General features: G+C 64.7%; 61 protein-coding genes (2 of these 61 running past the window's edge). 24 read left to right on the forward strand and 37 right to left on the reverse strand.

Features of this window, described 5'->3' with window-relative positions; all coding sequences use genetic code 11:
• Positions 1–307, reverse strand: the 5' portion of a protein-coding gene (locus ASG84_RS08700) for an Rv0361 family membrane protein (protein ID WP_057476616.1). It extends 221 nt beyond the left edge of the window; the window shows 307 of its 528 coding nt (coding positions 1–307); its start codon is at positions 305–307; its stop codon lies off the left edge, out of view.
• Positions 308–341: 34 nt separating this feature from the next.
• On the reverse strand, positions 342–1202 hold the full coding sequence (locus ASG84_RS08705) for a TauD/TfdA dioxygenase family protein (RefSeq protein WP_057476617.1): 861 nt from the start codon (positions 1200–1202) through the stop codon (positions 342–344).
• 294 nt (positions 1203–1496) lie between these two features.
• Between ASG84_RS08705 and ASG84_RS08710 the strand changes: the two genes are divergently transcribed.
• Positions 1497–2882, forward strand: a complete 1386-nt coding sequence (locus tag ASG84_RS08710) for an FAD-dependent oxidoreductase (protein ID WP_057476618.1) — start codon at positions 1497–1499, stop codon at positions 2880–2882.
• Positions 2883–2948: 66 nt separating this feature from the next.
• Here the strand turns inward: ASG84_RS08710 and ASG84_RS08715 are convergent, their stop codons facing one another.
• Positions 2949–3818 carry an SMP-30/gluconolactonase/LRE family protein gene (locus ASG84_RS08715; RefSeq protein WP_235581595.1) on the reverse strand — a complete coding sequence of 290 codons (870 nt, stop codon included), beginning with the start codon at positions 3816–3818 and terminating at the stop codon, positions 2949–2951.
• Positions 3819–3873: 55 nt separating this feature from the next.
• On the opposite strand from ASG84_RS08715, the gene ASG84_RS08720 reads away from it, so the two are divergent.
• Positions 3874–4620, forward strand: coding sequence for an amidohydrolase family protein (locus ASG84_RS08720; protein WP_057476620.1), 747 nt, complete (start codon positions 3874–3876; stop codon positions 4618–4620).
• On the opposite strand, the gene ASG84_RS08725 is transcribed toward ASG84_RS08720, so the two are convergent.
• Positions 4617–5099, reverse strand: coding sequence for a DUF456 domain-containing protein (locus ASG84_RS08725; RefSeq protein WP_057476621.1), 483 nt, complete (start codon positions 5097–5099; stop codon positions 4617–4619). The genes ASG84_RS08720 and ASG84_RS08725 overlap by 4 nt on opposite strands.
• Before the next feature lie 24 nt (positions 5100–5123).
• On the reverse strand, positions 5124–6320 hold the full coding sequence (gene purT / locus ASG84_RS08730; RefSeq protein ID WP_057476622.1) for a formate-dependent phosphoribosylglycinamide formyltransferase: 1197 nt from the start codon (positions 6318–6320) through the stop codon (positions 5124–5126).
• Between the two features lie 96 nt (positions 6321–6416).
• Here purT and ASG84_RS08735 point away from each other — a divergent pair, with 96 nt between their 5' ends.
• Positions 6417–7493: a CaiB/BaiF CoA transferase family protein gene (locus tag ASG84_RS08735; protein WP_057476623.1), complete on the forward strand. Its 1077-nt coding sequence runs from the start codon at positions 6417–6419 to the stop codon at positions 7491–7493.
• 83 nt (positions 7494–7576) lie between these two features.
• Here the strand turns inward: ASG84_RS08735 and yczR are convergent, their stop codons facing one another.
• The gene (yczR, locus tag ASG84_RS08740; protein WP_057476624.1) at positions 7577–9058 is read right to left on the reverse strand and encodes a MocR-like transcription factor YczR; all 1482 of its coding nucleotides are present in this window, start codon (positions 9056–9058) and stop codon (positions 7577–7579) included.
• Between the two features lie 91 nt (positions 9059–9149).
• Here yczR and ASG84_RS08745 point away from each other — a divergent pair, with 91 nt between their 5' ends.
• Positions 9150–9674: a methylated-DNA--[protein]-cysteine S-methyltransferase gene (locus tag ASG84_RS08745; RefSeq protein WP_057476762.1), complete on the forward strand. Its 525-nt coding sequence runs from the start codon at positions 9150–9152 to the stop codon at positions 9672–9674.
• Positions 9675–9743: 69 nt separating this feature from the next.
• Here ASG84_RS08745 and ASG84_RS08750 read toward each other — a convergent pair whose 3' ends face one another.
• The 8 genes from ASG84_RS08750 to ASG84_RS08785 all read right to left on the reverse strand — a co-directional run bounded on the left by ASG84_RS08750 (position 9744) and on the right by ASG84_RS08785 (position 16569).
• Complete coding sequence (locus ASG84_RS08750) at positions 9744–10184, reverse strand: LGFP repeat-containing protein (RefSeq protein ID WP_057476625.1); 441 nt, start codon at positions 10182–10184, stop codon at positions 9744–9746.
• An 89-nt stretch (positions 10185–10273) separates the two neighbouring features.
• The gene (locus tag ASG84_RS08755; RefSeq protein WP_156399434.1) at positions 10274–11944 is read right to left on the reverse strand and encodes a signal peptidase I; all 1671 of its coding nucleotides are present in this window, start codon (positions 11942–11944) and stop codon (positions 10274–10276) included.
• 2 nt (positions 11945–11946) lie between these two features.
• The gene (locus ASG84_RS08760; protein ID WP_057476627.1) at positions 11947–12582 is read right to left on the reverse strand and encodes a SipW-dependent-type signal peptide-containing protein; all 636 of its coding nucleotides are present in this window, start codon (positions 12580–12582) and stop codon (positions 11947–11949) included.
• Positions 12582–13091 carry a hypothetical protein gene (locus ASG84_RS08765; RefSeq protein WP_057476629.1) on the reverse strand — a complete coding sequence of 170 codons (510 nt, stop codon included), beginning with the start codon at positions 13089–13091 and terminating at the stop codon, positions 12582–12584. Before ASG84_RS08765 ends, ASG84_RS08760 begins: the two co-directional genes overlap by 1 nt.
• Positions 13088–13687 (reverse strand): signal peptidase I, encoded by a 600-nt coding sequence (locus tag ASG84_RS08770; protein ID WP_057476630.1) that lies wholly within the window; start codon positions 13685–13687, stop codon positions 13088–13090. Before ASG84_RS08770 ends, ASG84_RS08765 begins: the two co-directional genes overlap by 4 nt.
• Positions 13684–14238, reverse strand: a complete 555-nt coding sequence (locus ASG84_RS08775; RefSeq protein WP_057476631.1) for a hypothetical protein — start codon at positions 14236–14238, stop codon at positions 13684–13686. Before ASG84_RS08775 ends, ASG84_RS08770 begins: the two co-directional genes overlap by 4 nt.
• A gap of 12 nt (positions 14239–14250) precedes the next feature.
• The gene (locus tag ASG84_RS08780; protein WP_057476633.1) at positions 14251–14853 is read right to left on the reverse strand and encodes an alternate-type signal peptide domain-containing protein; all 603 of its coding nucleotides are present in this window, start codon (positions 14851–14853) and stop codon (positions 14251–14253) included.
• A gap of 426 nt (positions 14854–15279) precedes the next feature.
• Positions 15280–16569, reverse strand: coding sequence for an adenylosuccinate synthase (locus ASG84_RS08785; RefSeq protein ID WP_057476635.1), 1290 nt, complete (start codon positions 16567–16569; stop codon positions 15280–15282).
• A 163-nt stretch (positions 16570–16732) separates the two neighbouring features.
• Here ASG84_RS08785 and ASG84_RS08790 point away from each other — a divergent pair, with 163 nt between their 5' ends.
• Together ASG84_RS08790 and ASG84_RS08795 are read left to right on the forward strand one after the other, a co-directional pair.
• Entirely contained in the window at positions 16733–17437 is a 705-nt protein-coding gene (locus tag ASG84_RS08790) for a hypothetical protein (RefSeq protein ID WP_057476636.1), read from the forward strand.
• On the forward strand, positions 17434–18207 hold the full coding sequence (locus tag ASG84_RS08795) for a site-2 protease family protein (protein ID WP_057476638.1): 774 nt from the start codon (positions 17434–17436) through the stop codon (positions 18205–18207). Before ASG84_RS08790 ends, ASG84_RS08795 begins: the two co-directional genes overlap by 4 nt.
• A 1-nt stretch (position 18208) precedes the next feature.
• Here the strand turns inward: ASG84_RS08795 and ASG84_RS08800 are convergent, their stop codons facing one another.
• Entirely contained in the window at positions 18209–19150 is a 942-nt protein-coding gene (locus ASG84_RS08800; protein WP_057476639.1) for a helix-turn-helix transcriptional regulator, read from the reverse strand.
• 53 nt (positions 19151–19203) lie between these two features.
• Between ASG84_RS08800 and ASG84_RS08805 the strand changes: the two genes are divergently transcribed.
• Positions 19204–19671, forward strand: a complete 468-nt coding sequence (locus tag ASG84_RS08805) for a pyridoxamine 5'-phosphate oxidase family protein (protein ID WP_057476640.1) — start codon at positions 19204–19206, stop codon at positions 19669–19671.
• Here ASG84_RS08805 and ASG84_RS08810 read toward each other — a convergent pair.
• From ASG84_RS08810 to ASG84_RS08820, 3 genes are all read right to left on the reverse strand, one after another.
• Positions 19661–20590, reverse strand: a complete 930-nt coding sequence (locus tag ASG84_RS08810; RefSeq protein WP_057476641.1) for a cation diffusion facilitator family transporter — start codon at positions 20588–20590, stop codon at positions 19661–19663. The two genes, ASG84_RS08805 and ASG84_RS08810, sit on opposite strands and share 11 nt — an antisense overlap.
• Before the next feature lie 94 nt (positions 20591–20684).
• On the reverse strand, positions 20685–21779 hold the full coding sequence (locus tag ASG84_RS08815) for an FUSC family protein (protein WP_057476643.1): 1095 nt from the start codon (positions 21777–21779) through the stop codon (positions 20685–20687).
• A 37-nt stretch (positions 21780–21816) separates the two neighbouring features.
• Entirely contained in the window at positions 21817–22233 is a 417-nt protein-coding gene (locus tag ASG84_RS08820; RefSeq protein ID WP_057476764.1) for a DUF3151 domain-containing protein, read from the reverse strand.
• 146 nt (positions 22234–22379) lie between these two features.
• Here ASG84_RS08820 and ASG84_RS08825 point away from each other — a divergent pair, with 146 nt between their 5' ends.
• On the forward strand, positions 22380–23249 hold the full coding sequence (locus ASG84_RS08825; RefSeq protein ID WP_057476644.1) for an Rv0361 family membrane protein: 870 nt from the start codon (positions 22380–22382) through the stop codon (positions 23247–23249).
• Positions 23250–23342: 93 nt separating this feature from the next.
• Here ASG84_RS08825 and fbaA read toward each other — a convergent pair whose 3' ends face one another.
• Complete coding sequence (gene fbaA / locus ASG84_RS08830) at positions 23343–24383, reverse strand: class II fructose-bisphosphate aldolase (protein ID WP_032380186.1); 1041 nt, start codon at positions 24381–24383, stop codon at positions 23343–23345.
• 151 nt (positions 24384–24534) lie between these two features.
• On the opposite strand from fbaA, the gene ASG84_RS08835 reads away from it, so the two are divergent.
• Both ASG84_RS08835 and ASG84_RS08840 read left to right on the forward strand, forming a co-directional pair.
• Positions 24535–25275 carry a VTT domain-containing protein gene (locus ASG84_RS08835; RefSeq protein ID WP_442970913.1) on the forward strand — a complete coding sequence of 247 codons (741 nt, stop codon included), beginning with the start codon at positions 24535–24537 and terminating at the stop codon, positions 25273–25275.
• A gap of 73 nt (positions 25276–25348) precedes the next feature.
• Positions 25349–26014 carry a DedA family protein gene (locus ASG84_RS08840; RefSeq protein WP_057476766.1) on the forward strand — a complete coding sequence of 222 codons (666 nt, stop codon included), beginning with the start codon at positions 25349–25351 and terminating at the stop codon, positions 26012–26014.
• A 25-nt stretch (positions 26015–26039) separates the two neighbouring features.
• On the opposite strand, the gene ASG84_RS08845 is transcribed toward ASG84_RS08840, so the two are convergent.
• From ASG84_RS08845 to ASG84_RS28610, 3 genes are all read right to left on the reverse strand, one after another.
• On the reverse strand, positions 26040–27176 hold the full coding sequence (locus ASG84_RS08845; RefSeq protein ID WP_057476646.1) for a glycoside hydrolase family 76 protein: 1137 nt from the start codon (positions 27174–27176) through the stop codon (positions 26040–26042).
• A gap of 74 nt (positions 27177–27250) precedes the next feature.
• Positions 27251–27931, reverse strand: a complete 681-nt coding sequence (locus ASG84_RS08850; protein ID WP_057476648.1) for a TrmH family RNA methyltransferase — start codon at positions 27929–27931, stop codon at positions 27251–27253.
• Complete coding sequence (locus ASG84_RS28610) at positions 27928–28239, reverse strand: DUF6636 domain-containing protein (protein ID WP_327213066.1); 312 nt, start codon at positions 28237–28239, stop codon at positions 27928–27930. The genes ASG84_RS08850 and ASG84_RS28610 overlap by 4 nt, the downstream gene beginning before the upstream one ends.
• Before the next feature lie 52 nt (positions 28240–28291).
• Here ASG84_RS28610 and ASG84_RS28615 point away from each other — a divergent pair, with 52 nt between their 5' ends.
• Positions 28292–28456: a hypothetical protein gene (locus ASG84_RS28615; protein ID WP_327213067.1), complete on the forward strand. Its 165-nt coding sequence runs from the start codon at positions 28292–28294 to the stop codon at positions 28454–28456.
• A 196-nt stretch (positions 28457–28652) separates the two neighbouring features.
• On the opposite strand, the gene ASG84_RS08860 is transcribed toward ASG84_RS28615, so the two are convergent.
• The gene (locus ASG84_RS08860; protein WP_057476768.1) at positions 28653–29441 is read right to left on the reverse strand and encodes an SDR family oxidoreductase; all 789 of its coding nucleotides are present in this window, start codon (positions 29439–29441) and stop codon (positions 28653–28655) included.
• Between the two features lie 89 nt (positions 29442–29530).
• Between ASG84_RS08860 and ASG84_RS08865 the strand changes: the two genes are divergently transcribed.
• On the forward strand, positions 29531–29983 hold the full coding sequence (locus ASG84_RS08865; protein WP_082520883.1) for a hypothetical protein: 453 nt from the start codon (positions 29531–29533) through the stop codon (positions 29981–29983).
• Here the strand turns inward: ASG84_RS08865 and ASG84_RS08870 are convergent.
• Positions 29951–30589: a lysoplasmalogenase family protein gene (locus ASG84_RS08870; protein ID WP_057476650.1), complete on the reverse strand. Its 639-nt coding sequence runs from the start codon at positions 30587–30589 to the stop codon at positions 29951–29953. The two genes, ASG84_RS08865 and ASG84_RS08870, sit on opposite strands and share 33 nt — an antisense overlap.
• Positions 30590–30720: 131 nt before the next feature.
• On the opposite strand from ASG84_RS08870, the gene ASG84_RS08875 reads away from it, so the two are divergent.
• The 5 genes from ASG84_RS08875 (at position 30721) to ASG84_RS08895 (ending at position 35804) form a co-directional block, all read left to right on the forward strand.
• Complete coding sequence (locus tag ASG84_RS08875; RefSeq protein ID WP_057476770.1) at positions 30721–31320, forward strand: Rv1733c family protein; 600 nt, start codon at positions 30721–30723, stop codon at positions 31318–31320.
• Positions 31321–31390: 70 nt separating this feature from the next.
• Positions 31391–31852 (forward strand): MarR family winged helix-turn-helix transcriptional regulator, encoded by a 462-nt coding sequence (locus ASG84_RS08880; RefSeq protein WP_052058227.1) that lies wholly within the window; start codon positions 31391–31393, stop codon positions 31850–31852.
• Positions 31849–33075 carry an MFS transporter gene (locus ASG84_RS08885; RefSeq protein ID WP_057476652.1) on the forward strand — a complete coding sequence of 409 codons (1227 nt, stop codon included), beginning with the start codon at positions 31849–31851 and terminating at the stop codon, positions 33073–33075. Before ASG84_RS08880 ends, ASG84_RS08885 begins: the two co-directional genes overlap by 4 nt.
• A 274-nt stretch (positions 33076–33349) precedes the next feature.
• The gene (locus tag ASG84_RS08890; protein WP_057476654.1) at positions 33350–35209 is read left to right on the forward strand and encodes a hypothetical protein; all 1860 of its coding nucleotides are present in this window, start codon (positions 33350–33352) and stop codon (positions 35207–35209) included.
• Between the two features lie 97 nt (positions 35210–35306).
• Entirely contained in the window at positions 35307–35804 is a 498-nt protein-coding gene (locus tag ASG84_RS08895) for a class F sortase (protein ID WP_235581597.1), read from the forward strand.
• Positions 35805–35825: 21 nt separating this feature from the next.
• On the opposite strand, the gene pyrE is transcribed toward ASG84_RS08895, so the two are convergent.
• The 5 genes from pyrE to clpB form a co-directional block, all read right to left on the reverse strand.
• Positions 35826–36374 (reverse strand): orotate phosphoribosyltransferase, encoded by a 549-nt coding sequence (gene pyrE / locus ASG84_RS08900; protein WP_057476771.1) that lies wholly within the window; start codon positions 36372–36374, stop codon positions 35826–35828.
• 105 nt (positions 36375–36479) lie between these two features.
• Positions 36480–37058 (reverse strand): LemA family protein, encoded by a 579-nt coding sequence (locus ASG84_RS08905; protein ID WP_057476658.1) that lies wholly within the window; start codon positions 37056–37058, stop codon positions 36480–36482.
• A 57-nt stretch (positions 37059–37115) separates the two neighbouring features.
• Positions 37116–38198 (reverse strand): hypothetical protein, encoded by a 1083-nt coding sequence (locus ASG84_RS08910; protein WP_057476660.1) that lies wholly within the window; start codon positions 38196–38198, stop codon positions 37116–37118.
• An 84-nt stretch (positions 38199–38282) separates the two neighbouring features.
• Positions 38283–39239 (reverse strand): DUF5666 domain-containing protein, encoded by a 957-nt coding sequence (locus ASG84_RS08915; protein ID WP_057476662.1) that lies wholly within the window; start codon positions 39237–39239, stop codon positions 38283–38285.
• A 93-nt stretch (positions 39240–39332) separates the two neighbouring features.
• Positions 39333–41879: an ATP-dependent chaperone ClpB gene (gene clpB / locus ASG84_RS08920; protein ID WP_057476664.1), complete on the reverse strand. Its 2547-nt coding sequence runs from the start codon at positions 41877–41879 to the stop codon at positions 39333–39335.
• A 246-nt stretch (positions 41880–42125) separates the two neighbouring features.
• On the opposite strand from clpB, the gene ASG84_RS08925 reads away from it, so the two are divergent.
• On the forward strand, positions 42126–43289 hold the full coding sequence (locus ASG84_RS08925; protein ID WP_057476666.1) for a globin domain-containing protein: 1164 nt from the start codon (positions 42126–42128) through the stop codon (positions 43287–43289).
• A 17-nt stretch (positions 43290–43306) separates the two neighbouring features.
• Here ASG84_RS08925 and ASG84_RS08930 read toward each other — a convergent pair whose 3' ends face one another.
• Positions 43307–43978: a hypothetical protein gene (locus ASG84_RS08930; protein WP_156399436.1), complete on the reverse strand. Its 672-nt coding sequence runs from the start codon at positions 43976–43978 to the stop codon at positions 43307–43309.
• 282 nt (positions 43979–44260) lie between these two features.
• On the opposite strand from ASG84_RS08930, the gene ASG84_RS08935 reads away from it, so the two are divergent.
• Positions 44261–44680, forward strand: a complete 420-nt coding sequence (locus tag ASG84_RS08935; protein ID WP_057476772.1) for a helix-turn-helix domain-containing protein — start codon at positions 44261–44263, stop codon at positions 44678–44680.
• On the opposite strand, the gene ASG84_RS08940 is transcribed toward ASG84_RS08935, so the two are convergent.
• Together ASG84_RS08940 and ASG84_RS08945 are read right to left on the reverse strand one after the other, a co-directional pair.
• Entirely contained in the window at positions 44677–44952 is a 276-nt protein-coding gene (locus ASG84_RS08940; RefSeq protein WP_057476670.1) for a DUF2277 domain-containing protein, read from the reverse strand. The genes ASG84_RS08935 and ASG84_RS08940 overlap by 4 nt on opposite strands.
• A gap of 22 nt (positions 44953–44974) precedes the next feature.
• A complete protein-coding gene (locus ASG84_RS08945; protein ID WP_057476672.1) occupies positions 44975–45550 on the reverse strand; it encodes a TetR/AcrR family transcriptional regulator in 576 nt (191 codons plus the stop codon).
• Between the two features lie 95 nt (positions 45551–45645).
• On the opposite strand from ASG84_RS08945, the gene ASG84_RS08950 reads away from it, so the two are divergent.
• Positions 45646–47043, forward strand: a complete 1398-nt coding sequence (locus ASG84_RS08950) for a cytochrome P450 (RefSeq protein WP_057476673.1) — start codon at positions 45646–45648, stop codon at positions 47041–47043.
• On the opposite strand, the gene dinB is transcribed toward ASG84_RS08950, so the two are convergent.
• Entirely contained in the window at positions 47044–48231 is a 1188-nt protein-coding gene (gene dinB, locus ASG84_RS08955; RefSeq protein WP_057476773.1) for a DNA polymerase IV, read from the reverse strand.
• Positions 48232–48398: 167 nt separating this feature from the next.
• Between dinB and ASG84_RS08960 the strand changes: the two genes are divergently transcribed.
• The 3 genes from ASG84_RS08960 to ASG84_RS08970 are packed head-to-tail and all read left to right on the forward strand — an operon-like array spanning position 48399 to position 52344.
• Entirely contained in the window at positions 48399–50672 is a 2274-nt protein-coding gene (locus ASG84_RS08960; protein WP_082520892.1) for a putative bifunctional diguanylate cyclase/phosphodiesterase, read from the forward strand.
• Between the two features lie 11 nt (positions 50673–50683).
• Positions 50684–51304: a 5,6-dimethylbenzimidazole synthase gene (bluB, locus tag ASG84_RS08965; protein ID WP_200936535.1), complete on the forward strand. Its 621-nt coding sequence runs from the start codon at positions 50684–50686 to the stop codon at positions 51302–51304.
• Positions 51301–52344 (forward strand): hypothetical protein, encoded by a 1044-nt coding sequence (locus ASG84_RS08970; protein WP_057476676.1) that lies wholly within the window; start codon positions 51301–51303, stop codon positions 52342–52344. Before bluB ends, ASG84_RS08970 begins: the two co-directional genes overlap by 4 nt.
• Positions 52345–52348: 4 nt before the next feature.
• Here the strand turns inward: ASG84_RS08970 and ASG84_RS08975 are convergent, their stop codons facing one another.
• The 4 genes from ASG84_RS08975 to ASG84_RS08990 form a co-directional block, all read right to left on the reverse strand.
• Positions 52349–52861 (reverse strand): DUF427 domain-containing protein, encoded by a 513-nt coding sequence (locus ASG84_RS08975; RefSeq protein ID WP_057476677.1) that lies wholly within the window; start codon positions 52859–52861, stop codon positions 52349–52351.
• A gap of 22 nt (positions 52862–52883) precedes the next feature.
• Positions 52884–53579: a DUF2637 domain-containing protein gene (locus ASG84_RS08980; RefSeq protein ID WP_057476678.1), complete on the reverse strand. Its 696-nt coding sequence runs from the start codon at positions 53577–53579 to the stop codon at positions 52884–52886.
• A gap of 48 nt (positions 53580–53627) precedes the next feature.
• Complete coding sequence (locus tag ASG84_RS08985; RefSeq protein ID WP_057476679.1) at positions 53628–53930, reverse strand: WhiB family transcriptional regulator; 303 nt, start codon at positions 53928–53930, stop codon at positions 53628–53630.
• 255 nt (positions 53931–54185) lie between these two features.
• A complete protein-coding gene (locus ASG84_RS08990; RefSeq protein ID WP_057476680.1) occupies positions 54186–54746 on the reverse strand; it encodes a gluconokinase in 561 nt (186 codons plus the stop codon).
• Positions 54747–54826: 80 nt separating this feature from the next.
• Here ASG84_RS08990 and ASG84_RS08995 point away from each other — a divergent pair, with 80 nt between their 5' ends.
• Positions 54827–55532 carry the 5' portion of a FadR/GntR family transcriptional regulator gene (locus tag ASG84_RS08995; RefSeq protein ID WP_057476681.1) on the forward strand. The gene runs 38 nt beyond the window's last position, so 706 of the gene's 744 nt are visible here — the first part of the coding sequence; it begins with the start codon at positions 54827–54829; the stop codon falls past the right edge of the window.

A 55532-nucleotide genomic window follows, 5' to 3' on the forward strand; every position in this document is an offset into this window, starting at 1 on the left:
CGGCGACCTGATCGAAGCAGGTGTTTTCGCGCAAGAGATCGGCGTCGCCGGAGTTCTGTGCTTCGAGGAATCCGTCGACGGCGTCGGTCAGCAGCTGCGCCTGGGTCACGTTGTCCTCCGCGGGGGCGAACTTCGACGCCGCGAAGATGCCGACGAGCAGAACGACGACGATGCCCGCGGCGATGATGAACGGCCACGCGTTGGGCGGACGCTGCTCACCGGAGTCGGCGGCCGCTTGGGACGCGTTGTTGCGCGCTTCCTCACGACTGTCGACCCACTGCTGCCTACGTTCACTCCACGACGCCATGTAGGCAATCTTCCTCGATCCGACGTGCCCGGAACTAACGGGGTCCGACGGGAATGTCGCCGCGCAACGTGATGCGGTGCATCTTGCGGTGCTCGGTGCCGTAATCGCGATTGGCGTAGTGCGAGGTACTGCGGTTGTCCCACAGCACCAGATCGCCCAGACGCCAGCGGTGTCGCACGACGTGTTCGGGTTTGGTCAGGTGCGCGTAGAGCAGGTCGAGGATTCCGCGACTCTCCGCCTCCGACACCCCCACGATGTGGGAGGTGAAACCGGGATTGACGAACAGCCCCTTGCGGCCGGTTTCCGGATGCACCCGCACGACGGGATGTTCGACAGGGACCAGTGCGGTGACTTCCTTGCCGTCCCACACATTGCCCTTGCCGCCGCGCTTCTGCGCGAGGTAATAGCCGAACTCGCGGTTGCCGTCGTGAATTGCAGTGAGTCCGTCGATCATTCGGCGAACGGGCTCGGACAGCGACTCGTAGGCGAGTTGACTGTCGGCCCAGTTGGTGTCGCCGCCGTGTGGTGGCAGGACGACGGGCCGCAGGATCGAACCCATCGGCGGACGCTCCATGAACGTCACGTCGGTGTGCCAGACGTCGGCGAACCCGTTGTCCTGACTGTCGAGCGCGTAGACCTCGGGGGCGACGTGGCCACTGTCGTGTACCGGGTGCCCGGCGGTGAGGTCTCCGAGACGACGGCCGAATTCGACGTGTGCCGCGTCGTCGAGCGTTTGCCCGCGCAGCACCAGAACCTTGTGTTCGACGAGGGCTCGGCGGACGGCGTGGATCTGCGCATCGGACGCCGAGGCGACATCGAGGCCGATGACCTCGGCACCGAAGGACGGGCCGAGCTTGTCGAGAGTGAGGGTGACGGTCTGTTCCAGGGTGGTCATGTGTCCTCGAATCTGTGCACGGCGAAAGGGCTGATTCAGGCAGCGCTGCCGTCGAAAGAGGGTCCCGTCCTGTTCAGGGAGGGGAAGGGCGTCGGGTCAGTTCACCGACAACACATGTTGGTGCAGGTACGACAGAAGTCGACGGTGAACCGTCGGACCAGGAATGTCGTCTGCACAGAGCAATTCCTACCCGAAACCGGGGAATACGGCAAGTTGCCCACTGCCCCAGCTCAGGTAGTCCTTAATTTATGCTGGGGTGTCCGCACTTCCCTCGAAGAAGGTAGCTCGCTGCACATGACTGATCAGACTCGTCCACTCCGCGTCGCCATCGTCGGTGCCGGACCGGCCGGCATCTATGCCGCCGACGCGCTCATGAAGTCCGACCACAATGTCAGCGGACCGGGCGTGAGCATCGACCTCTTCGAGCGGATGCCGGCTCCGTTCGGGCTCATTCGCTACGGCGTTGCCCCCGACCACCCGCGCATCAAGGGGATCATCACCGCCCTGCACAAGGTGCTCGACAAGCCCCAGGTACGCCTGCTCGGCAACATCGACTACGGCAACGACATCAACCTCGACGACCTGCGCCGCTTCTACGACGCCGTCATCTTCTCCACCGGAGCCAACGCCGACCGTGCACTGAACATCCCCGGCATCGAACTCGACGGCAGCTACGGTGCCGCCGACTTCGTCTCCTGGTACGACGGCCACCCCGACGTGCCGCGCACCTGGCCCCTCGAGGCCGAGAAGGTCGCCGTGCTCGGTGTCGGCAACGTCGCCCTCGACGTCGCACGCGTCCTCGCCAAGACCGGCGACGAACTGCTCCCCACCGAAATCCCCGCCAACGTCTACGAAGGCCTCAAGGCCAACAAGGCCCTCGAAGTACACGTCTTCGGTCGCCGCGGACCGGCCCAGGCCAAGTTCACCCCGCTCGAACTGCGTGAGCTCGACCACTCGCCGAACATCGAGGTCATCGTCGCCCCCGAGGACATCGACTACGACGAAGGCTCCGAGCAGGCCCGCCGCAACTCCAAGCAGGTCGACATGGTCGCCAACACCCTCCAGGACTGGGCCATCCGCGACGTCGGCAACCGCCCGCACAAGCTGTTCCTGCACTTCTTCGAGTCGCCCAGCGAGATTCTCGGTGAGGACGGCAAGGTCGTCGGTCTGCGCACCGAACGCACCGAGCTCGACGGCACCGGCAACGTCCGCGGCACCGGCAAGTACAACGACTGGGACGTTCAGGCCGTCTACCGCGCCGTCGGCTACCTCAGCCAGAACATCAGCGCGCTCCCGTTCGACGAGCAGGCAGGCACCATCCCCAACGAAGCCGGACGAGTGGTCGAATCACCGCACTCCACCACGCCCGTGCCCGCCACGTACGTCACCGGCTGGATCAAGCGCGGACCCGTCGGCCTCATCGGCCACACCAAGGGCGACGCCAACGAAACGGTCGCGAACCTGCTCGAGGATGCGCCGAACTTCACCGGTGCCGCCGAGCCCGATCTCGATGCCGTCACCTCGTTCCTCGAAGGCAAGCAGGTTCCCTTCACCACCTGGGACGGCTGGTACCGCCTCGACGCCCACGAACGGTCCCTCGGCGAAGAAGAAGGCCGCGAGCGCGTCAAGGTCGTCGAGCGTGAGGACATGCTGAAGGCCTCCGAGCCCGACAAGGCCTGAGTGCCTGCGGCAGTGGTGTGGTTGAGTGCCCTCTGCGGCACATAGCCACACCACTGCCTTCGGCACCTACACCCGAACCGCCAATAGCTTTCCCTCGGTTTCGATCTTGCGTTGATGCTCGTTGAAATCCGGTGCAGCGCAGACGAACAGTGTGCGCCCGTCGGATCCGCCGAGTCCGCAGGCGAAGACGCCGAGATCGAAATCGAGCTGGTCGAGCACCTCTCCGCCCTGCGCAACGTGCAGCACCCGCTGACCCAGCGCATCGGCGATCCACATCGTGCCGTCGGTGTCGATGCAACAGCCGTCGGCGGCCACTTTCACCTCACCCAAAGCCGTTGCCATGTCCGTCGACGACGGCAGCTCACCGAATGTCGCCCAGTCACGCCGCTCCCCCAATGAACCGTCCTCACCGATCGCGAACGCACTGACCCGGTTCCCGACCGTCTCGTCGACCAGCAGTTCGCCGGAATTCGTGAACGCCATCCCGTTGGGGAAGTACAGATCCGACGCCACGACGTGCGCCGAACCGTCCGGGTCGACGCGAATCAGATCGGCCGTCTCGACGGGCGCGAAGTTCATCAGGTCGAACCCGAAATTGCCGATGTAGGCGCGGCCCTGCGCGTCCACGAGCATGTCGTTGAGGTTCGCTGTCACGTACGTCGACAGGTCGGCATGGACGGTCAACGAACCGTCGTTCTCCCGCAGCAGCAGTTTGTAGTCGCGCATCGAGACGATCAGCAACCGCCCGTCGGGCAGCCAACCGAGCCCCGACGGCTGGTTCGGCACCTCGGCTTCGACGCGCACATCGGAACCGTCCTCGAGGGCGGATACGACGCGATGGCTGTAGAAGTCCGATACCCAGATCCTCCCTTCGTGCCAGCGTGGACATTCGAAATAGGTGTAGCCGTCGAGAACGACAGTGGTCTCCGGTTTCATGTTTCGCATTCAAACACCGCGACAGGGGGCCGCGACGTCGAATCCGCGAGCTGGCATGCTGGGACCCGTGTTCGACGCCCACCTACACATCATCGACCCCCGGTTTCCGCTGATCGAGAACCACGGATTCTTGCCCGATCCCTACACCGTCTCCAATTATCTGTACGACGTGGACGGGCTCGGCATCACCGGCGGTGCGGTGGTGTCGGGATCGTTCCAGGGCACCGACCAGAGCTACCTGCTGGCTGCGTTGGAGACCCTCGGGCGCGGCTGGGTGGGCGTGACTCAGATCGATCCGGACTGCTCCGACGAGGACATCGTCGCGCTCGACGAGGCGGGGGTGCGCGGTATGCGGTTCAACCTCAAGCGCGGTGAGACGGACGTCGAGATGCTCACCACCCAAGCGCGTCGCGTGCACGAGCTCGTCGGGTGGCATGCCGAGCTGTACGTCGATGCGTCCCTACTGCTCTCGCTCGAACCCATTCTCGTGAAACTGCCTGCGGTCAGCATCGATCATCTGGGCCTGTCCGCACAGGGTCTGCCCTACCTGCTGAACCTCGTCGACCGCGGAGTACGCGTCAAGGCAACGGGATTCGGCCGCGTGGATCTCGACATCGCCGACACACTGCAGCAGATCCACCGCGTCAACCCCGCGGCGTTGATGTTCGGAACCGATCTACCGGGTACCCGAGCCCCACGCCCGTTCTCGGAGACCGACCTCGACATCATCACCCACGCCGTCGGCGGCGACCTACCCGCCGTGCTCGACGGTAATGCCCGGGCCTGGTATCGCGTGAGCTAGACCAGTAACGCCCCGCCGAGCCACACTGCGGAGGCGAGCAACGCGCCGAACAGCTCCACCAGAATCGACAATCCCGCAGCCTTGGTGGCATGCACGGTCGAGCGCCAGGCCTCGGAATGGTTACGGTGCCTGGGCACTTCGGCCACGTAGACGCCCGCGATGAAGCCGATGAAGAGCCCGACGACGGGGATGACGAAGAATCCGACGATGCCGAGCAGGCCGCCGACCATCAGCGATCGCATCGGCACGCCTGCCTCCCGCATCCGACGACCCGGCCAGGTGTATTTCACGACCCCGCTCAGAACCAGCAGCACCGTCGCTATCGCGAACACCGTCCACGCGGCCGCTCCGCCGGTGATCCACGCCCACACCGCGACCGCCGCGAAGATCAAGATGGTGCCGGGCAGAATCGGGACGACGATACCGACGAGGCCGACCAGAATCGCCAGGCCGACCAGAACTTCTCCGAGCGCGCTCATGAGCTCAGTGTGCCCTGTGCCGGATCAGACGACAGGACGAACCTTGCCTGCTGCCTCGCGGGCCCGGCTCCGCGCAGTCTCGATGTCCGACGCCGTCGACACCGCAACACCCATCCGGCGCCGGACGAAGCTCGTCGGCTTGCCGAACAGCCGCAGGTCGGTCTCGGGAACCGCCAATGCATCGGCGACGCCTTCGAAGGAAATGCCGTCCGCATCGACACCGCCGTAGATCACCGCCGACGCACCCGGCGAGAGCAGCGTCGTGTCGATCGGCAAACCGAGTACGGCGCGGGCATGCAGCTCGAACTCCGAAAACCGTTGTGTGCGTAGCGTTACCAGGCCGGTGTCGTGCGGCCTGGGGCTGACCTCGGAGAAGTACACGGTGTCGCCCTGCACGAACAGCTCGACCCCGAACAACCCGCGCCCACCCAGTGCCGTCGTGATCCGCTCGGCGACGTCGCGCGCCCCGGCGAGGGCCGCGTCGGACATCGGTTGCGGCTGCCAGGACTCGATGTAGTCGCCTGATTCCTGCAGGTGGCCGATAGGCTCGCAGAAGAAGGTCCCGTCGACGGCGCGTACAGTGAGAAGTGTTATCTCGTAATCGAAGTCGACGAATCCCTCGACGATCACGCGGCCGAGGTCGACGCGGCCACCCTTCAGTGCGTACTCCCAGGCGGCCTCGACATCGGCGTCGCTGCGAACGACGGACTGCCCCTTGCCGGACGACGACATGACCGGCTTGATGACGGCCGGAAAACCTATGGTGGACAACGCCTGTCGAACGTCGTCCAACGAATCGGCAAAAGCGTAGGGCGAGGTCGGCAGCCCGAGTTCCTCGGCGGCCAATCGCCTGATGCCCTCGCGGTTCATCGTCAACTGCGTCGCGCGAGCCGTGGGGATCACCACGCTCCGGCCGCGGGCTTCGACCTCGGCGAGGGCGTCGGTGGCAATGGCCTCGATCTCCGGGACCACGAAGTCGGGCTGCTGCGAATCGATCAGCGCCAGAAGCTCTTCCGGGTCGCTCATGTCGATGGTGAACGCATGATGGGCGACCTGATGGCCGGGAGCGTTGTCGTAGCGATCGACGGCGATCACCTCGACGCCGAGACGCTGGAAGGCGATGATCACCTCTTTGCCCAGCTCACCTGAGCCGAGCAGCATCACCCGGGTGGCCCCGGGAGTGAGCGGAGTACCGATGCGGACGGGATCTGGGGCAGTCACAGCCCTATTATCCACACCCCAATCGGTTGGACGACCTAGTACAAGTTAGTCTCCATTCACATTCGCAGCTGACGAGTCGGAACGAGGCAATTAACCGTGTCGAACACTGGTGGACCGCTCACAGGGCTCCGCGTCGTCGAACTCGCAGGTATCGGCCCCGGCCCACACGCCGCGCTACTGCTGGCCGACCTCGGCGCAGACGTCGTTCGCGTGCAACGCGCTGGCCAGGTCTCTCCGCACGACCACCAGCTGCGCAGCCGCACCATCGTCGAGGCGAACCTCAAGGACCCCGCCGACATCGAGAAGGTTCTCGGCCTCGTCGAGCGTGCCGACGTGCTGATCGAGGGGTTCCGGCCCGGCGTCACCGAGCGACTCGGACTCGGCCCCGACGACGCCCTCGCTCGCAACCCGCGCCTGGTCTACGGTCGCATGACCGGCTGGGGCCAGGAAGGCCCCTGGTCGCACACCGCCGGCCACGACATCAACTACATCTCCGTCACCGGAGTGCTCAACGCGATCGGCCGTGCGGGTGAGCGTCCGGTGCCGCCGCTGAACATGGTCGGCGACTTCGGCGGTGGATCGATGTTCCTCGTCTTCGGCATCATGGCCGCGCTGTACGAGCGACAGAATTCCGGTCAGGGCCAGGTGGTCGACGCAGCCATGGTCGACGGCACCGCTGCTCTGTCACACATGATCTGGGGCTGGCGTGGCGTCGGAGCCTGGAGCGACGACCGCGGCACCAACCTTCTCGATACGGGCGCACCGTTCTACGACACCTACGAGACCTCCGACGGCCGGTACATGGCAGTCGGCTCCCTCGAGCCACAGTTCTACACTCAGCTGCTCACCGGACTCGGCCTCGCCGAAGCCGACCTGCCGTCGCAGATGGACAAGTCGCGCTGGCCGGAGTTGCGCGAGAAGTTCACGCAGACATTCCTGACCAAGACCCGCGACGAATGGGCCGCGATCTTCGACGGCACCGACGCCTGCGTGTCGCCGGTCCTCACATTCGCCGAGGCACCGAGCCACCCACACCTGAAGGATCGCGACTCGCTCATCGACATCGACGGCGTCACGCAACACCGTCCGGCACCGCGGTTCTCCCGCACCGAGAACGGTGTCCCGACGCCGCCGCCGTCCACTGCCACCGACATCGGGTCGGTCTGGGTTTGATGGTCCCGCCGAACTCGAAGTTGTGGACAGTTTTCAGCTGATTTCCGTCCATAACTTCGAGTTCGCCGTCAGAACAGGGCAGCTCAGAACACCAGGGCCGGCTGCTCCGCTTCGGCACTCGGGGCCAAGGCTCGATACGCTGCGGCCGTCGCCGCAACCGCGGCCCGAAGTTCTTGTGGCTCACGGGTATACGGCAGCCTGAGATAGCGCTCGAACGCACCCTCGACGCCGAATCGTGGTCCCGCCGCCAGCACCGCGCCGAATGCGGGGGCCGTCGCGGCCAACGCACTCGATACCGGCGCGGGAAGCTGCAACCACAACGACATCCCACCCTCGGAACGGCGATAACGCCAGTCCGGAACATGTTCGGCCAGAGCATCTTCGAGAATGTCTCGACGCTCACGCAGCTGGGACCGTCGCAGCTCGAGCGCCGGTTCCGCATCCTGCAGCAGGAACGACGACGCCAGCTGATCCATGATCGAAGTTCCGAGGTCGTGTGCTGCCCGCGATCCTGCGAGCTGCGAGACGAGCGAGGGATGCGCCCTGATCCATCCGATGCGCAGGCCACCCCAGAACGACTTGGACGCCGAACCGATCGTGACGATATCCGAACCGGAGACCCGCCCGAACGACGCGACCGGGGGTGGCGGCGGCGCGTCGAGCCACAGGTCCACCATGGTCTCGTCGACGATCAGCGTCATCCGCGTGTCGCGGGTGATGCGCGCGAGTTCGGCCCTCCCCTCGGCACCCAGCACCTGACCGGTCGGGTTGTGGAAGTCCGGAATCAGGTATGCCACCTTGGCTGCCGTTTGTCTTGCAGCGCTGCGAATTCCTTCGAGATCCCAATCGCCGTCCGCGGGGCGCACCGGCACCGGCACGGGGCGAGCCCCCACCCGCCTGATGGCTTCCAAGGCATTCGGGTACGTCGGGTGATCGATCAGCACGCGGTCGCCGGGCGAGGTCAGGGTGCCCAGCAGAAGCCGAACCGCTTGCTGCGCACCGGACGTGACCATGATCTGATCCGCAGTGGTCGGTAGGCCACGTTCGACGTAGCGCTGTGCGATTGCCTCGCGCAACACCGCCAGACCGATGGGCTCCATACCGTGCGTCGGAAGATACGCCGGAAGTGCTTGCAGCGCAGACTCGTAGGCGGCCGTCATGGTTCCGTCCGCGGCCGACATCGCCGCATGGGACATGTCCACCACCGGACCCGACGGCGACGTCGACTGAATCAGCAGCCCGTTCGGGGTGGGAGCAGCGGGCAGCGCGACCGTGCTGCGTGAGCCCTGCTTGCTGATCAGATAGCCCTCGTCGCGCAGCACCGAGTAGGAGGACGTGATCGTAGTGCGGCTCAGATCGAGCGCCGCCGATAGATCACGCTCGCTGGGCAGACCGACACCGAGCGGAATACGGCCGTCGTGAATGAGCAGACGAACGCCGTCCGCCAACGCGCGATACGTCGGACGCGAGGCCTTGCGCTTACCGGATCCATCCGCGGACGCGTCGCCGCGCCAGCTGCCGAGATCGCGGGCCAGTGACGTTGCATTGAGGACTCTGGAGGCCATGGTGTCCAGTATCCGCGTACTGGCCTCCAACATTCAAGTCCATTCCGGGTTCAACTGGACTGCTCATCTGGCGCAGGTGGATACTGGGCCCATGCCGAGCTACACGCTCTTCGACACCGCCATCGGCCGCTGCGGTATCGCCTGGACCGAAGACGGAGTGGTCGCCGTTGCGCTGCCCGAACCGTCGGACGAGGCGATGATCGACTACTTGTCCGTCTTCTCTGCGACAGAACGGCCGGTCGATGCACTCGCGGCCGATGCGATCGATCGAATTGTCGGACTACTGAACGGACAAGCCGTCGACATGACGTCGATTCCGTTGATTCTCGACGTCTCCGAGTTCGACGCCTCGGTGTACACCGTGTGCAGCGAGATTGTCCGAGGCTCGACGCTCACCTACGGCGACATCGCCCGCCGACTCGGCCAGCCCGGGGCAGCGCAAGCGGTGGGTGGAGCACTCGGTCGAAATCCGGTGCCGATCATCGTTCCGTGCCATCGAGTACTCGGCGCGGGCACCGAAGTCGGCGGTTTCTCGGCACCGGGCGGAGCGAATACAAAACAAATAATTTTGGGTATCGAAGGAGTTCCCGGATTCGATGAGCCCACATTGTTCTAAATTGCCGCTATTTCAATTCGAAACCTCGCGACCGGATAAGTGGATCGAAACGGGGAACAGGAATTGTTTTCAGGCTGATATTTCAAGCGAAGAGATAGAGCCGTCGACTGCCGAAACCATTACAGCGTCCGGTCCAGGGCTGACGTCCGATTCATCCGATCGGCCGCCGATGGTGAACGCACCCACTTCCGGCAACCAACCGATGGCTCCACGCTGAAAGAGGTTGTACCTGCCGGAACCGGTGGGTGTCGGACGCTCGTTGCTGATCGGATAGCCAAGTGCGCCATAGGGTCCCCCGTGCCCCAGGTACCAGTCCAGGATGGGCCCGTGCACCTCGTGCGCGCCGCCTTCGGGTAGCGCGAACACGGTCGCATGCGTGAATTCGAGCATCCCCCCACCCTCGGGACCGAGCATGAATTCACCGGCCTGCGCGCCGATCCACGGGTGCTCGTAAGCGAAGCGATCGAATTGGTAGCTGAAAACTTCCAATCCATTGAATTTCTCAGTCATCGCCCGACCTTCCGTCGCTTTATCTGACGGTAATTATCCACGCCGTCGAGCAGATGCGCAGTTCGATTCGGAGATATATGTATGAATCGCTAGTTCAACAGCGCAAGAATGTCTGCTGGAATCTGATCGGTAGCTGTCGGATCGACCAGCGTCCGCGACCACGAACCGCCAGTGCCGTCGAGACGAACGAGCTGATCGGGGCCGAGTAGCCACAGCTGCTCCCCCGACCAGTTGACGCCGTAGCCGTAGGCGTCACTGGAAGTAGCGGGGGCGCTGTACTGAACGGTGCCGGCGGTGTCGACGATCTGCAGCGTGGGAGCGCCGTCGATGTCGACAACCTGGGCAGTCGCGGTGCCTGACGGGGACGTCTGCGGGGCGAACAGAACCGCAGGAGCCGGCGGGGTGGTCGTGGTCTCTTCCGGTACCGACGCCGGGGCGGCGGCAGGTGTGTCGGTGGTGGTCGAGGGGATAGTCGTGGTCGGCGGAACCTCGACCGCCGGAACCGGGAACTCCTCGGTGAGCGAGGGGTCCGTCGTGGTCGGGGCGGGTGCGGTGGTCGACTCCGGGACGAGCGGAGACGTTACCGCGGGGGCGGGCGTCGTAGCGGACGGAGTGGTCGCCTCGGGAACGATGGCCTGCGGGGCGCTGCGGGCGGCGGCAGCGGTGCCTCCGCACCGCGCACTGGCAGCCAATCCGAGGAGCAGACCGTTGCTCATGGTTATGGTCACGGTGGGACTCGGCAGTGAAAATCTCGTGCCCGATTTGGTTCGGATGGATGCGGTGTAAACGCCGTCGAGCACCGGTGCCAGCGGAAGCGGCAGCAGTTCCAGCAGCGCTCCGTTTTCCACTGCTTGAGTTATGACTACCCCGGTAGCAGCGGTCCCGGCCACCGCGAACTCACGGTCGTTCTCGCCGGCCTTCTTCAATGTCAACTGGTAGGTGTACTGCGCCCCCCGTGATGGGAAAGTGAGATTCACGAAGCGAATAGCACCGAGAAGCCCCCGCTGGTCATTTGCACACGCCAGAGACAGCGGTGCTGGAATCGGCAACGCAGTGGTGAAGGTGCCGCTGAGGGCCGTTGCCGTATCTTGTCCAGCCGCAAGGGTTGTAGGTGTGTTCGATGCGGAGATCCCCACTGCGCTCACAGCCGCAATGGCAAGCACCACGGTCAGCGGAGACTTACTGTGGCGCCCCAATGTCCGCTTCTCGGATCGCGGAGTGTCCGGCTCGGTATCTCGGCGACTTGCAGGTCTGAACGCCAACATCAACAGAACCCCGACGAGGATCCCCCCGATGAAGACCGCGACCGGACCGCTGAGCCAGGTCACCGCGTAGCCCAGTTTCGGAACGCTGTAGATCACGCGTCCGGCTTCGCTGACTATGTACGTTTCCACGTCGGCGTCAGAGTTCGCATCGCCCTGAAGAATCAGCTGCGCGCTGTCGGTCCCCACTGCTCCGATCTCGACCACTCGGTGGGTGATGCCGTTGCCCGCCGCATTGGTGACGTTGACGATGTCGCCGACTTGGATTTCGGTTGCGGGAGTCTTCTTGCTCAAGGCGAGAGCACCGGTATCGATGGCCGGTGCCATGGACCCGGAACGGAAGATCAAGGGGGTTATTCCGAAGAACACAGCGGCGAGCGCTAACAAGACGCAGATTAGCCCGGCGAATGCTCCTACGCTCAAGGCGATTTCGCGAAAGAGCCGAGCTCGAGATCGCGGGGTGGCAGTCGGCGCATGGCCTTCGGGAATCTCCGACATGCCTAGCTCGACGTCGCAGTGAGGGTGTAAGTGATGGTACCGGTTGCAGGAGTGGACGGCGCAGCACCGACCATCTTCACAACGAAGCAAAGAGTCTCGGTCACAGGAGGAGGAAGCGGAAGCGTGGTGCCTTGGCCCGCGATTGATCGATTCTGATGTGAAAACGTTTGCGGCGTGGATAGTCCGGTCACTGTAGATAGCAGCGTGCCGCTACATCCGGTGTTCGTACCGTCAGCAGAACCCAGGTAGACCGAGGAGTTGAGAAGGGCTCCCAATCCCGTGGTGCTACTGACTGCGGCCGCGATCGAGTAGGTGAATCCAACACTTCCCGAGTTCGAAACGATCAAGTTCGCTGAACGCGTGTCATTCGGAAAAAGATCCACTTTCGTCATCGAAGTAGTGAAGGCCGACGGGTCGTTGTCCACCGCTGGGTTGCCCAACTTGATGTCGATCCGCCCCGTTGTGAACACGCCCGACGTCGCTGTTGCCGTATCCGACCAAGCGGCAAGGGTTCCCACGGCACCGAGGCCGAGGACGATACCGATCGACATGATGGCCCGAGCCCGCGCGCTGATCAGGGCTATGCCGATCCGGCGGAGGCCGCTCGAAGCATCGGAACCGCTACCGTGACGCGCCATCAGGACTGCGCCCCTTCCATATCCGTCCGTGCACCCGACAGCTCCGGGCACACGTCGCTCATGCTGTTGTCCCACTGCAGAACCAGATCAATTCGTGCGGTGGAGGTTCGAGTGTCGTTGCCTGCTGCTTCGGACATCGCTACGACCACGTCGATACGTTTCTTCTCCCCGGCAGCGATGATGGTCAGTGCGCACGACTCGGTCACGGCGTCACCGATCGAGACATCGAGGGCGCGAACGAATGCCGGATTGTCACTGTCGAGAGACACCCACAACCGCCCGCCGGTGTCAGTGTCGTTGAATACATGAAACTGCGAACTGCGAGAGTCCTGTGGAACCCACCGAATGTCCTTGTCGAACAACGGGCTTGTGAAATCGGTATCCCACCGCTCGCCGTCGGCGCTGTACTTGATCGTCTGTGCCGCTTGTGTTGGACCAGCACCCATCAGCAGAACAACCGAACTGCCCGCGAAAGCTGCGGTGCAGGCGACGAACGTACTGTGCTTCACCGCGCCTGCTCCTTCCGGCTCCGGTGACGGTCCACACCAGCTCCGACGAACATCACCAGCGCATAGCCGAACAGACCGACGACGATGACCGCGACCGTGATCTTGCGTTGCTCGCCGTTGAGCCAGTTGTTGACGTAGCCCATGTACGGAACCGAGTACCAAACTTCCCCGCGAATCTGACCCACCTGCACCGGGTTCTCGTCGTCAGCACCGTTGTTGTCACCCCGCGTGATGAACGTGAGTTCACCGCGGCCGCTCTGCCGAGTGGCGACGATGCGGTGCGTCACCACTTCGGGCTCACCCGAACGTATTTGGTAGGTGATCGGCGTTCCGACAGCGAGTTCGTTCGGCTCGACGGGCCGCACGACGATCAAGCTGCCGGGCGGATACGTCGGCTCCATCGACTGAGTCAGGACGGTGTAAGGAGTCGAGCCGGTGATTCGTGGGACAACGACGGTAGCCAGAAGAATCAGCACCATCACCGCAAGAAGGGTGTACGAGCCGACCCGACTGACCCACCACCACACGCCGGTGTGCTCGTCCTCGTCGTCGCGCACGGAAACGACCGGGATGACGTCGGTGTCGTCGGTGGTCATGCCTGATCCGCTCGGAAAGAGAACGTCACTGTGGAAGTAGCGCTCTGGGGTGGTTGATCGGAGGTGGTGAGACGAAAGCACCACACCTCGCTCGCACCTGGGGCGAGCGCACGGGCTGCAGGCGCGACCGGCACCTGAGCACCCGCCGCATTACCGTTGAACAATACTGTCGCGCCCATGGGGGCTCCCGTGGACGGGCATTCCTCAGCGTTCGCGACGGTGCTCGCCGCCAGCGTGAAGGGAAGCGCCCCTCCGACGGTGGTGTTCTGAAGCCGGAAGTTGAAGGGGGTGGTTCCGTTGTTGCGAATCAGCAGTGGCGCTTGCGCGAACCCGTTTGGAGTGAGGGCCTCGTTTCCCAGCCCCGGGATGACGAAATTCGGAAAGTCGACCGCACCCTCGGGGCCCAGCTTGATGTCCAAGGTTCCCGAGGTGATGGTGCCGCCCCCGATCACCTCTTCATCGCGCCACAGCGCGCCCGTCACCCGTGCCGAGCCGAAGCTCACCACAAGGACGGACGCGGCTGCCAGCGCCCAGTATCGACCGTGTTTCAAAGGAACCAGAATTCAGAGCGGACGGATCTGCGTGAGATCGAGGGTGAACTCCGACAGATCGATGCTCTGGTCTTGCGCCTCGGTGCCGGTCTGGCCCGCCAATTCACCGGTGTTGCGATCGAATGTGAATCGAACCTCGACGCTGATGATTTGGTCAGCGGGTGCGCTCGTCGTTCGCGTGATCACGGCAGTTCCCGCACCATCCGTAGGCAGAGGATTGTCGGCAGCGTCGGTGGCGGCAACAGATGTAGTGATGGCGGCAAGCAATTCGGCCGAGTCCGGTGATTCGACGTCGACGACATTGCTGATGTCAGCTGTCAGATTCGCGGTCAGGTTTTCACCCTCGGCCTCGACCAAGAAGTCAGCCGTATATGCGACCGTGTCACCCGGCACGATGCGGAACGTGTCGATATTGATGTCCACGGGCGTGACGTCGTAAGAGACGTCTTGCCAATTCACGGAGTCCTCGTCGAGAGTGAGGCGAAGGTCTCCGGAGGTGATCGTTCCACCACCGAGCGTCTCGCTGTCGTTCCACAAAGCCAGCGATCCCATACCACCCAGCAGCAGTACCGCCGCCGCCCCTGCCGCTACTGCACCCTTGGTTGCCTTGTTCATGTACGTTCTGCTTTCTTCGTAGGCCTTCGAGAACAGGCCGGGTGAGGGGGTGACCCGGGCGGGTCGTCGGCCATCTGAAGAGGCCTCCGCAACTGGTGCGATGCTCATTGTTTCGCAATGGCTACCTGGCCTGTTACTCATGTGAGAGTAAAAGTCCAGAAGACTTTTTGGTCGGTCATTTCGGACTATGCGTTTACACATCAATGCCCAATGTAAAGCATCAGAGGACGTGGAATTTCCCGCTTCGGTGCACGCCAGCACTGGTCAGACCATGCTCAATAGCGGAACCATCATTATTCGGCACAATTTTCCAAAAGTGTCCGCTGTTTCGGCAGCGCCACTGAGATTCAGCGTTGATACGTCGCCCGAGGCGCACGAAAAAGCCCCGAGGCTGAACGCCTCGGGGCCATGTCTCGGTTGAAATGCCTACCGCAAAATGTCCCGTCGCACGATGGTCTCGTCCCGACCCGGCCCAACGCCGATGCACGACATGTGCGCACCCGACAGCTCCTCAAGACGCAGGACGTAGTTCTGCGCGTTGATCGGCAGTTCCTCGAATGTGCGGGCACCGGAGATGTCTTCCCACCAACCGGGCATCTCTTCGTAGATCGGCTTCGCGTGATGGAAGCCGGTCTGCGTCATCGGCATTTCGTCGTGCCGCACACCGTCCACGTCGTAGGCAACGCAGATAGGAACGGTGTCCAGGCTGGACAACACGTCGAGCTTGGTCAGGAAGTAGTCGGTGATGCCGTTGACGCGGGTGGCGTACCGCGCGATGACCGCGTCGAACCAACCGGTGCGCCGAGCACGACCGGTGGTGACGCCCACCTCGCCGCCCTGCTTCGCCAGGTACTCACCGTAATTGTCGAACAGCTCCGTCGGGAACGGGCCCGAGCCGACACGCGTCGTGTAGGCCTTGAGAATGCCGAGCACGGTCCCGATCTTGTTGGGCCCGATGCCGGAACCGACGGACGCGCCGCCTGCGGTCGGGTTCGAGGACGTCACGTAGGGGTACGTGCCGTGATCGACGTCGAGCAGCGTGCCCTGCGACCCCTCGAGCAGAATGGTCTCGCCGCGCTCGAGAGCCAGGTTGAGCTGCAACCTGGTGTCGGTGATGCGGTGCTTGAAGCCCTCGGCCTGCTCGAGCACCTCGTCGACCACCTGCTGCGAATCCAACGCACGGCGGTTGTAGATCTTCGAGAGCACCTGGTTCTTGAATTCCAGTGCAGCCTCGACCTTTTGGGTCAAGATCTTCTCGTCGAGCACATCGGCGGCCCGAACTCCGACGCGAGCGATCTTGTCCTGGTAGCAGGGCCCGATGCCGCGGCCGGTGGTGCCGATCTTCTTCGCACCGAGGAAGCGCTCGGTCACCTTGTCGATGGCCACGTGGTACGGCATGATCAGGTGCGCATCGGCGCTGAGTAGCAGGTTCGAGGTGTCGACGTCACGCTTCTCGAGCCCGTCGAGCTCGGTCAGCAACACACCGGGATCGACGACGACGCCGTTGCCGATGACGTTCTTGACTCCTGGCGTGAGGATTCCAGACGGAATCAGGTGCAGCGCGAACTTGTCTCCGTTGGGAAGAACCACGGTGTGGCCGGCGTTGTTGCCGCCCTGGTAGCGAACGACCCACTGAAGTCGTTCGCCGAAAAGGTCGGTGGCTTTGCCTTTGCCCTCGTCGCCCCACTGGGCGCCGATCAGGACTATCGCCGGCATGTGCTCTCCTACGTTGCTTTCGTGCGAGGACGTGCTGCAGATTTGCTCGAACGAATGCAGCAGTCACCATTTGTCGCAGGCGCGACAGTGGCCGGGGGAACAGTCTAGCCGAGCCGGTGAGCTGGCCCGCATGCCGCTACGGTGGAGCCCAAACGAGGGCACTATGGTCGTGACGAGGATTCATCGCAGACCTAGGAGCGCCGTGACACCGTTTGTTCTGCAGTGCGGCAACCCGCTGCTGCCGATCACGCTGACCGACGTCCCACTGCGCAGCGCCGACGCAGTACCGACCGACGACGACTGCAGCGCGATCTTCTCCGACATCGAATCCGCTCCCGCACCCCGCATCATCGTCCTGGGCGACGACGCCTCCCTGGCCGCAGTCCTGACCCGCTTGATGCGTACCGACCGCCTGCACGTCGAAGTCGCCTTCGTACCGGAGACTGCGACCAACGCAGCTCACATCTACAAACTCGGCACCGGGTCACGCGCCGCCAAAGTGGCGCTCACCGGGACTGCGTCGAGCACGCCCCTGATTCGCGACGATGCAGGTAAAGCCGTCGTCGGTCGAGCGCTGCTCGGCGGTGCCGACGGCGCGGAACTCAAGGGCGAGGCCTACGTCGACGACACCCGCCTGTTCGCCGGCGTCGTACCAGGAGTCGAGGTGGCACCCACCCCGGAAATGCCGGGCTTGCGCGCGCGAGTGATCGGCCGCCGACGTCTGTTGCCCCGCCGTTGGGTGAGCGGGCGCGCGATGCAACTCGGTTCCCCGGCAGCGCAACTGCTGCGCGACGGGGTCGCCGGCGACAGAACAGTAAAGAGATCCACGTTCTACCGCCACGATCAGGAGTGGTTGCTGGTCCGATGACCGTCCCGCTACGACGTAGTCCAGTTCTACCGAGCCCGGTGTTCGTCGCCGTTCTCGCCGTCGCAGGAGTCGGCGGAGCACTCGCGTGGACCGCCGAGGATGTCACCTCCTTCACCGCGCGCCTCGGGGTGTTCGTTCTGGTACTCGCCGGCTGGATCGCCTCGGTGTGCCTGCACGAGTTCGGTCACGCGTTCACTGCATTTCGCGCCGGGGATCGCGAGGTCGAACTCCGCGGCTACCTGACGCTCAACCCGCTGAAGTACGCCCACCCGTTGCTCTCGATCGTGTTGCCGGTGGTGTTCATCGCGATCGGCGGAATCGGACTACCAGGCGGTGCCGTGTATCTGCGGACCGGCCAATTCTCAGCGTCGACGCAGCGGCGCATCGCCCTGGCCGGGCCGATCGCCAATGCCGTTGTCGCCGTTGCACTTCTGGTCGTCATCAGACTGTTCGGCACCGACGGCACTCACTCCGCATTCTGGTACGGGCTCAGCTTCCTGGCGTTCCTGCAGATCATGGCCACCATTCTCAACCTGATTCCGGTACCGGGGCTCGACGGATACGCCGCACTCGAGCCCTCGCTCTCACCCGCAACGAGGGCATCGCTGAGCCAGTTCAAGACGTACGGCTTGCTGGTACTCGTGGCCTTGCTGTTCGTGCCCGCAGTGAACTCCGCCTTCTTCGGAGCGATCTACGCCCTGTTCGGATTGTCCGGGGTTCCCGAGTTCTTCGCCGGCAACGGCAACTACCTGATGCGATTCTGGTTGTAGCTCAACGGTTGTCGAGTGCGATGTTCGACGCGAGGTCGCGCAGAGATCTACGCAGAGAGGTCGGCTCCAGCACCCGGACACCCCCACCGAGCGCGATCAACTGTCCGAGCGCCACTGCCTCGCTCTCGAGCATCAGGTCCACGGTGGTCCACCCGTCGTCGTCGCGCGGTGCAGTGGCCGGCATCGCCGTAGCACCGATCACTCGCGGCAGAGCGCGAATTGCCGAGTCGGACAGCCGGACACGACATGCATACGTCAGCAGCGACCGATCGAACTCCGCCATCGACGTGTTCCACCACTGCGCGAGGTCGAATCCCTCGGGCCGGATGACCGGATTCGCCGACTCCGTGACACTGCCGATCCGATCGACCCGAAACGACAGGATGCGCTTGCCGCGCGTGGCCACCAAATACCAGACCGACGCCTTCACCACGAGACCGAGCGGCCCGACGACCCGTCTCCCACCGCGGTAACCCATCTCGATCTCCCGACCACTGAGCACCGCACGAGCCAGTACCGGAACGACATCGTTCGCGGCGGGCACTGTGAACCACCCGGGAACGTCCACGTGCACGCGGTCACGCCACAGTTGCGCGCTCGCCCGCAACGGAACCGGCAGTGCGCCGAGAAGCTTGCTCTCGGCCGCAGCGGTGGCATCGGACAGACCCAGGTCGGCGGCGATCGACGGCATCCCGAGAAGCATCAGCGCCGACGTTTCGGTACCGGTCATGCCGGTCAGTGCGGACTGCCACCCGTCGAGCAGCCGGATACCGCCGCCGGGGCCGGTTTCGGTCCACAGTGGCACTCCTGCAGCACCGAGCGCGCCGATGTCGCGGTAGATGGTTCGGACGGATACCTCGACCTGGTCGGCCAGGGATTGTGCAGTCGCCGTGCGCCCCTGCTGGAGCAGCAGCATGATGCGGAGCAATCGCGCGGAACGCATTTCTCGATATTACTGACACAAGGTGTCAGCAATGGTGGCGAATACTCGTCACCATGACGACCTGGAACGAGTTCTCGACTGCAGCCCCGAACTTGGCATCGGCGGTGCGGGCCAGATTCACCGCCAACAAGCACCATGTGCTCGCGACGCTCCGAGCCGACGGCTCACCGCGCGTGAGCGGAACCGAAGTGGAATTCGACGCCACCGGTGTAGTGCGCCTCGGGTCGATGCTCGGTGCCGCCAAGGCGCGGGACCTACAACGTGACGGACGCTTCGCGCTGCACAGCAACCCGGGGCATCATTCGATGGAGGGCGGTGACGCGAAGATCAGCGGAGTAGCCGTCGAAATCACCGATCCCGCTGTGCTGCAACCGATATTCGACGCGGCGCCGGGCGAGTTGGTGCCGTACCACGTGTTCGACCTCGACATCACCGAGATCGTGCTGACGTCGCTGGTGGACGATCACATGCAGATCGACATCTGGCGTCCGGGAACCGAGGTTCGCACCGTCACCAGGTGATCTCTTCCTTGCACGTTCGCCCGTGTGCGGCCGGCTCGACCTGCACGGTGGCGTGGTCGAGGCCGTAGGTGGACAACAACGACTTGGCACGATCGAGCACCATCGACGACGAACCCTCGCACTCGAGATGAACTGTCGCCACGTCCATTCCGGTGGTGAGCGTCCACACGTGCAGGTCGTGCACTCCCGTCACACCGGGAAGTGCGCTCAGGTCGCCGGTCAACGCGTCCACGTCGACGTCGGCGGGACTTGCCTGGGTGAGAATCCGCAGGGCCGAGCCTGCCAGCTTGATCGCTCGCGGAATCACCCACAGGGAAATCAGTACACCCACGACGATGTCCACCCAGGTCCACTGGAACAGCAGCATCAGCACACCGCCGACGAGCACCCCGACACTGCCGACCGCGTCGGCAAGGACTTCCATATATGCGCCGCGGACCGCGAGCGAATCCTTGGCGTCGCCGCGAATGAGCAGCATGACAACGATATTGGCCACGAGACCGGCCGCCGCAGTCAGAATGAGTGGTAGGCCTGGGATTTCGGGAGCGTCACCGATTCGCGATATCGCCTCGTACATGATGAAGGCCGCAACACCCAGCAGCAGAACAGCATTGGCGATGGCGGTCAACACCTCTGCGCGGTGCCAGCCGAAAGTTCTTGCCGCGACTGCACTTCCCTTGCGTGCGAGCAGCAGGGCGATCAACCCCATCGACATACCGAGCACATCGGTGAGCATGTGGCCCGCGTCGGCCAGCAGACCGAGCGAGCCGATCGCCAACGCTACGGTGAACTCGACGACGAGGAACACCACCAGAATCGCGAGCGCCACGACCATCTTGCGAACGCGAGACCTGGGCGGACCTGCACCTGCAGGCGAGTGACCGCCCACTCCGTGACTGTGCCCGTGACCGGCGCCCATAACTCCCCCTTGCGTGCCTGTATCTACCTCCGGGAGTCACCATATGCGTACATACGCATATATGCAATGGTGTCGGACTGCTACAGGCGCTCGGTCACACCTCAGGCGGAACGTGCGGATTCTTCACCGTCGGCGGCAGGGTGGCGAGCGCCGAAATGCGCTTGAGGCCCGCGACCTGCAGCAAGTCGACGATGATCGATCGCAACTGAGCCAGCACCACGGTCGCCGACAGGCCCGCATTCGAGATCAACTCCGGCTTGGCACCGGCGGCAACCGAACGCAACACTCGGGCAGCCTCCGCCGCATCCGGCTTCTGCCCCGGATCGGCAAGAACCATCTGCCGCAGAACTTCCACGGCATGCGCCAACTTCTCCACCTCGTCGACGACACGTGGATCGAGAATTTCGTCGTCTCGCACCAGCGTCAGCGAGCGTCGAGCGAGCACCCGAATGTTCCGGACGGCATTGTCGATGGGATCGGCCGTCGCCGCGAGCGCGGCCAGGCGATTGCGGTGATTCCAGTACATCGGCGAGATGCGGGCAATTTCCCGGCCGCCCTTGAGGTCGGTACGAAGCGCATCGATACCCGACTGCGTCGCCCTGGCCTTACGCAAGGCTTCCTCGATCGGCTTGGGATCGTTCGCCACCAAACCGTCGGCCACCTTCTGCAACACACTCGCAGCCGTCCCCAGGACATTTGCCGCATCCTTACGCGCACGCCACACCGGATGAGTCGGGATCAACGCCACGATCGCAACGCCCACCAGACCACCGACCAACGCGTCGACCATGCGGTTGGGGCCGCCCATGTTGCCCGGCGGAATCAAGGTCGCCACCAGTACGGCGGACGATCCGGCCTGCATCGCGATGATCGGACCACCGTCGAGGAACACCGCAGCCGACATCGCCAGTAAGACCACCAAGGCGATCTGCCAGGGCCCGCTACCGATCAGCGAGATCAACAGATCGCCTATCCCGATGCCGACCGTCACTCCGGCCACCAACTCGACCGAACGACGCAGGCGAGCACCGAGAGAGACCCCGAGCGAGACGACCGCGGCGATCGGCGCGAAGAACGGGCTCTGGTGACCGACGATGTCCGTCGCGACGAACCACGCCACACCTGCGGCCAACGCGCATTGAATGATCGGAAGCAGCGACAGCTGCAGGCGCGCGGTCCCCGCCTTCATCCGAGTGCGCCCCCGCGAGCGGCTGGCGCGGGCTCGATCAGCCCAGGCCGAGCGCTTCTGCTGCCTTGGGGTCACAGTCTTCGAGGAGGTCGAGGCAGCGGGCGTACTCGTCGTTCTCGTTGATGTCGCGCGCGGCTTTGGCGAGGACTGCGACGCATCGGAGGAATCCGCGGTTGGGCTCATGGCTGTACGGGACCGGCCCGAATCCCTTCCATCCGTTACGACGCAACTGGTCCAGCCCTCGGTGATATCCGGTACGAGCGTAGGCGTAGGCCGTAATGGTGGCACCGGACTCGAGCGCAGCCTCGGCCAGGTAGGCCCACGCAATGGACGCCGTCGGATGCGCGGCTGCGACCGTCTCGGGGGCCTCGTGGTTGAGCAGTGAGGATTCGGCCTCGTCGTCGCCGGGCAACAGTGTGGGTTGGGGTCCGAGCAGATCACCGAAAGAAGTCATGGCGCTCATTGTGCCCCTACGTCACCGAATCGTGTCCGAACACCCCCGCATCGCTCGCGCCCGGCCACCGACACCATCGATAGGCTGCCAGCTGACGAAATTTCAGACATACCGCTCTTGCAAGATCAGGTGGACGAGGGAGAAGCATGCCGGACGAGAAAAAGAATGCACCCTCCGAGGCCGACGCCGCCACCGAGAAAATCGATCTGGCGAAGACGAAAAAGGATGCCGGGTCCGAAGAGACTGCAGCCGAGTCGAAGGCAGTCGACGACGATCCGACCGAAAAGATCAGCACCGACAAATCCACTACAGACGAGATTGCCGGGTCTCCCGCAGACGAGCCGGCAGCGCCGATCGCGAAGCCGACTGCGGCACCGCGTCGTATTCCGCCCCGAGATACCGCTGATAAATCGACCACAGCTGTTGCGGCAGAGAAGAAATCCCCGGCAAAGCTGCCCCCGCCGGTCGGGCCTCGCAAGGTCGAACCCCGCAAGATCGAGCCACAGCAGGCCGGCTCGAAGCAGGCCGGATCCAAGCAGGCAACGCCCCAGCGCGTCGGCCCGCCGCCTGCGGAGCCGGGGAAGTCGAGCCACAAGAAGTGGTGGGCGGCGCTGGTGGCCGTGGTGGTCGTGATCGCTGCTGTTGCCGCCGGGGCGTACCTGCTGATCGATCGCACGAGCGAGGACACCTCACCGGAGGCGCAGATCCGATCGACGGTCGAATCGTTCACCCGAGCGCTGGCCGGAGGTGACCTGGCCACGCTCCGCAGCACCTCGTGCGGCGATCTGGCGACCTTCTACCGCGACATCCCGGACACCGAGTTCGCCGACGTCCACCGCGTCTCTGTCGAACAGGGCAGTATCCCGACGGTCGACAGCATCGACGCCATTCAGGTCACCGACGCCACCACCGCTATCGCTCAGGTGATCGCGCACACCGACGCGAATCCGAACGATCGGTCGCCGCGCACCTTCGACCTACGCCTGGAGGGCGAACAGTGGAAGGTGTGCAGCTGACCGACGTGAGCGGAACTTCGTAGCCTGCTACGAGGCCGGAGTGGAGCCTGCGGAACGACCGCAGGCTCCTCGCTCACATGCGGCGAAGCCGCTCTAGCCTGCGGAAACGCTGCGGCCGGCGGACTTCAGGTCGTTGCACGCCTCGACGACACGGGCCGTCATGCCGGCTTCGGCCTTCTTGAGGTAGCTGCGCGGATCGTAGGCCTTCTTGTTGCCCACCTCGCCGTCGATCTTGAGCACGCCGTCGTAGTTCGAGAAGAAGTGCCCGGCAATGGGACGGCTGAATGCGTACTGGGTGTCGGTGTCGACGTTCATCTTCACGACGCCGTACTCCAGTGCCTCTTCGATCTCGCTCTTCGCCGAGCCCGATCCGCCGTGGAAGACGAAATCGAACGGCTTGGAACCCGATGCCAAGCCGAGCTTCTCCGTCGCAACCTTCTGGCCGTCGGCGAGCACGGACGGCTTGAGCTTGACGTTGCCCGGCTTGTACACGCCGTGCACGTTGCCGAAGGTGGCCGCCAGCAGGTACCGCGAGCCCGCGTCGCCTGCTCCGAGTGCCTCGACGGTCTTGAGGAAGTCTTCGTTCGAGGTGTAGAGCTTGTCGTTGATCTCGGCCTCGACGCCGTCTTCCTCGCCGCCGACGACACCGATCTCCACCTCGAGAATGATGTTCGCAGCCGCAGCGCGGGCGAGCAGATCCTTGGCGATCTCGAGGTTCTCGTCGATCGGAATGGCCGAGCCGTCCCACATGTGCGACTGGAACAGCGGGTTCTTGCCTGCGTCGACGCGTTCCTGAGAGATCGCGATCAGCGGCCGCACGTACGTGTCCAGCTTGTCCTTGGGGCAGTGGTCGGTGTGCAGAGCGATGGTGACGTCGTACTTGGCGGCGATCACGTGCGCGAACTCCGCGAGCGCCACTGCGCCGACGACCATGTCCTTGATACCGAGGCCGGAGCCGAACTCGGCACCGCCGGTCGAGAACTGGATGATGCCGTCGCTACCCGCGTCGGCGAAACCCTTGATGGCGGCGTTGATGGACTCGGAACCCACACAGTTGATTGCCGGAAAAGCGAACTTGTGTTCCTTCGCCCGGCCCAGCATCTCGGCATAGACCTCGGGAGTTGCGATAGGCACGGCGTCATTCCTCCATTGAAAGTTCGATTGTGTCCTGTGCAGTATGGCAACTGCCGCGCCCGGTGTCGTGCGTACCCGGTGAGGGAAGCGTCGTCGGGATCATGGTCGCGCGTCACCGACTGTTCAGGAGTTACCAGTTTCGGCCGGTAGTGTGGGCGCGGTGAGTCTTCTAGCTGCCTCGGAATCGGTGACGACCAATCTGGCCCTGTTACCTGGATTCCTCGACCCGGTGAACCTGCTCAACTCGTTCGGGCACTGGGTGCTCATCGGGCTCCTGCTGGTGGTGTTCATCGAGTCGGGCCTGCTGTTCCCGCTGCTACCAGGCGATTCCTTGCTCTTCACGGCCGGTCTGATCGCAGCGTCGAAGTCCACGGAGATCGAGCCGTTCGCGTCGATCTGGACGCTCGTCATCCTCATCCCGATCGCGGCCATTCTCGGCGATCAAGTCGGCTTCCTCATCGGCACCAAGGGCGGCGCTGCTCTGTTCAAGAGCAATGACGCTCGCTTCTTCAAGAAGAAGTACATCGACGAGTCGCACCTGTTCTTCGAGAAGCACGGTCCGATCACCATCATCCTGGCTCGCTTCGTGCCGATCGTGCGGACGTTCGCGCCGGTCGTCGCTGGTGCATCGCACATGAAGTACTCGCTGTTCCTCACCTACAACGTCGTCGGCGGCGTCCTCTGGGGCGCGGGCGTGACGGTACTGGGATACCTGCTCGGGCAGATCGCGTTCATCCGAGAGCACGTCGACATCATCTTCCTGATCATCGTGGCGGTCTCCGTCCTACCGATCGTCATCGAGGTCGGCAAGCGAATGATCAAGGCCCGTAAGACTCCGCTCGGCGAGGCAGCCGACGCAATCGAGGCAGACGCCCCGGACACCAAGTCCTGATCGAGATCCTCCGAAAGTGATCGAGCCTGTGCAGTCGATTACCACCGCCCTGAGCGCAACAGCGCTGCCGGACGTGTCCACGCAAGCAGCCGGCAGCTTCGGCCCGCTACAGACGGCAGGCCCCCTCGTCGTCTGGGTCGTCGTGATGGCATTCGTGTTCATCGAGTGCGCGGTCATCATCGGTTTGTTCCTGCCCGGAGATTCGATGCTGATCACGGCGGGAATCGTGATGGCGACCCACGCGTCGGGCACCGGGCACATTTGGGCCCTCTCGGTCGGAGCGATGGTTGCCGCGATTGCCGGCAACCAGGTGGGATACATGATCGGCCACCGAACCGGCTCGACGCTGGTCGCCCGCAAGAACGGCAAGTACCTCAACACGAAGAACCTGCACAAGGTCAATCTGCTGCTCGAGAAGCACGGGTTCTGGGCCGTCCTCGTCGCGCGATGGATCCCCTGGGTGCGCACGCTGTGCCCACTCGTCGCGGGCGCGGCCAAGATGGATCACCGCCGCTACACCATCGCCAGCACACTCGGCGCGATCATCTGGGCACCGGTGCTGCTGCTGATCGGGTTCTACTTCGGCTCGTTCATCCAACGCATTCCGTGGCTGATGCCTGCAGTTCTCATCAGCATGATCGTGCTGCTGGTGGTCGGAACCGGCGTGGGAATCTGGCAATACCGCAAGGAAATGGCGCGACCGGAGGAGACCATCGAGGTCGAAGAGGTCGTCGAGTAGCGGCCGCAGAAGCCTGCGGAACGACTCAGAAACCAGCAGCCGAGACGCGATAGGCCGCTTCCATCAGCATCCAGCCGCCGAGTTGGACCGAAAGATCTCGCTCGGGTACGTCGGACGGTCGCACCGTGCCCTCGGTGAAGGTGGCGATGTGCAACCCCTGCCCGGGGAACCTCGCTTCGCGGGTCCAGTCGGCTCCGAACAGAGGATTGTCTTCCACTTCGAGTCGGTTCTCCCATGCGGCCTCGGCCGAGTTCAGCACGATCGCCGCGGCGAGCTCGCGGGCTCGGTCGTCGGCATCCGAATCTCCCGGTAGCTCCACCGCCACCACGGCCAGGTAGCGCGCCAGGATGGAGTTGAACAGGCCGCCGTCTCCCCCACCGCCGCCGGTGATGACGAGGTTGCGGGTCAGGTGGTTCTCCACCGCGTCGACCAGTGTGTGGACGCGTTTCGCATGTCTGGGTTCGCCGAGTCGAACCGCGAGTTCGGTCTCGAGGCCGAGCGCGACCCCCTGGCAGTAGCTGTAGATCGCCCGTTCCGCCTCGGGCTGTTTGCCCGCGTCGACGATCGCGCGAGTGGAGTGCACCCCGTCGATGATCAAGCCGGTTCGCGAGTCCGACAGAGTTCGATTCATCCAGTCGGACATCTCCTGCGCGCGCCACAGTCGACCGGTGCGCGCGAGCATGATCGCGGCCGGACCGTTGGCCGGGGCGTTGTAGAAGTCGTCCTTCTTGCGCCACGGGATGCCGCCGCCCTCGGCCGGAGCCCAGGCGTCGAACAGCTCCATCTCGATCTGTTGAATGCCACCCCGATTGCCGACGAAATGCTGCCGCTGGGCACGTTCGAGTGCCAGCCCGAGCCAGGCCATGTCGTCGTAGTAGCTGTTGGTCCATCCGCTGATGTTGCGGGTGCGATGCGCTCGAGTGATCTTGTTCAATCGGCGCCGGCGCTTGGGCGTGAGTTCGCGATCGGCGGCATCGACCGCGCAGTCGAGCAGATGGGCCTGCCACCAGTAGTGCCAACGCAGGAACAACCGCTCGCGGCGAACCGGAGGCCAGGCCACGACTCCGAGCGTCGTGCCCGGCAGCCCCCAGAGCCGACGCATGTGCCGTGCGACGACGGCCCCCTCCGCAGCGTCCGCACGCTGCGACCACAACTCCTGCATACCGAAGATCCTGCCACTTCCGTTGCTGATTCGTTACATCGCGCCCCGGATGAGCGCAGTGTCACCAGGCAGTGTCACCAGGCAGTATCGAGGTCGGCGTGCTGCCGAATCCACGCGTGCATCGCGATCCCAGCGGCGACACCTGCATTGATGCTGCGGGTGGAACCGAACTGGGCGATCGATACCGTCATCGACGACGATTCGCGGGCTCCGTCGGTGACGCCCGGACCCTCTTGACCGAACAGCAGCAGGCACTCTCGCGGCAGCTGGGCCGTCTCGATCGGGACCGATCCCGGGGTGTTGTCGACGGCGACGACGACAAGTCCCTGCTCGGCGGCGAACGCCATCAACGCCTCCACCGAATCGTGGTGATGGAGATGCTGATAACGGTCGGTGACCATGGCACCGCGGCGATTCCATCGACGGCGCCCGACGATGTGCACGGCCTGGGCGGCGAAGGCATTCGCGGTGCGCACCACCGTGCCGATGTTCGCGTCGTTGGTGAAGTTCTCGATAGCGACGTGCAGCGAGTGTCGTCGAGTGTCGATGTCGTCGACGATGGCCTCGCGCCGCCAGTAGCGGTAGGCGTCGACGACGTTGCGGCGGTCGCCACCGGCGAGGAGCTCGGGATCCAATCGAGGATCGTCCGGTGGCGGTTCGAAGTGGGAATCGGCCCAGGGTCCGACGCCGTTCGGGTTGTCGCCCCACTCGGTGGGTCCGATGTCCTCCGACGGCGAATTGCTGTCGCCGCTCAATAGACTTCGTTGCTGTCGGGCGCGATGCGAAATCCGTGGCCGGTTGCGTCGTCGACGCACGAGATGCCGTTCTCCGCGGACGTGCAGGTGAAGCCGGCCTCGGCGATGGTAGCGCCCACAGCCAACGGCGGATCGATGGTTTCCCCGCCCGAGGTGTAGACCACACCGCCCGAGCACATGAATGCTGCGGGCCCATCGTTGGTGACTCGAATTCCGTTGCCCCAGTTGATCATACAATCGTCAGGCCGTGGCGGAACCGGGCTTGTGGTGCCCTGACACCCGGCCTCGGTACGGCTCGACAACGGCACGATGCCGCACTGGAACAGACCGTCGGGAGAACTGAAGTAGTACGCGCCCCCGATGGCCGCATACGTAGTCTGCGGTTCGGCGGTGGGTGGCGGTTCGATCGGCGGCGGAGGTGGAGGCAGCGGTACCTCGGTTGTCGTCACCGGAGCCACGGTGGTGGTCGCGGTGGTCGTCGTCGGCGCGGGCGTGGTGGTCGACGTCGTCGGCGGCGGGGGCTGAGCGGCGGATTCACCGCTACAACCGGAGACCACGAGAGCCGTGACCGCCCCGATCCCGATCAGCCAACCCCGCATCGAACCCAGCCTGCTCGAACCACACATGCTCAGCATGAAGAAACCCCGACCCACCTTTCGACACCGATCCCTCGAAAGACCGACGATACCGGCGCACCGCCGGCATCGTTCGGCGAGAAGTCCTAGGTGTGGCTCAGGCGCCGGTTGACCTCACGAGTGAGCCATGCGGGCGAGAAGCGCGACCCGAGCGAGAGCGCCTTGGACGGCAAGCCGACCGGGAAATGCACCTTGTGCAACCGACGCTTGACCGGACGGGTCGCGTCGAAGATCGCGTCGGACACATCCTTCACGGTGAGCTTGATTCCGAGCGAGCTCGTGGTGCCCGTCGAGACACCCTGGGTCATCGCCGTCTGGACGAACAGCGGCCACATGGCCTTGACCGAGATGTCGTACTTGCTCCACTCGAGGTCCAGCGCTTCGGTGATGCCGCGTACCGCGAACTTGGTCGCGCCGTAGGTCACCAGCTCGGGCTGACCGTAGATGGCCGACGCGGAGCACAGGTTGACGACCTGCGCGCCTGCGGTGTCCTTCAGGTACGGAAACGCCGCGAGGGTTCCGTAGATGACGCCGTTGACGTTGATGTCGATCTGCCGGCGGTGTACCGACAGCGGCATGTCCTCGAAGGCACCCGCGGCAAGAATGCCGGCGTTGTTGATCAGAATGTCGAGGCGACCGTCGCCCTCCCCGACGAACTCCTTCAACCGGGTTTCCCACTGGTCGGAGTTGGTTACATCCAAGGTGCCGGTCACGACGCGGCCGCTGAGCGAGGCAGCTTCCTTGCCGAGTGACGCCAAGCCGGTCTCGTCGATGTCGTACGCACCGACGAGGTAGCCACTGGCCGCGAACTTGAGAGCAGTTGCGCGGCCGATACCTGCTGCTGCGCCGGAGATGAAGACAGTTGGTCGAGTCACATCGAACACCGTACATGTAACCCTACTTACCGGTAACCCCCTATCGTCGAATATCGAACCACCGCTGCGGGCGGCCCAGGAGTGTCGAAGTGAACAACACGAGAATCGTGCGTGCTGTCGTCATCGTGACGATCGTGTACGCCGTCGTGCTGGCGATCTGGATCGGCTGGTTGAACCCTCGAACGCCGCCCGGAACGCTTCCGTACCAGCTCGCTGCATTGGTCGCCGGATTCGGCGCGGCTCTCGGGCTGGCGATGATGATCGCCGGACGCCCGACGCGCGAGCAGAAGGAACTGATCGAGCACGGCGTCGAGGGGTGGGCGACGGTGGACGCCATCCGCCGGATCGACGACGACACTGCCGAGCTGGACCTGGAATTCACCGTGCCGGGTTCGAACAGCTACTTCGGCAAGATCGTCTACGACATTCCCGAATCGGACAGCGCCCGGTTCGAGCCGGGGACGGTGATCGCGGTCCGCGTCGATCCGGCACACCGCGAACGGGTTCTGCTACTGCCTCGACCGCAACGCCTCGACGAGTAGGACCTGCGCCGCGACGTACGTCGACAGGATGATCGCCTCCGCGGTCCTGCGGTGACGGTCCTCGGTCAGGAACAGGCGACGGAACACGATCAGTGCATCGGATGCGGTGAACAACGCGCCGCCGATCATCAGCCGTCGATCGCCGCCGCGCGCCGGGGAGAGGGCAGACAGCGTCGATGTGGTCGCCAGTATCGCCCCGTAGGTCGACAAGGTCGACGCCACCGCCGGCTGCCGTCGGGCCAACAGCACCGCCGCGGCCGCCCACCCGGCGTACCTCGGAATCGCATCGATCGGTGTCGGCCGTGCACCGCGACGAAGCAGCAGACAGGTGTAACTCCCCTGCATCACGGCAAAGGCACGCGCGCCCCATTTCAGAGCGGAATCGTCGTCGGGATCGATCAACAGAACGTCGCCGGCCGTCGCCGCGGCGAGGCCGACCAACAGCACTCGATCACGAGCCGGATCGAGCCCGGTCGCCAAGGCCGGAACGATCAGCGGCTTGGCGATTTTTTGCAACCCAGCCGAGCCTGCCCAGGCCCCGAACACCGTCGCCGTACCCGCAACCAGAGCTGCGGCGCGGGCTCGCTGCACCCGGTCGAGAACCATCGCACGCCTTCCGCCGAACCCATCACAGCCAACGTCACATGTGACGCTGGCCCCTACTGCTTGATACTCGCAGGTCGTCTCGTCATCGTGGAAAGGTCGGTCGGAATCATTTCGAAGTAGTGGGGACCATCATGCGCCGCAAACTCACCGGGCAGGCCCGCTCGGCACACACCGACCTCTCGGGCTACCCCAACCCGCTGCTTCGCGACTGCGACATCCGCCAGTCCCGCGTCAAGCACTGGGTCACCGCGCTGCTGATCGTCATGATTCCGGTGTCGCTGTGGATCGGCCTCGCCGCTCACAGCGATCAGCAACAACGCCTCGAGGATCAGAGGGGCTCGATCCACCAGGTCACTGCCACCACAACGGCGACTACGACGACGCCATCCGTTGCATCGGCGGATTTCGGCTCGTCCGGTGCCGCCGCTGCCACTGCCGTCGACTCCCGCTGGGTCTACCGGGGCGTCGAGCACACCGGTCGCGTCAGCGTCGACACCGGTTCTCCGATCGGAACCACCGCTCAGATCTGGGTCGACAACAGCGGCAACCTGAGCCTGCGGCCACTGACGTCGTCGGACGTCGTCGCTGCGTCGATCTTCAACGCGATCGGAAGCTGGATTCTGGCCGCGGTGGTTCTCCTCGGCATCTATTTCGTGGTGCGCTTCCGGTACGACGGTCGACGTATCGCCGAGTGGGACCGCGACATCGCGGATCTCCTGAGCCGACACTGACTCCCCGACTTCCCCGATCTCCCTCGGGCTCACGTTGCGATAGATAGTTAGTGTATGTAACAATAAATCCGTGAGTCATTCCGATGAAGACATCCGGGACCTGCTCTCGCAGCTGGTCACCAGTTCGTCGCGCTTCGTGCGACTGGCCGCCCGGTTCGGCAGTGACGAATGGCCGCGAGCATGGATGCGAGCCCTGTCGCTGCTCGAGGAGTACCAGCCACTGCGCATCAGTACCTTCGCCGAGCTGGATCGATGCTCCCAACCATCGGCGACGGCATTGCTCGCCAAGCTGAGCAACGCCGACCTCGTCACCAGGAGATCCGACCCCGACGACTCGCGCGCCGTGCTCGTCGAGATGACCGAGGCCGGCCATCGCTGGCTCGCCGACGGTCGACGCCACCTCGTCGACGGACTGGTCCCGTACCTGTCCGACCTCGACCCAGAACAGATACAGAAACTGACCGACGGCTTGGGCGAGCTTCGCAGCATCCTCGAGCCCGTCGATCACGGAATGAGAGGAACTCTTTCGTGACCACCAGCACCTCCCCCGACAGCCTGCTGAAGCAGCCGCGCGCGGTATGGGCAGTCGCATTCGCCAGCGTCATCGCTTTCATGGGCATCGGCCTCGTGGACCCCATCCTCAAACCGATCGGTGAGCAACTCGATGCCTCGCCGTCCCAGGTATCGCTGCTGTTCACCAGCTACATGCTCGTCACCGGCGTCGCGATGCTGATCACCGGAGTGGTGTCCAGTCGCTTCGGCCCGAAGCGCACGTTGCTGGTGGGCCTGGCGATCATCGTCGTCTTCGCCGCGCTGGCCGGCACGTCCGGATCGGTCGGCGAGATCATCGGTTTCCGCGCAGGCTGGGGACTGGGCAACGCACTGTTCATTGCGACTGCGCTGTCGACCATCGTCGGAGCCGCGTCGGGCGGAGTCGCACGCGCGATCATCCTCTACGAGGCCGCGCTGGGTATCGGCATCGCGACCGGCCCCCTGGTCGGCGGTGTCCTGGGCGGATTCAGCTGGCGCGGACCGTTCTTCGGCGTTGCTGCCCTGATGGCCGTCGCGTTCATTCTGCTCGTCGTCATGCTGCCGGACACCCCCAAGCCGGCCCACACCACGTCGATTCTCGACCCGTTTCGTGCGCTTCGGCACCGCGGGCTGCTGACCGTCGGGATCACCGCGCTGCTCTACAACTACGGCTTCTTCACCCTCCTCGCCTACACGCCGTTCCCGCTGGACATGGGCACCTACTCGATCGGATTCATCTTCTTCGGCTGGGGTCTGTGCCTGGCCGTGGCGTCGGTGTTCATCGCGCCGAAGCTGCAGCGGGCCTTCGGAACGCTGAACATGATGATGCTCGCGCTATTGCTGTTCGCAGTCGACCTGGGCGTCATGGCGATGTTCACCGAGAACAAGACCGTGCTGATCGTGGGAACCGTCGTGGCCGGATTGTTCCTCGGCGTCAACAACACTCTGATCACCGAGACCGTCATGATCTCGGCACCGGTCGAGCGGTCGACGGCATCTGCGGCATACAGTTTCGTCCGCTTCGTCGGCGGTGCCGCCGCTCCCTACCTGGCCGGCAAGTTGGGCGAATCGAACATGCACGTCCCGTTCTGGGTCGGTGCAGCCTGCACGCTGCTCGCGATCGTCGTGTTGTCCACCGGGCGCACGGTCCTGGCCCACGTCGACGACCACGAACCTGCACCGCACAGCATCGACGAGGCTCGGGCCGTGACAGTCGGCGACTGAATTACGTTCATCCGAAAGCCTTTTCGCGACGGCCGAGATCATGCATCTCGGCCGTCGCGTCGTATCTGCGCTCCCTTTGGTCACATGAGCCTCATCAGTAACACTTTCATAACCAATACACAGGTAAAGCACTTTTCTGTTTGCAGGACCGGACGGTTGGTTTACGGTTCCCCCATCACGGTTGTTCGTGTGACTCACCAACAACACTCGTTCCGCGTGGGAGGACGGGTGCGCGCAGCACGATGCTGCCACTGACCGAAGGGCCACAATCTCCATGTCGCAGAAGTCGATCGCCAGGTCCAAGAAGGCGCGCCTCGCCGCTGCCGGGGCCGCCATGGCACTGTCCCTCTCCATCGTTGCACCGGGAATCGCCAGTGCTCAGGAGCCCGGTACACCCACTGACAGCTCGGAGGTCCAACCGGAGCCCGGCACCGAGGAAGGCACCGATACCGGTACCCCCACCGGCGAAGAAGGCGCACCTGCCGACGGATCCGGCACCGTCACCACCGACGGCAGCGCAGATCTGCAGCAGCCTGCCCCGTCGGTGACGCCGCAAGATGCCGAAGCTGCCGCCGCCGCGGCAGCCGCCGTACCGGCCCCCGAAGCCCCCTCCGACATCCGTCCGCTCCCCCAGATCGTCCCCGGCATCGTCATGAACGAGGACGGCACCGCAACCGTCAGCCTCGACATCATCCCGCAGCTGTCCGACGCCGAAAAGAAGGCAATCGCCGACGCCGAAGCAGCCAGCAAGGTTGCCGTCGAAGCATCTGCTGCCGCTCAGGTGCGGCTCGACACAGCCAAGGCCGCCGAAGCCGCCGCGAGCACCGACGCCACCAAGGCCGAGGTCGCCGCTGCCGAAGCCGATGTGAAGGCGAAGGCGGCCGTCACCGCGGCCGCAGCAGCCAAGGTCCAGAGCCAGGCCGCAAGTGCTGCGGTCACCGCTGCGAAGAACACCGCTGCCGAACTGAAGACCGCAGCAGACGACGCCACGGCCGCCGCCGACAGCGCAGCAACACTCGCTACGGAGGCAGAAGCGAAGGCCAAGGAGCTCGAAGCCGCAGCCGTCTCGGGCGACCCAGAAGCCACCGCCGCCGCCGCGGAAGCCCGCGCAGACGCCAACGCGAAGGCGGAACTTGCCGCCACCGCCAAGGCCGATGCCGAGGCGTCGAACAAAGCTCTCGCGGATTCCGTTACTGCCGTTCAGGATTCGTTCAAGAACTTCAACCTCGCCAAGGTGACCGCGGCAGTTCGAGCTGCCGCTGCCACCGCCGCGAAGTCGCTGGCGCTCAACGTCGAGGCTCAGACCGCAGCCGCAGTTGCAGCGATGGCCGAGCAGAATGCCAAGAACCTCGAGGCCGCCGCGGAGGCCGCAGCCGGTGAGGAAACCGCTTCCGAGAAGGCCGCAGCCGACGCGAGAACTGCAGCCGACGCTGCGAAGGCCGATGCCGACGCCAAGGCCACGGCAGCAACCGCTGCACAGGCAGCACTCGACGCAGCTCCGTCCGGTGCCGACATCGCAGCGTTACAGGCCGAGGCCGACAAGGCCGCCCAGGCAGTGCTGGACGCCGACGCCGCCGTGACCGCTACCGCAGCCGAGCTGCAGCTCAAGCTCGAAGCGGAAGCCAGCGCCAAGACCAAGGCGACTGAGGCCGCCGCCACCCTGAAGGCCGCGCAGGACGCCGCAACAGCCGCCAAGTCCACCTCCGACGCTGCAGCAAAGGCCGAGGCCGACCTCAAGGCCGAGGCTGCCGAATTGGCCGCCAGCGGACCGAAGTTCAAGTGGACCATCAACCTCGGTGGCACCGTGAAGGAAGATGTTCCGGTCACCCAGGTCGACGACACCACCGTCGTCGTCGACGAGACCGGCGTCTCCCTGGTCGGCGTCAAGAACGAGGACGGATCGTTCACCGTCGCGGATTACTTCACGACCGACGAGAACGGTGTCGTCAGTGTCGCCGGCGAACTGCCGCCGGTCGATCTCGCTCTCGGCGATTCCTCGAGCGAGGCGTCGGGCGGATCGGACAGCTCGTCCAACACCCCGGTGATCCTGGCCGGAGTGGGCGTGGTCGTAGTAGCGGCAGCGGGTGGAGCGTTCTACCTGCGCCGCCGCAGCTCCACCGATGCCACCTCGTAGTAACCGCTGGCTGTGGTCGGCGATCCTGACCTTCGTTCTACTCGTATCAGGTTGTGCGAGTGACGAAGTCGGGATCGCCGCACCCGATCGCTCGCCGGTGCAGTCACAGATTTCGGTGGCTGCGCCGGCGAGCGACGTTGCGCCCGCCCAGCCCGAGTACATCGAACTGCGTTCCGCGGACGGCACGACCTATCTGAGCAGCCCCATCCATCCCGATCCGCTCTACCGCGGCGGCGAGAGCGGCCAGGTGCTCAACCCGGTGGACGAACTACCGGCCTGGTGGGCCGAGAGTGGCATGCCGGGCACCTCGACCGAGCAGACGGTAGTTGTTGCCGGACACAACTATTCGAAGCGGGACGCCCCGTTCAAGGCCTTGCGGGTGGTGACCCCTGGCGACACGGTCGTGTTGCGCACCGCGAGCGGAACTCTGGAGTACGCCGTCGAATCGGTGGGCCCCCTACCGAAGGGATCTCTGCTCGCAGACAACGAACTGCGTAAGTCGGTACCGGGACGATTGATCCTGGCCAACTGCGACGTCCAAGGCGGCGAACCCACCGACGACAACTTCGTGGTCGTCGCGCAATTGGTTCGCTAGCAGGGCAATTGGGGCCGGGGTCTACAGGCCGAGGTCAGCCAAGCCGAGCAGGGATCGATATTCGAGCCCCTCGGCGGCGATGACCTCGTCCGCCCCGGTTGCCCGGTCCACCACCGTGGCCACTCCGACGACCGTCGCGCCCGCGTCCCGAAGAGCTGCGACGGCAGTGAGCGGTGAATTACCGGTTGTCGTCGTATCTTCTACCACCAGAACACGTTTGCCGACGATGTCCGGTCCCTCGATCTGACGCTGCATGCCGTGCGCCTTCGCCGCCTTGCGCACTACGAATGCGTCGATCGGACGTCCCTCGGCATGCATGATGGCCATCGCCACCGGGTCTGCCCCCATGGTCAGCCCGCCGACCGACACGAAATCCCAATCGGCAACCAAGTCACGCATCAGCGAACCGATCAACGCGCCCGCCCGATGATGCAGCGTCGCCCGACGCAGATCCACGTAGTAGTCGGCCTCCTTGCCGGAGGACAACGTGACCTTCCCGTGCACGACGGCAAGCTCTTTCACCAGATCGGCCAGTTCCTGCCGGTCCGAATTCGCGGCGCTCTCGGCCATGTCGGGGTTCCTCTCGTCGTACGACGGGTCTGCGAAGGTCGCTACGAACTTACCCACAACTCATTGCGCCGTTCCTGGCGGCTCGTCACTCCCGACGCGTCGCGCCTACGCAGCGACCTGGGCCGACAACTGCTCGTCGAGCACGTCCCTCGTTTCCACGAAGGGTTCGGGCGCGACTATCGAACGAGACTTGGCCACGATGGACGACGGGAAGGTGCCGGCCGCCTGCGACAGTCGGTAGGCGGTGTCGTTGTACACCCGCACTGCCCCCGCAATGCGGCGTTCGGTCACGGTCAGCTCCCCAGCCGGCCCTTGAAAAGCCCAGTTGCCCAACACGTTCCGACTGGCATCGGCCTCGGCGAGAACGGCGTGAAATGCCGCGGACAGCGCATTCTCGGCCGCTGCCTGTGCCGACAGTCCCAGGCCACGCTCGCGCACGGCCTTGGACCACGAGCGGGCACCGCCCAGTTGGCGCACGGCATCAGCGGAAAGCCCGGATGCCTCTGCAGCCTCGAGGAAAGGCACCAGCTGTTGGTGCCGTCGCTCCAGCTCCACATCGACCAGCCGCAGACTCTGCACGGTCTGCTCGCTGTACCTACCCAGCCGACGCACCGTGCTCGCGACATAACCGACCAGCAACAGAACTACGACAACCACGATGGCCACAACCACGAAAACCGTCACGAGGTACGAATTTAGCCGCGTCCGAGCTCCCGAGCCCGTAAACACGCCCGAAAGAAATCAGGGCTGATTGCGTCGCCGCTCCGAATCGAACGGAATCGGACGCGACGCGGGCGGACGCGGCACCGGGCGCGACGGATTCGCCGAACGTGCGGCTTGCGGGCCCGCTGCATCGGGACGGGGTGGACGCGGCGTGCGACCCGGTTCCTGAGGACGCGGCTCATGGTCGCGGGGCTCTTGAGGACGGGGCTCCTGGGAACGAGGCTCCTGCGGACGCGATGTCTGGGGACGCGCCACCTGAGGACGAGCCACCTGCGGAGGTCGAACCCGTGGCTCGGACCTGACGGGCTCGGCAGCTCGCGGCTCTCCCGACTGGGCCTGCTGGGGCTGAACGCCGCGGACCTGCTGCGGCTGCGCGCCCGCAGTCCTGTGGCTACGAGGCTCCTGGCCACGAGTTTCCTGAACCAGCGGCCGGCCCGGATCGCCTCGATCGCGGCCGGGCTCGCCTGCTCGTGCGCCGTAGACCGCGCTACCGCGCACAGGGGGAAGCACATGCAACATGCCGGACAGTCGTGCGACAGCATCGATGGCCGCGTCCCAATCACGGCCCGAGCTGCCCAGCGGCAACGATCCGAGCGTCCAGTCCTTCTCACTCCACAGCAGCTGAAGATTGTCGGGAACGGATTCGGTGAAAGCAGCCATTCGCTGGTCGCAGACCCGGCGAGCGATATCGACATCGGTGGCGAACACCACGCGCGGGCCGATGGAACCGAGCAGTTCCATGTCCTCGTCGCGCGGTGGTGGCGTCGAGCGTGGGCGCAGGTCTAGGTCGACATCGGAACCGACCGAGCGCTGCACGGCCACGATGGTGCCCGTTTCCTCGACGTCGAAGAGAACGAACTCCTCACCCCGTCGAACACCGGTCACCACGCCCAGAGCGACGTCGAATTCCGGCTTGGACAGGGCCGCGCGGGAGAAGCGGGTAACCAGTTCGTCGTCGTGCGATCGATACTCGTACCCCTGCGCCTTGGCCCACATCTGCCGCAGCCGCCCGGACTGATCTCGCTTGGACCTGTCGATGTAGAGCAGGGCCACTGCACCTATCAGTGCAATCGCCGCCAGGCCGAACCACATTGCCGTCATCGCGAACCACCTTAATCGACATCCACGCCGTCACCGCCCACCACCGCCGAGTCCTGTGAACGATCCCTACGACACTGCGGGTTGCTATCCGCCGAGATTCGGAGTCTCGATGATGACGTTCGCTCGAATCGTGCCGTCCTCGACGGCTTCGCCCTGGACCACGACAAAAGCACCGACGGTCAACGACGCCAGATCTGCACCGGACAACGAGATTATCTGGGTCTGCGGCGTCGTCTGAATCGTCACCGGAGCACCGTCGAGTCCATCGATCGTGAGCGTCGAACCGTCGTTGGCAGTGATCGTTCCCACCGACGAACCGAGTTGACCGAGTATCTCGGGAATGCCGCCCGGGATGAGTTCGGGCGTGGTCGTCGCACCCGATTCCGTGGGACGCGGCGTGGTCGTGGGCGCACTCGACGGCGAGGGCCGAACGGACGTCGACGGCGCAGCAGCAGTGGTGCTCGACTCGTCCGATCCACCGCTCAGGAAGGAAATTCCGAAACCCACGACGATGACGAGGACAACAAGACCGATCAGGGCCAGAACCCACGGGCGAGGTCCCTTGCCACCCGAATCGGCGGCGGGTTCCGCAGCGGGTGGCCCTCCGAACTGCTGGGGTTGGCCGAACTGCTGGGGTTGGCCGAACTGCTGGGTGTCGTAACCCGGAGCCTGGCCGTACGGCGGCTGGCCGTACTGCTGGGTCTGGCCGTACTGCGGTTGGCCGTACTGCTGAGTCTGGCCGTAGGCCTGATTTGCTGCGTCCTGTTGATCGGGGTCGTACGGCGGCAGCGCCTGCGTCGGCTGATACCCCGGCGGATACGCCTGTGGATCTGGGTTCTGTTGGGCCGGATTTTGCGGGTCCGGGTTCTGCTGGGTCGGGTCCTGATACCCCGAGTCCTGATACCCCGGATTCTGATAGCCCGGGCTTCCGTACGCCTGAGTCGGATACGCCTCGGTGGGATCAGCGTCGTCGGGTCGGTTGCGCTGTGCCGCATCCTGGTCGCGCTCCCGCGGTGACCGTGGGTCGTCCGGATTCGTCATGCCACGAGGGTACCTACCCGGCAATACGCAGGTGACGACACAGAACAGGCCCACACGAGCAGTACTCGTGTGGGCCTGTTGCGTGCAGAGTTGCTAGCCCAGGATGAGGCGTTCCCCGTCCGGGCTTGCATTGACCGACACCACGTCGCCGTCGTGAACATCCCCGGCGAGCAGCAGCTTCGCCAGTTGATCGCCGATGGCCTGCTGGATCAGTCGCCGCAGCGGCCGAGCACCGTAGAGCGGGTCGTAGCCTCGGGCCGCAAGCCACATCTTCGCCGGCGACGACACCTCCAGCGTCAGACGTCGTGCGGCAAGACGCTTGGTGAGGAAGCCGAGTTGGATGTCGACGATCGACTCGAGCTGGTCCTCGGACAAGGCGTCGAACACCACCACGTCGTCGAGTCGGTTGACGAACTCGGGCTTGAACGAGCGCCGCACCGCGTCCATGACCTGTTCCTTGGTGCCGCCGGCCCCGAGGTTGGAGGTGAGGATCAGGATCGTGTTGCGGAAGTCGACGGTCCGGCCCTGGCCGTCGGTGAGGCGGCCCTCGTCCAATACGGCGAGCAGGATGTCGAACACATCGGGGTGCGCTTTTTCGACCTCGTCGAACAGCACCACGGTGTACGGACGCCTGCGCACCGCCTCGGTGAGCTGCCCGCCGGCCTCGTAGCCGACGTAGCCCGGAGGTGCACCGACGAGCCGGGCGACGGCATGCTTCTCGCTGTATTCGCTCATGTCGATCCGCACCATCGCGCGTTCGTCGTCGAAGAGGAACTCCGCCAACGCTTTTGCGAGCTCGGTCTTACCCACACCGGTGGGACCGAGAAACAGGAACGATCCCGTCGGCCGGTTGGGGTCGGCCACACCTGCGCGTGCGCGTCGGACTGCGTCGGACACCGCCTGCACCGCGTCCTTCTGTCCGACGACTCGCTTGCCGAGTTCGTCTTCCATGCGGAGCAGTTTGGCGGTCTCGCCTTCGAGCATCCGGCCCGCCGGGATTCCGGTCCAGGCCGCCACCACATCGGCGACGTCGTCCGGCCCCACCTCCTCCTTGAGCATCACGTCACCCTGAGCGGGCGACGCCTCGGTCTTGACGGCGAGTTCCTTCTCGAGTGTCGGGATGCGTCCGTACCGGAGCTCGGCGGCCTTGCCCAGATCGCCGTCGCGTTCGGCGCGATCGGATTCGCCGCGCAGGTTCTCGAGCTCTTCCTTGAGCACTCGCACCGAGTCGATGGCGTTCTTCTCGTTCTGCCACCGCGTGCTGAGCCCGGCCAGCTTCTCCTGCAGATCGGCGAGTTCCTGACGCAGCTTGTCCAGCCGAGCCTTCGACGCGTCGTCGGTCTCCTTGGCCAGTGCCATCTCCTCGATCTCGAGGCGACGCACGGCGCGTTCGACCTCGTCGATCTCGACGGGGCGCGAGTCGATCTCCATGCGCAGACGGGACGCGGCCTCGTCGACGAGGTCGATCGCCTTGTCGGGCAGGAACCTGGCGGTGATGTACCGGTCACTCAGGGTTGCCGCGGCGACCAGGGCAGAGTCCGTGATCCGGACGCCGTGGTGCACCTCGTAGCGTTCCTTGAGTCCGCGCAGGATGCCGACGGTGTCCTCGACCGAGGGCTCACCGACGTAGACCTGCTGGAAGCGGCGTTCGAGGGCGGCGTCCTTCTCGATGTACTTGCGGTACTCCTCGAGGGTCGTTGCGCCCACGAGTCGCAGTTCGCCCCGGGCGAGCATCGGCTTGATCATGTTGCCCGCATCCATCGCCGATTCACCGGTCGCGCCGGCTCCGACAATGGTGTGCAGCTCGTCGATGAACGTAATGACCTGGCCTGCGGAGTTCTTGATGTCGTCGAGCACGGCCTTGAGCCGCTCCTCGAATTCGCCACGGAACTTCGCGCCCGCGACCATCGAACCGAGATCGAGCGAGACAACGGTCTTGCCGCGGAGGCTTTCCGGAACGTCACCGGCGATGACGCGCTGTGCGAGTCCTTCGACGATGGCCGTCTTGCCGACACCGGGTTCGCCGATGAGCACCGGGTTGTTCTTGGTGCGCCGCGAAAGAACTTGCACGACGCGCCTGATCTCGGTGTCGCGGCCGATGACGGGATCGAGCTTGCCTTCTCGGGCCAGCGCGGTCAGATCGGTGCTGTACTTCTCCAGCGCCTGGTAGGTGTTCTCTGGATCGGCGCTGGTCACCCGAGCGCTGCCCCGGACGGCTTGGAAGGCGTCGCGCAGCTCGTTCGGTCCGGCTCCGTGGCCGGTCAGGAGCTTGGCGACATCGGAATCTCCGCTGGCCAGACCCACCATGATGTGTTCGGTGGAGACGAACTCGTCGTCGAGTTCGGTGGCCAGATGCTGCGCTGCGGTGATCGCGGCGAGGGTTTCACGGCCGAGTTGCGGAGTGGTGGTCGAACCGGATGCCGAGGGCAGGCGGTCGACGAGGTTCTGCGCTTCTCGACGCACCGTTGCGGGGTCGACGCCGACGGCCTTCAGCAGTGGTGTGGCGATGCCGTCGGTCTGATCGAGCAACGCCACCAACAAATGTGCCGGACGAATATCCGGGTTACCGGCCGCGGATGCGGCCTGCAGGGCAGCGGAAAGAGCTGCCTGCGACTTCGTGGTGGGAGTGAAACTGTCCACCGGTCACCTTCTTTCTCGGATCGGTTCTTGCGTGTCGCTGGGTACAACCATAGACAAGTTGAGTCTGTTCCGCTCAACTTTGTTTTTCTCGTGCGCGTTTTGCGTACCTGGAGGGGCGCACAACGCGCACGAGGGCGAAGCCCTCTCGCGCGAAAGTCTCGATCGGTCTACTTTGGTGACGGTCGACAGTGGCGGTGTCATCGACGGCGAACTCGGTGGCGAAATCGGTGGGGTGGAGGTTGATCGATGCTCGACGCGCGAACGATCTCCCTGGTCCGTACCGGTTTCAAGTCCGTGGTCGCGTCGCCGGACGGCCCCGCCCGCCTCTCCAGGTCCTTCTACGCACATCTGTTCGCCGAGTACCCCGACTTCCGCGCTCTGTTTCCTGCCTCGATGGATTCGCTTCGCGAACACTTCGTACTGGCACTCGGCTACGTCTTCGAGCATCTCGACAACACCGACCGCGTCGAGCCGTTCCTCGAGCAGCTGGGCCGAGATCACCGAAAGCACGGCATCTCGGGAGCACATTTCCGCGCCGGCAGCTCGGCTCTGATCGCCGCATTCCGCTCGTTCGCGGGCAACGAGGTGTGGACCGACGAGGTCGAGACGGCCTGGCACGACGCCCTCACCGTGGTGAGCAACGCCATGGCCACCGCCGCCGACAACGACGAACTACCGCCGTACTGGACTGCCACCGTCGTCGAACACCAACGAATCCTCGACGATCTGGCGGTGGTGCGCCTGAAGACCGACGGCGAGATCCCGTACTTCCCGGGGCAGTACGTCAGCGTGCAGATCCCGCAGCGACCCAAACTGTGGCGATACCTGTCCCCGGCCATTCCGAGCAACCCGTACGGCGAGATCGAGTTCCATGTTCGACGCGTATCCGGTGGCTGGGTGTCTCCGGCCATGGTCGCCGAGACCCGGGTCGGTGATCGCTGGTCCATCAGTCCTCCACTGGGCGGGATGCACGTCGATCGCGCGATCCACGAGGACGTGTTGATGATCGCGGGAGGCACCGGTCTTGCTCCGTTGCGTGCTCAGGTCATGGAAATGGCTCAGCGCACCGACAATCCGCGAGTGCATCTGTTCGTCAGCGGTACCTATCCGTGCGATCTCTACGATCTGGACACCCTGTGGCAGTTGTCGCTGTCGAATCCGTGGCTGACGGTTGTTCCGGTGACCGAAGAGCTCGAGGATCCATGGTGGTACTCCGGCCCGGCGCGCGAAATCCCATGGGGAATGCACCATCGACTGCAGGGCGCGGTCGGCAAGGTCGTCACTCGATTCGGCTCGTGGGCCGATCGCCAGATTCAGATCTGCGGGTCGCCGTCGATGGTGCGCACCACGCTGTACGCGCTACGCAAGGTCGGCACCCCGATGGAGCATGTTCAGCACGATCCATTCTGATTGTGCCGCAACGATATTCAGCTGGACAACGACTTCGGCGGACTGTCCTCGACGATGACGCCGGCCGCCAGGCGTGGCGTCCATGCCTCGGTGACCAGTCGGCCGTCTCCGGTGATGATGGCATCGGGATCGGGATCGATGAGGATGGGGTATCCGGTGTCAGCGGTGGCACCGACGTTCTGCACCAGCAGGCCGTTCTCGATCGTGTAGTGAACGTGCACCGGCTGCAGATCGCCGTCGAACGCCCACGGGCGGCCGATGAAGATGACGGCATTGCCGGCCTCGTCCAGCACCGACACCGAGCCGTCGTGCTCGAGCCGCAGACTCCACAACGGCGGCATCGACGTCGTGAACTCGAATCTGTGCGGTGCCTGCGGAGCGAGAAGATGAATCATCAGCAGCGCGCCGTCGCGCGGATCCCGCTGCGGCACAATGACTTCGTACGCGCCACACTCGTAGAACCTGGATCCGAACGGCCCAGGAATGCCGGTGCCGAGATCTCCTGCAATGACAAGTTCGAGCCGAATGCAGCCGGAGCCGTCCTCGGCTCGAAGAGTGATTCCCTCGGACGGATGCGGCGTGGGCGACTCGTCCCGCGGAGCGTAGGACAGAACGGCGCGCAGCAGCGGCTCGACCACCTCTGCATCGCCGTCGCGTGAGTCGAACGTTCGTCGTCGCCGATCGGCCATCTCCACCCCCTCCGCCTGGCAAACCAGTGTGCCACCGAGGTGCCCATCGTGCGACGAATACTGCCCGAAAACCATCCGTTCGATTCGGGACGGACCACTACCGAAGCGCACTCGACCCCGACACGGCCAGGAGACCGACCAGTACTGTTTCCAGCTAAGTTTCTGCAGGTCAGCGATGGTACAGCGGAACCATGGTACCGGCTACTATCAACCGGTTCGGTCCACGGCGGATCGACCTGCCCAGTGGGCAGCGGCCATGCCAGGAAGGCACACACATCCCCGATGTCCGCTGATTTCGCCGCACGTCTGAACCACCTGTTCTCCACGATCCACCCGCCGGGACGCAAACCTCACACCAACGCGGAGGTAGCCGATGCTCTTGCCCTGCGCGGGCACCAGATCTCCAAGCCGTACATCTCGCAGCTGCGGTCGGGCCAACGCACCAACCCGTCCACCGATACCGTGGCGGCACTGGCTGCCTTCTTCAAGGTCAAGCCCGATTACTTCTTCGACGACATCTACGCAGCCAAGGTCGATCACGACCTCGAACTGCTGGGCCGACTCCAGGGATACGGCCTGCGTCGCCTCTCTGCCCGGGCGTTCGACCTGTCCGAGGAATCTCAGAACCTACTCAGCTCGATGGCCGAGAAACTACGCGTGAGCGAGGGACTGCCGGCGGTGCCGCCGGACAGCACCCGCTAGGACCCAGCCTTGGCGGCAATCCGTGCCTGCACTTCCGGACGCCGCAGCGGCGGCACCGTGGGAGGGGGCTGACGCCGCTCCGGCAGCGCGTCGAGGAGACGATGCGTCGTTGCCGTCACCTCGGCGACGGCCAACTCGAAGGCGTCGCGGGTGGCGTCGGATGTCTTCTGCACGCCACTGATCTTGCGGACGTACTGGCGCGCGGCTGCCTCGATCTCGTCGTCGGTCGCGTGCGGTTCCAACCCCCGCAAGGTGGTGATGTTTCGGCACATCCCTCGACGATAGCCCCGCAACTCACACCTCGAGAAGACCCGACAATGCGCGTAGGCACAGCTCGCGGACCTGCTCCCGGTCCAGAGTTCTGCGCTCCACCCAGTCCAGGCACACCGCTCGCACGAATGCGATCCAGCCACGAAGGGCTGTTCGGACCATCTCGTCGTCGGCGAATGCGGCGGGCAGCGCGGCGAGGATACGTTCCTGCTGAACGGCGAATTCTCGCGTGAGAATGTCGTTGATCCGATCGTCGCCGAGCAACGCGCCCCGGTTGACGGCGCGTAGGCCGTGCGCGTGTTCGTCGGAGTAGGCGATGTACGCGTCGAGACCGGCTGCGACCTGCTCGAGGACGGGCAGCGAGGTGTCCGGCGCGGTGACGTCGAGGTTGCGCTCGGATTCGGTGCGCACGATCTCGACGAAGAATTCCCGCTTGGACGGGAAGTAGTGGTACATCAACCCGCGGGAGACGCCCGCGAGATCGGCGACCTCCTCGATCCACACGTCCTCGTACGGCCGCTCGGCGAACAACGCGGAACCGATCTCCAGTAATTGCGCGCGACGCTGCGCCGGCGTCATGCGCTTCCGGGGTGTGGTCATGGGCTTCGGATCTTACTTGACACGGGTTCAACAGTGAGTACGGTCACTATTACACACCGGTTCAACAGCAATCGTTGGTCAACGAGGGAGCGGCAATGTCGACACAGTTCGCGATGCGCAACGGCTCGCTGCCGCACCCTCCCTACCGACTCCCCGTCCTCGGCGACGTCGTCGGTGTCGATCCCCGCACCCCGATTCAGGACTCGACCGTCTTGGCCGGTCGACTCGGACCGATGTTCGAGCGCGAAATTCTCGGGCGGCGCTTCGTCTTCGCGTCCGGCGCCGACGTGGTGGGCGAGCTGTGCGACGAAAAGCGCTTCGAGAAGTTCCTTCCTCCGGGAGTCGAGAATCTGCGCGATATCGGGGTGGACGGACTGTTCACCGCGTACAACCACGAGCCGAACTGGCAACGCGCCCATGATCTTCTGCGTCCGGCCTTCACCGCGGGTGCCATGCGCGGCTACCACGAGATCATGGTCGACGTCGCAGATGACCTGATCGAACACTGGGAGGGTCGCTCTCGTAGCGGTGCCGACACCGACGTCTCCTCGGACATGACAAAGCTGACGCTCGAGACCATCGGACGCACCGGCTTCAGCTACAGCTTCGGCTCGTTCGCGCGCGCCGAGCCACACCCCTTCGTGGCCGCCATGGTCGGCGCACTGACATACAACCAGCGGCGGTCGCTGTTGTCGATCCCGGCGTTCGCAAAACCCTTGTTCGCCCGGTCCGACCGCAGGTACGCACACAACAAGCAGTACTTGGCCGACGTTCTCGCCGATGTCGTCAGAACCCGCCGCCGATCGACCGAGGACTTCAGCGACCTGCTCCAGATCATGATGGATGCGGCGAAAGATGCCGACAATCCGAATGCACTGAGCGAGGCCAACATCGGATACCAGATCCTGACGTTCCTGATCGCCGGGCACGAGACAACCTCGGGCGCACTGTCTTTCGCGCTGTACTATCTGGCGAACAACCCCGAGGTGTTCGAGCGCGCCCGCGCCGAGGTCGACGAGGTCTGGGGTACGGACAAGCCCCAGTTCGGCCAGGTTCCCAAACTGCGGTACGTCCGCCGTGTCCTCGACGAGTCACTACGCCTGTGGCCGACGGTTCCCGCGTTCGGACGCGGCGCGCGCGCCGAGACCGTCATCGGCGACGACTACCGCATGGCCACCGGCGACTGGGCAGTCGTTCTGGTGACGGCCTTGCACCGCGATCAGGCTTGGGGTGACCGTCCGAACGACTTCGATCCCGACAATTTTCTACCCGATCGCATCAAGGCACGCCCCGCGCACGTGTACAAACCGTTCGGGACCGGTGAACGCGCCTGCATCGGAAGACAATTCGCCATCCACGAAGCGGTTCTGGTACTCGGGACAATTCTGCAGCGCTTCGATCTGCAGGCCGACCCGTCGTACCGACTGAAGGTCCAGGAGCGACTGACCATGATGCCCGAAGGCTTTCGGGTCCAGCCGAGAATTCGCGCCTAGTCAGTCCGGTAGTAGGGGGACCGAGATTCCCGGGTCCCGGCCCAGCAGCACCCCACGCGTCAACGACGTGGAGCCGAACTTCTTGTGCACCCCGTCGAGCGCACGGTCGAGTGCCGATGCCTCCGGGGGCTTGCGCACCTGCGGTGCGTCGAACTGCAGTTCCAGTTGCTCCGCGCCGCCCTTGTCGATGCTCGACACCGTGACGCCGACGAGGGTGATGCCCTTCTCCGCAATCATCGGTGCCGCGTCGTGCAGCAGTTCCAACGCGGCGTCGAGAATATCCCGGGTATCGGCGGTTGCTCGATCGAGTGTGTGCGATCTGGTGGCGCGGGTGAAGTCCGCAAAACGCAAGCGCAACATGACAGTTCGACCGGTTCGCTCCGCCCCGCGCATACGGTGGGTGACGCGGTCGACGAGCCCGATCAACGATGCCTCCACTTCGGCCGCGTCGTGCCTGCCACGCCCGAGAGCACGCTGTGCGCCGATCGAACTACGTGACTTGCCGGGCTGGACGCGTCGAGGATCCCGGCCCATTGCCAGTGCGTACAGATGCGCGCCCGCACCCTTGCCCAGCACCGAGGCCAACGACCGCTCGCCGTAGGCAGCGATGTCTCCGACGGTCCTGATGTCGAGAACGTGCAGCTTCTCCGCGGTCACTTTACCTACGCCCCACAGCCTTTCGATGTTCAATGGGTGCAGGAACTCCAGTTCGCCGCCGGGTGGTACGAGCAGCAGACCGTCCGGCTTGGCGAAAGCACTGGCGACCTTCGCCAGGAACTTGGTGGTGGCGATCCCGACGGTGATGGGCAGCCCCACCTGCTCGGCGACGTCTCGCCGCAACTGCCGGCCGATATCGGTCGCACTGCCCGCGATCTTCTGCAACCCGCCGACGTCGAGGAAAGCCTCGTCGATGGAGATGCCCTCCACCAGCGGAGTGGTGTCGTGGAAGACGTCGAAGACGTCCTTGCTCGCCTGCGAGTACGCCTCCATGCGCGGCGGCACCACGATGGCCTGCGGACACACGGCCCTGGCCTGGCCGCCGCTCATTGCGGTGCGCACCCCGAACGCTTTGGCCTCGTAGCTGGCGGCGAGCACCACTCCCCCGCCGACGATGACCGGCTTGCCGCGGAGCCGGGGGTCGTCGCGTTGCTCCACCGAGGCATAGAAGGAGTCGAGGTCGGCGTGCATGATGCTCGCCAGGTTCGGGTTGTTCGACTCCACGAATCCATGCTCGCACGGGCTACCGACATACTCTCGAGGCACAACCGGAACGATCGGGACAGCCGAAGTGACCCAGATCACCGAGTGTGCCATTGTTGGAGTCGTCGGATCGGCGTGAACGGCTGGAGAGAACAGTGACGGCCTGGTGGCGGTGGTACGCGACCCTCGGCGTACTCGGCTGCCTCGCCTACTTTGCTGTTCCAAGCAACGCCTGGGCGCAGTCGATCTTCATCGTCGTCGGCGCATCCGCTGTGGTGGCCACCGTGATCGGCACCAGGATGCACCGGCCGCGCAATCGCACCACGTGGCTGACCATCGCGCTGGGCACCGGGCTCTGGGTCGTCGGCGACATCGTGTTCGAATGGATCGACGTCACGAGGGGCAGCGTTCCCGACCCCTCGCTCGCCGACGTGTTCTACCTGGTGGGCTACCCGATCTACGGGTTCGGCCTGTTTTTGCTGGTCCGACACGAATGGCGCGCGAGCGAGCGCGGTCACGTGGCCAACAGCGCCATCGTCATGGTCGCGTTCGGGTTGCTCACCTGGGTGTTCGCCGTGCAACCGTCGCTGGGCGACGGTGGCATCTCGGGTACAGCCGGCCTGGTGGATGTTGCGTACCCCGCCATGGACATCTTTCTGCTGGGGTTGCTGGCCCACTTCGTCGGTTCGCGGCAGTGGCGCACGCTGTCCTACCGTTTGCTGACGGTTGCAGTCCTGCTGCTGGTCGTCACCGACATCGTGAACAACTTCTCCATCGTCTCGGAGTCGCCGTCGGATCGATCACTGGTCGACGCCGGTTGGACCATGTCCTACGTACTCATCGGCGTTGCCGCCCTGCATCCGTCCATGCGTCGAATAGCCAGCTCGAACATCGAACCCGAAGCCCACCTGATGGCGTCGTTCACCACCCCGACGGTCGTCGTCCTGACCGCGGCCACCCTGACGGCTCCGACGGTCATGTTCATCGAGGTGATTCGCGACGAGCCGATTGCGCAGTGGGGCTGGGCGGTATTGCTGTGTGCATCGGCGTTGGTGATCCTGGTGATATTGCGCATCACCGATCTGCTTCGGTTGCTCCACACCCAGACCGTGCGGCTCCGCGCCGCCGCCGACACCGATCGACTCACCGGTCTCGCCAATCTCCGCGCACTCGAACACAGAATCTGGCAGAACGCGGGTGACACCACCCTGCTGACGGTCGATATCGACCGATTCAAAGAAATCAACGACACTTTCGGGCGCGGTCTGGGAGATCAGGTCCTGGTGGCGGTCGCCGACAGACTGCGAAGTATCGTCGACGATTCGATCATGTTGGCGCGCTTGGCAGGTGATGAGTTCGTGCTGTGCGGGACGACGAACTCGATGGACCCGACCGCTCTGGCACACGAGGTTCAGCGTCAATTCGCTGCGCCGTTCGAAGTGGGCACCATGACGCTGCTGATCGAGGCGAGTGTGGGTGTCGCGTCGAGCCTTCCCACTGCCGAGGGCGAGGACGAGGCCACCCCGGATCGCCTGGTGCAGCGTGCCGATCTCGCTGTGCAGGCCGCAAAGGCGACGCAATCGCGCGTCGCGTTCTACGACCGCTCCATGGACAGAGACACGAGCGCGCAACTGATCATGCTCGGGGAGTTGACCACCGCACTCGAATCCGACCAGCTCGAGCTGCTGTACCAACCCCAGGTCGATCTCGACTCGATGACGGTCGTCGGCGTGGAGGCGTTGCTGCGGTGGCATCATCCGAGCGGGACGGTGCTCTCGCCCACTGCTTTTCTGCCCACGGCCGAACGTACCGGGCTCATCCGGCCGCTGACGAGCCACGTGCTCACCCGCGCACTTGCCCAACGCAGCCTCTGGGCAATGGGCGGACTGGATCTCCAGATCGCCGTGAACATCTCGACCCGCAACCTGTTCGACGACACGCTGATCGAGCAAGTGCGCACCGCTCTGCAGGAATTCCACTGTCCTGCCGAACGATTGACGCTCGAAGTGACCGAGACCTCGGCCATGACCGATCCGGTGGGGGCAACCGAGATGCTGACGATTCTGCATGCGATGGGTGTGCAGGTCGCCATCGACGACTACGGCACGGGCTACAGCTCGCTCGCCTACATCGAACGGTTGCCGGTGCAGGAGCTCAAGATCGATCGAGCCTTCGTCGGCGGGATGGCCCAGGATCCGGCACACGCCGCGATCGTACGGTCGACTGTCGAACTCGCCCGTACTCTGGGGTTGTCGGTGACTGCGGAGGGTGTGGAGGACGAGAGGACGATGACCGCGCTACGCGAATTGCGGTGCGGGCGTGCCCAGGGATACCACCTCGGCAGACCCACCTCGTCGGATCTGTTACCGACCCTCGTCGCCGAACTGAACGCGCGTCTGAAAATTGCTACGGGAGAACGGATATCATGACCGAAGCAGCCTTGTCGGTGTACGCCGCGATTCGATCTCGACGCGATGTCCGGGCCGAGTTCGACGGAACCGTCGTCGACGACGACACGCTGCGCCGCATACTCGGTGCCGCGCATCAGGCCCCGAGCGTCGGCAACACCCAGCCCTGGGACTTCGTCGTGGTCCGCAAGCCCGACACCCTGAACGCATTTGCCACCCACGTCGCACGCTGCCGACAGGACTTCGCCGACAAGCTCGACGCCGAACGCCGAAAGACGTTCGACCCCATTCGGGTCGAAGGAATCGAAACGAGCGGGACCGGCGTGGTGGTCACCTACGATCCGGACCGTGGAGGACGGCACGTCCTGGGCCGCGACACCGTCGACGACACCGGACTGTTCTCTGCTGTACTCGCGATCGAGAACCTCTGGCTGGCAGCAATTGCCGAGAACGTCGGTGTCGGCTGGGTCTCGTTCTACGACGAGTCTTTTCTCACCGAGTTGCTCGACATCCCCGCACCGGTCCGCCCCATAGCTTGGTTGTGTGTAGGTCCGGTCGAATCATTTCAGGAGGTACCCGATTTGGAACGCTTCGGTTGGCGCACCCGGCGTCCGCTCGACGACGCCCTGCACTTCGAGCAGTACCGCCGATGAGGGCGCGTCTGATTGCAGTGGCGACAGCCTGTGTGCTGATCGCCGGCTGCTCCGCCGCCGAATCCCCCACCGAACCGTCTACTCCCGCAACGACTCCGGCCGCCGAGCCCGCACAAGCTCCGGATTCGGCCGACCCGATCGGCACCGTCGTACCCTTCCCCGGTGCTCCCGAGGGCGTTGTGGTCGGGACGTCCGGAATCGCCGCCGCAGCGGTCCGAGAACCCGACGGTGTGGTGCTGTTCGACGCGGCAACCGGCACCGTGCGGCAGATGGTTCAGACGACCGGTGCGCCGCGCCACCTCTCGCTCGCCGGCCCCGACGGCCCGGTGCTCGCCCCGCTCGAAGGCAGCGACGAGCTGGTCGAGGTCTCACTCGACGACGGCGCGATCCTGTCGACCGCCACCGGCGTCGGCCGTCAACCACACGATGCCGTCTCGACCTCGGACGGCACGATCGTGGCCACCAACGAAATGGGTGGCGGAGTGATCTTCCTGCGCGACGGTTCGGTGTTGTCGGAACTACCGCCGGGGCCGGTGCAGCCCGGTGGAGTGGCCGCGCTCGGTCCGTACGCGGCAGTCGCGGACGTACAGGGCAACGGCGTGTGGGTGTACGACGGCGCGACGCGTCAGGGGGTAGGGCAGGCCCCGATCGGTGTCAAGCTCACGCATGCAGTGACGGTGAACGAGACTACGGCCGGATTCGCCGACACCGACGGCGGGGCAGTTCTTCTCGCGTCGGTCGACAGCGCTGGGGGCATTCGTCAGATCGCGTCGATCGACGCACCGGGCAACCCGTACGGGCTCGCGGTGGACCCCGACCGGCGGCTGCTGTTCGTGACGCTCACCGCGTCCAACCTCCTGCGGGTGGTCGATGTATCGGACCCCGCCGCTCCGCGCGTCCTGGGCGACGTCCCGACGGTCACCCAGGCCAATTCGGTTGCGGTCGACCCGCGCACCGGGGACGTGCTGGTGACCGGCAGCGACCCCGGCGCGACGAGTTCGATTCAGATCGTTCCCCGCGCTCTGCTGCCCGCGGGATGAGTGATCACCAGCCGTAGGAGCCAGGAATGCCCTTGAACGGGCCGACGACGTCGTCGGTGATCCAGCCCTCGTAGAAACCGCCCTCCTGGGGTCGGACCGCTTCTCCATCGATTTCGCATTGCAGACGGCTGGGCGAGAACGCGAGGTAGCCCGCGATCGCGGCGAACCTCGGAGTGGGGGTCTCGTAGCTCCATCCGGCTGCCTCTGCGACGGCATCTCCGCCGTGCACGTCCCAGTACGTTGCTGCGCCTTTCCATTCGCAGTGCGTCGAGCGGGCCGCGGACGGGGTCAACGCGCCCGGAACGACATCCGCTGGCGAGATGTACCAGGTGGGCGGATGGCTCGTCTCGAGTACGCGGTAGGCGGCGGTGGTGCGGGCGATCACCTCGCCGCCGAGCCGGACAACGAGGGAACGGTTCGAGGACTCGAGCGCGGGTGGACGGGGGTAATCCCAGACGGACTCCTGGCCCGGCTTCGGCTTCTCCGGAACGACTGATCTCGGCAAGTGTGTGCTCATCACTCGATGGTGCCACCGGGCGTCACGGGGCGTCGACGGGATAGAGATCGTCCACACGTTCTTCGTCGAGAATCCAGCGATCCACCTCGTCGAGAGGTTCGACGACGCGTACCGAAGACACCGCTGGTTCGGGCACAGGGTGCTCGATACGGACTCGCTCGACGGGTTCGGGATTCGGGCGCGGGACCGGCGTGGGGGTGCGCACTTCCGGCTGTGGCTCTTCGATTGGTTGTGGCTGTTCTGCCACCGGAACGAACGCGACGGGCTCGACTGTCTCGACTGTCTCCGTGACGGCCTCGGGCAGCTCCGCGGGGATACGCACCAGGATGCCCAGCCCGTGTGTCGCGGCCAGCAGGCTCACCGGGGCGACGGTCGCGATGGCCGCCGACAGAGCAGGGTGCAGCGTGCCGGCGTCGGAGATGAAGGCGTGCATGGCATTTGCGCCGATGCTCACCAGAGCTGCGGTGATCAGCACGCCCCAGAAGAAGCGTCGGCCACTGCGTTGATCCTCGAACTGGGCGAGCGCGATGACGGAGATGGTGGCCTGGAGAATGGTGCCGTCGACGATCACCGGCCACAGCCACGACAGCGATCGCGGGACGCCTGCCATCGTGGCGAGATCCCAGAGTGCGGCGAAGCTCAGCACGAACGACGCGATTCCGATGACGGTGGTGATGACGACCGCACTGACGAGCGTCGCACGCAGGACCTTGTTCATGGGTCGTCATGAAACACGAACCCACCGACAGGTTCATCGAACGAGAGATCAGGCGGTGCGGACGGCCCCGCGGTAGACATCGGCGCGGTCGTGAGCGGACATTCCGCCCCACACTCCGTAGGGCTCGTTCGCCTCGAGCGCATGCCGACGGCATTGTTCGAGAACCGGGCAGCGACCGCAGACCTGCTTGGCGGCCTTTTCTCGCGAGGAGCGGGCGCGGCCTCGTTCACCCTCGGGGTGGAAGAACACGGACGAGTCCAGACCACGACACAGGCCGTCGAGTTGCCAATCCCACACATCGGCGTTGGGGACGGGAAGTTGGACGGGCCTGGCGGGTGCGCCTCGCACCATGAGCTGTCTCCTCACTGAAAAGTGAACAAGCTCACCTTCTCTCATTCGTCGTACTTTTACAAGTTCTTTCGTTCATTCGTAGTACTTAAAAGCAATCGCGCTTGCTTGAAATGGGCGCGCGCCGACGGCGTCCGGACTTCATCCGCTCGGTTTCGACCGTGTTGAGCTGGATCAATGTCCCATTCACGCAGTCTGACTGACTGGAAGCCGCATTCATCCCAACGGGGCCGGCCGGTCGATGCCGACCCAAGGCAATCAGTGACTCTCCGACATCCCCGCGCGCTTCTCGAGCTCGACGAGGACGCGTTCGGCGATCTTCGTGGGCGGCGGGCCGATGTCGACGACGATGGCGTTCTCGTCCTCACCGAGCGGCTCGAGTGTGGCGATCTGGGTGTCGAGCAACGAGGACGGCATGAAGTGGTCCATGCGCGCGTTGAGACGCCCACTGATCCGGTCCTTGGTTCCGGCCAGGTGCACGAAGATCACCTCGGCACCTTCCCTGGATGCAGCACTGAGCACGTCCCGATACGACCGCTTGAGCGCCGAGCAGGTCACGATCCCGGATCGGCCCGTCGTGGTGTGGTCGGTGATCCACGCCGCGATCACGTCGAGCCACGGCCACCTGTCCTCGTCCGTCAAGGGCTGACCCGACGCCATCTTCGCCACGTTGGCGTCCGGATGCAGGTCGTCGCCCTCCTGGAGGTCCCATTTCAATGCTCCGGCGAGAATGCCCGCCACCGTCGACTTACCCGATCCCGATACGCCCATCACCACGAGAACCGGATGATGCGCTCTGCCTGTCGTCTCCGCTGCCATCCCTCGATACTGCTCCATCGAGGTCGTGCAGATCGGACAGACGCGAGAAACCGGGCGAGCCGTGGGACGATCGAGCGAACATGACCGAGACCAACGACTTCCGCCAATTGCACGATTCGGTGCTCGACGAGCTCGGTCGCGACATCGTCAGCGGCGCAATCCCGAGCGGAACCCGAATCTCGGCCGACGACGTCGCCGTGCGATTCACCGTCTCGCGAACGGTCGTACGGGAAGTGGTTCGGGTTCTCGAGTCGCTGGGGTTGCTGACCGTGCGGCGGCGCGTCGGGATCACCGTGCAGAGCTCCGACAACTGGAATTCGCTGGATCCGGTGGTCATCCGTTGGCAGCTGGCCGGGCCCGCTCGTGCCGAGCAACTGCTACTGCTCAGCGAATTGCGTTCGGGCATCGAGCCTTTGGCGGCCAAGCTGGCTGCCCACCGGGCCACGCCCGAGCAGTGCGGCGCACTGACGGCCGCCGTCATCGGAATGTCGTCGACGTCCCGCGCGGCCGACTCCGAGGCGTATCTCGAACACGATTGCAACTTTCATCGGACGTTGCTCGCCGCGTCGGGCAATCCGATGTTGCGGTCGATGTCCGACATCGTCGTGGAGGTGCTCGCCGGCCGCACCCGGCACGCCCTGATGTCACGGCAGGCAGATCCGGAGGCGATCCGTCTGCACGGGGTGGTCGCCTCGTCGATCCAGTCCGGTGACGCCGACGCCGCGCAGCGAGCCATGTTGGCCATCGTCACCAAGTCCGCCGCGTCGATGTCGGCGGCCTCGGGTG

This window comes from Rhodococcus sp. Leaf278, assembly GCF_001426085.1.
In the GTDB taxonomy this organism is placed as follows: Bacteria; Actinomycetota; Actinomycetes; order Mycobacteriales; family Mycobacteriaceae; genus Rhodococcoides.

What these genes read in the sequence shown, in the direction of transcription:
- ASG84_RS08785 (WP_057476635.1), bottom strand. Translation starts at nt 16,569, where the DNA reads ATGCCGGCGATAGTCCTGATCGGCGCCCAGTGGGGCGACGAGGGCAAA.
- ASG84_RS08800 (WP_057476639.1), bottom strand. Translation starts at nt 19,150, where the DNA reads ATGCGTTCCGCGCGATTGCTCCGCATCATGCTGCTGCTCCAGCAGGGG.
- ASG84_RS08780 (WP_057476633.1), bottom strand. Translation starts at nt 14,853, where the DNA reads ATGAACAAGGCAACCAAGGGTGCAGTAGCGGCAGGGGCGGCGGCGGTA.
- ASG84_RS08870 (WP_057476650.1), bottom strand. Translation starts at nt 30,589, where the DNA reads ATGGTTCTCGACCGGGTGCAGCGAGCCCGCGCCGCAGCTCTGGTTGCG.
- ASG84_RS08915 (WP_057476662.1), bottom strand. Translation starts at nt 39,239, where the DNA reads ATGACGAATCCGGACGACCCACGGTCACCGCGGGAGCGCGACCAGGAT.
- ASG84_RS08815 (WP_057476643.1), bottom strand. Translation starts at nt 21,779, where the DNA reads ATGAAGGCGGGGACCGCGCGCCTGCAGCTGTCGCTGCTTCCGATCATT.
- ASG84_RS08745 (WP_057476762.1), top strand. Translation starts at nt 9,150, where the DNA reads ATGCCGAGCTACACGCTCTTCGACACCGCCATCGGCCGCTGCGGTATC.
- pyrE (WP_057476771.1), bottom strand. Translation starts at nt 36,374, where the DNA reads ATGGCCGAGAGCGCCGCGAATTCGGACCGGCAGGAACTGGCCGATCTG.
- ASG84_RS08795 (WP_057476638.1), top strand. Translation starts at nt 17,434, where the DNA reads ATGACCGTCCCGCTACGACGTAGTCCAGTTCTACCGAGCCCGGTGTTC.
- yczR (WP_057476624.1), bottom strand. Translation starts at nt 9,058, where the DNA reads ATGGCCTCCAGAGTCCTCAATGCAACGTCACTGGCCCGCGATCTCGGC.
- dinB (WP_057476773.1), bottom strand. Translation starts at nt 48,231, where the DNA reads ATGCACGCCGACCTCGACTCCTTCTATGCCTCGGTGGAGCAACGCGAC.
- ASG84_RS08750 (WP_057476625.1), bottom strand. Translation starts at nt 10,184, where the DNA reads ATGACTGAGAAATTCAATGGATTGGAAGTTTTCAGCTACCAATTCGAT.
- ASG84_RS08945 (WP_057476672.1), bottom strand. Translation starts at nt 45,550, where the DNA reads ATGACCACACCCCGGAAGCGCATGACGCCGGCGCAGCGTCGCGCGCAA.
- ASG84_RS08910 (WP_057476660.1), bottom strand. Translation starts at nt 38,198, where the DNA reads ATGACGGCAATGTGGTTCGGCCTGGCGGCGATTGCACTGATAGGTGCA.
- ASG84_RS08890 (WP_057476654.1), top strand. Translation starts at nt 33,350, where the DNA reads ATGTCGCAGAAGTCGATCGCCAGGTCCAAGAAGGCGCGCCTCGCCGCT.
- ASG84_RS08710 (WP_057476618.1), top strand. Translation starts at nt 1,497, where the DNA reads ATGACTGATCAGACTCGTCCACTCCGCGTCGCCATCGTCGGTGCCGGA.
- ASG84_RS08875 (WP_057476770.1), top strand. Translation starts at nt 30,721, where the DNA reads ATGCGCCGCAAACTCACCGGGCAGGCCCGCTCGGCACACACCGACCTC.
- ASG84_RS08770 (WP_057476630.1), bottom strand. Translation starts at nt 13,687, where the DNA reads ATGACCACCGACGACACCGACGTCATCCCGGTCGTTTCCGTGCGCGAC.
- ASG84_RS08825 (WP_057476644.1), top strand. Translation starts at nt 22,380, where the DNA reads ATGCCGGACGAGAAAAAGAATGCACCCTCCGAGGCCGACGCCGCCACC.
- ASG84_RS08950 (WP_057476673.1), top strand. Translation starts at nt 45,646, where the DNA reads ATGTCGACACAGTTCGCGATGCGCAACGGCTCGCTGCCGCACCCTCCC.
- ASG84_RS08970 (WP_057476676.1), top strand. Translation starts at nt 51,301, where the DNA reads ATGAGGGCGCGTCTGATTGCAGTGGCGACAGCCTGTGTGCTGATCGCC.
- ASG84_RS08985 (WP_057476679.1), bottom strand. Translation starts at nt 53,930, where the DNA reads ATGGTGCGAGGCGCACCCGCCAGGCCCGTCCAACTTCCCGTCCCCAAC.
- ASG84_RS08715 (WP_235581595.1), bottom strand. Translation starts at nt 3,818, where the DNA reads ATGAAACCGGAGACCACTGTCGTTCTCGACGGCTACACCTATTTCGAA.
- ASG84_RS08930 (WP_156399436.1), bottom strand. Translation starts at nt 43,978, where the DNA reads ATGGCCGATCGGCGACGACGAACGTTCGACTCACGCGACGGCGATGCA.
- ASG84_RS08755 (WP_156399434.1), bottom strand. Translation starts at nt 11,944, where the DNA reads ATGTCGGAGATTCCCGAAGGCCATGCGCCGACTGCCACCCCGCGATCT.
- ASG84_RS08940 (WP_057476670.1), bottom strand. Translation starts at nt 44,952, where the DNA reads ATGTGCCGAAACATCACCACCTTGCGGGGGTTGGAACCGCACGCGACC.
- ASG84_RS08805 (WP_057476640.1), top strand. Translation starts at nt 19,204, where the DNA reads ATGACGACCTGGAACGAGTTCTCGACTGCAGCCCCGAACTTGGCATCG.
- ASG84_RS08925 (WP_057476666.1), top strand. Translation starts at nt 42,126, where the DNA reads ATGCTCGACGCGCGAACGATCTCCCTGGTCCGTACCGGTTTCAAGTCC.
- ASG84_RS08845 (WP_057476646.1), bottom strand. Translation starts at nt 27,176, where the DNA reads ATGCAGGAGTTGTGGTCGCAGCGTGCGGACGCTGCGGAGGGGGCCGTC.
- ASG84_RS08820 (WP_057476764.1), bottom strand. Translation starts at nt 22,233, where the DNA reads ATGACTTCTTTCGGTGATCTGCTCGGACCCCAACCCACACTGTTGCCC.
- ASG84_RS08725 (WP_057476621.1), bottom strand. Translation starts at nt 5,099, where the DNA reads ATGAGCGCGCTCGGAGAAGTTCTGGTCGGCCTGGCGATTCTGGTCGGC.
- ASG84_RS08760 (WP_057476627.1), bottom strand. Translation starts at nt 12,582, where the DNA reads ATGGCGCGTCACGGTAGCGGTTCCGATGCTTCGAGCGGCCTCCGCCGG.
- ASG84_RS28615 (WP_327213067.1), top strand. Translation starts at nt 28,292, where the DNA reads ATGGCCGCATACGTAGTCTGCGGTTCGGCGGTGGGTGGCGGTTCGATC.
- ASG84_RS08990 (WP_057476680.1), bottom strand. Translation starts at nt 54,746, where the DNA reads ATGGCAGCGGAGACGACAGGCAGAGCGCATCATCCGGTTCTCGTGGTG.
- ASG84_RS08810 (WP_057476641.1), bottom strand. Translation starts at nt 20,590, where the DNA reads ATGGGCGCCGGTCACGGGCACAGTCACGGAGTGGGCGGTCACTCGCCT.
- ASG84_RS08720 (WP_057476620.1), top strand. Translation starts at nt 3,874, where the DNA reads ATGCTGGGACCCGTGTTCGACGCCCACCTACACATCATCGACCCCCGG.
- ASG84_RS08790 (WP_057476636.1), top strand. Translation starts at nt 16,733, where the DNA reads ATGGTCGTGACGAGGATTCATCGCAGACCTAGGAGCGCCGTGACACCG.
- ASG84_RS08980 (WP_057476678.1), bottom strand. Translation starts at nt 53,579, where the DNA reads ATGAACAAGGTCCTGCGTGCGACGCTCGTCAGTGCGGTCGTCATCACC.
- ASG84_RS08705 (WP_057476617.1), bottom strand. Translation starts at nt 1,202, where the DNA reads ATGACCACCCTGGAACAGACCGTCACCCTCACTCTCGACAAGCTCGGC.
- ASG84_RS08975 (WP_057476677.1), bottom strand. Translation starts at nt 52,861, where the DNA reads ATGAGCACACACTTGCCGAGATCAGTCGTTCCGGAGAAGCCGAAGCCG.
- ASG84_RS08935 (WP_057476772.1), top strand. Translation starts at nt 44,261, where the DNA reads ATGTCCGCTGATTTCGCCGCACGTCTGAACCACCTGTTCTCCACGATC.